The following is a 57,671-nucleotide window of genomic DNA, read 5'->3' on the forward strand; positions in this document are numbered from 1 at the left end:
TGTCCGGCATACTCGCCGTAGAAGAGATCCATCTCCCGCTCGCCTTTCTTTGCCACACACGGCATAATGGACAGCGTAAAGATCTGGTCCGGAGAAACACCAAGCTTTTCCGCGAAATATGTCTTCATGACCGCGCCGAACATCTGCTGCGGGGATTTCGCCGTGGAAAGATAGTTCACCATGTACGGGAACTGGGTCTTCACAAAACGCACCCAGCCGGGGCAGCAGGACGTGAACATCGGCCTCTCCTTCAGCTCGCCGCTCGTAAACCGTTTTATAAACTCCGTGCTCTCCTCCATGATCGTGAGATCTGCAGAGAATACCGTATCAAAGACGTAGTTCACGCCCATGCGTTTTAAAGCATCAAAGATCTTGCCCACCGGCGCGTCCTCGTCCGCCAGGCCGAGTTCCTCGCCCCAGGCCGCGCGGACCGCCGGTGCAACCTGAGCTACCACGATCTTATCCTTATTCTCGATTGCATCCCAGACCTTCTCCGTATCATCTCTCTCTGAGAGCGCGCCAACCGGACAGTGGGTGATACACTGACCGCAGAGAGCACAGTCAGCTTCCCGGATCGTCTTATGTCCCGCCACATTCACGGTCGTTCTGGAGCCGGTTCCCTCCACATCCCAGATTCCCAGTCCCTGGATCTTGTCACAGACCTGCACGCAGCGCATGCACTTGATGCACTTCGCGGAATTGCGGATCAGCGGGAAATCCTTATCCCACGGCTGATATTCCGGTTCCTGCCTGAACGGAATGTCCAGAATGTTCAGGTCGCAGGCAACCTGCTGTAACTGGCAGTTCCCGTTTCTCGGACAGACAACGCACCGGTTATCATGCTGGGATAATAATAACTGTACCGTATTTCTTCTATGATTTCTGACCTTCGGGCTGTTGGTGTAGATCACCATGCCGTCCTTCACAACATTGTTGCAGGATGTGATCAGCTTCTCTTTTCCTTCCAGCTCCACGACGCAGACTCTGCAGGCCGCGATCTCGTTGATCCCCTTTAAGTAACAGAGCTTCGGGATCGGGATCCCGTTTCTCTCAGCAGCTTCCATGATCGTGATATTTTCCTCTGCCGAAACATGTTTTCCGTCGATGATCATATTTACCATAATGTACTCCTGCCTCCTTTAAAGATTCCGTATCCGAAATGGTCGCAGCGCAGGCACCGTCCGGCTTCCTGCTTCGCCTCCTTCTCGGTCATACAGTTCTCCACTGCGTTGAAATCGCAGACACGCTCGCAGGCATCACGTTCCGTTAAGTTCACGCGTCCGCACGGGGTCTTGTCTTTCAGGCTCGCCTCCGGGATCTCCACACCGCTGGTGATCTCGTGGTGGTAGCCGAGGTATTCATCGATGTTCGCCGCAACGACCTTCGCCGCCGCGATGGCTTTAATGACGGAAGCCGGACCGCTGGAGCAGTCACCGCCCGCGAATACGCCAGGCATGTTCTCAAAAGCGCCGCTCTTTAAGGTGACGATCTTGCCGCGGGATACCGGAATCCCGGCCTTCTCGAAATGTCCGGACTCGATATCCTGTCCGATGGCCTTGATGAGGATGTCGCATGGGATGTAGACATCCGGCTCGCCTGTCGGCTTCACGCTGGCACGTCCATCCTTGATCGCACTGATCATCTGCGGGGTCGCGTAGATGCCGTGAATCTTGTGATCCTCGCCGACATCCAGGGACGCCGGGGCCTTTAAGGTCACGATCTCGATACCTTCGGCGACAGCGCCCTCGATCTCTCCCGGCAACGCTGTCATATCGTTTCTTCGTCTTCTATATAAAATGCTGACTTTCTTCGCACCCAGTCTCTTCGCCGTTCGGACCGCATCCATGGACACGTTTCCGCCGCCGATGACAACGACTTCTTTTCCGGTCAGATCGATGATCTCGTCTTTTCCAACACTTCTTAAGAACTGTACCGCGGAGAGCACGCCGTCCGCGTCCTCCCCCGGAAGTCCAAGTTTTTTATCCGTGCTGGCACCGATGGTGATGAGCACCGCGTCATACTGTTCCCGAAGTTCCTGAATCGTAATGTCCACGCCGATTTTTAAGCCCTGTTTTACTTCCACTCCTGTCTTTAAGATCGCGTTGATATCCTCATCCAGCCGATCCTTTGGGAGACGGTAGTTCGGGATTCCGTAGCGGAGCATGCCGCCAAGCTTCGGAAGCATCTCATATACGGTAGTCTGATGTCCCATGAGCTGTAAGTAGTAAGCTGCGCTTAAACCACCGGGACCGCCGCCGAGGACAGCGACCTTCTTTCCCGTTGACGGAGCACATTCCGGCGGATCCACAAAGCCTGCGTAGTCCGCCGCAAACCGCTTGAGTCCTCTGATGTTGACCGCATCATCCACCATATTCCGGCGGCATCTCGCCTCGCAGGGATGCTCACAAATAAAGCCGCAGGTGGTTGGGAACGGGTTGTCCTTGCGGATCAGGCGGATCGCATCAGCGTATCTTCCTTCTTCCACAAGCGCCACATAGCCCGGGATGTCCACATGGGCCGGACAGATTGCGACACAGGGAACCGGCTGATTGTAGGTACAGGTACAGCGCCCGTTCCTGATGTGCTCCACATAGTCATCGCGGTAGCCGATGAGTCCCTTGTAGACCATGTTCGCTGCCTCATAGCCGATGGCGCAGTCGGCGGAATCCATGATCGACAGTGCTGTCTTTTCCATAAGATCCAGCGTGTCCATCGTCGCTTTTCCGTTTAACACATCCCGGATCAGCTGGTTCAATTGTCCGAGACCGATCCGGCACGGCACACACTTTCCACAGGTCTGCGCATGGCACAGCTCCAGAAATGCTCTGGCCATATCAACCGGACAGAGCCCCGGCGGGCTTGACTCGATTCTTCGCTCCAGATCTTTATAAAGTCCCTCCATCACGATCCGCGCGCGGGTCGGGGACATGATCTCCAATCTGCTCATATGATCCTCTCCTCTGCAATCTTTTTTCATCGGTCACACCTGCTCACGCAGGCATGTCTGCTTTCCCCTCTATGGCTTATTGAATTTGTTTCTTAACATATTGTCGATTCTATCATGCGTTCATTAAATAAATCAAGTGTTTTATGTATTTTGCTTAATAATCTTTTGTTTAACGTTAATTTTTAGACAAATTCATAGATAAGATTGTGCCTGCAAAAAAATACCGCCCGGAGACTTTCCGGACGGCATTTTCATTTGTACCTATGTTATTTTACAAGATATCCGCCGTCTACCGGGATGATCGCTCCGCCCAGATAGTCGCTGGCGTGGGATGCGAGGAAGATGCAGGCACCCTTCATGTCATCGCCGGTACCCCAACGATTTGCCGGAATACGCTCGGTGATCTGCTGATATCTTGGATTCTCCGGATCAAGCAGCGCGGAGTTCATCTCTGTTGCCATATAACCCGGCGCGATCGCATTGACGTTGACGCCTCTTGCAATCCAGTCATTGCTGAGTTCCTTGGTGAGCTGTGTCACGCCGCCCTTTGCTGCTGTGTAAGCTGGAACAGTCTGTCCGCCAAACCAGGATACCATAGATGCGATGTTGATGATCTTTCCATATCCCTTCTTCAACATGATCTTTGCAGCTTCCTGGCAAAGAATGAATACAGAATTTAAGTTTACATTGAGAACTTCATCCCACTCTTCGATCGGGAATACTTCCGCGCTATGACGTCTCTGGATACCATGTGCGTTTACAATAATGTCAAGATCGCCGCCAAGTGCAGCCACACAGTCATTGAATCCCTGATATACCTGCTCCCGCTTGCTGAAATCTGCTTTTACACCGTGGCACTTGAAGCCGCGGTCGCAGAATCCTTTTGCCACATCATAGACCTTATCGGAAGTTCCAACGATCACGACCTCACATCCTGCCTCCATCAGACCTTCTGCCATTCCATAACCAAGTCCTCTTGTTCCGCCTGTTACGATCGCTTTTTTTCCTTCAATATTAAATAATTCCATGATCATATTCTCCTCTCAGATTTCTCTTAGTCAAACAGGATTACCATCTTCTTCGCGGACTCGTCCGGATGATCCATCAGATGGAAGACCTTGTCGATCTCGCTGAATTTGATGAATGTTGTTGCGATGCCCTCGGTGATATACTCACCCTTTTCCATTCTTGCGATCGTCGGCTCGAACGCATCCTGAGACATCCTGGAGCCAATGATGTCAAGCTCTCTCTGATTGATCATCGCCTGTGTGATTCCCTCTTTTTCTGTACAGAATCCCATCGGTACCATACGGCCCGCGTTGCAGAGGATCCCCGGCTGCAGGCACATTGTCAGGGAACCCGGGAAGCATGCAGAGTCAAACGCTACGGTGCAGCCATGTCCGTCTGTGATCTTCTGGATCTCCGCAACAACATCCTGAGTCTTGGAATTGATCACATAGTCAGCGCCGTATTCTTTTGCGCGCTCAAGGGAAGAATCGCTGATATCACAGCAAATCACGGTCTTGCAGCCCTTCGCCTTACATGTCTGTAAAATAATGGAACCGATCGTTCCTGTACCAAGGATAAATACAACATCATCTTCGACCACACGACCGCGTCCTGTGCAGTGGGAACCGATTGCAAACGGCTCAACAAGTGCCGCATCTTCCCACTTGACAGAATCGGAAATCTTGTATACTTCTTTTGCCGGCGCTGTGAAATACTCTCTCCAGCCGCCGTCTGCTCCGGAACCTCTTACTTTTACATGCTCGCACACGTTCTTTCTTCCATGCGTACACTGGTAACAGGTTCCGCAGGAGGAGAGAAGATCCACGATAACATGGTCACCCACCTTCACATTTTTCACGTTTTTACCGATCTTTGCGATCACACCGGCGTTCTCATGTCCCGGAATTCTCGGATATGTGGAGCACGGATTGGAGCCATGCCAGATGTGATGGTCACTTCCGCATACACCTGCGGATTTCATCTGGATAAGGACTTCATCCTCGTTTGCAAGTTCCGGAATCTCAACCTCACGCACCTCATATTTATGCGGTTCTACAACAACGACTTCTTTCATCATTTCAGCCATAATTCATTCTCCTTTTTCTGAAAAGCTTTGTTTTATCTATAACCGGTTTATTCCATGTTACCCTATGATCGACGGGAGCAGCAGTGAAATTCCCGGAACAAGTGCAAATAAGATTCCGCAGAGGATCTCTACTACAACGAACGGAACCAGATGCTTTGACACCTGACCAACGGACTGTTTGCTGATTCCGCATGCCACAAACATACAGGTTCCGAAAGGCGGTGTCGCCTGTCCCATTGCAAGAAGAAATACGAAGACAAGTCCGAACTGTACCGGATCGATTCCAAATGCAACAGCGATCGGCGCAAGGATCGGGCCGAGGATCAGGTTTGTTGCTCCAACTTCCAGGAACATGCCGCAGATCGTCAGAAGGATGATGATGATCGCCCAGAACATATATTTATTAGAGACAAATGCGAGCATGAAGTTCGTCACTGCCTGCGGGATCTGATAATAAGAGATCAGCCAGCCAAACATCTGCGCTGTCACAACAAGGATCATCAGGTTTGCAGTTCCTTCTGCTGTATTCTCAACGATCTCCCAGATCGTCTTCATGCTGATCTCGCGATAAACAGCGAGGCATACGATCAGACCATAAACAACGGCAACAACTGCGGACTCTGTCGGTGTAAAGATTCCGGCGTAAATACCTCCGAGAATGATGACCGGCATGATCAGCGCCCATACTGCGTCTTTAAAGGAAACAAGAAATCTCTTGAAGGAAAACTTGTCGGATTTCGGGAATCCGCATTTCTTTGCTTTGTAGTAAGCATAGAGGCAAAGAAAAATGCTGCAGACAACACCTGGAAGAATACCGGCCATTAAGAGTGCGCCTACGTCTGTTCCTGTGATATTACCGTAAATAACGAGCACGATACTCGGCGGAATTACGATTCCAAGTGTTCCTCCGATCGCCTGAACAGCTGCCGCATAAGATTCCGGATAGCCGCGCTTTACCATCTCCGGGTACATCAGTCCGCCGATAGCCGCTGTTGTAGCAACAGAGGAACCGGAAATTGCTGCAAAGAATGTGCAGGCAACGATGGATACCAGGGAGATTCCACCGGAGATCCAGCCGACGAGGGAATCTGCAAAGGCAACGAGACGTTTGGAAAGTCCGCCCTTTGACATAACGTCACCGGCGAGCATGAATGCCGGGATCGCCAGCATTGAGAAGCTGTTGGAGTTTGCGAAAATTCTCTGTGCGATCACTACAAATGTAAGCTTCGGGTCAAGAAGAACCGCTACAATACATGATAACCCCAATGCCCATGTAATTTCAAGTCCGCATGCCATGCCGACAAGCAGGACAACGATCAAAGCAATAGCTGCAGTCTGCATCAGCCTACCTCCTTCTCTTTTCCAAATTCCTCCCAGGTATCTACGATCAATGCGAGGAAATTCATAATAAATCCGATAAACATGATCCCGTAAAGCAGGCTCATTGGAATTCCCATTGCCGGGCTGATCTGATATCCACCGATCTCAATAAGCCCGTAGCCGCTATACATAAGAATCAAACTAACATAAATGGCGATTCCTTTCCGGATCACATCCATAACATACTGTGCCTTTCCCTTCAGGTATCCGTCGATCAGCTCAATGCGGACAAACAGGTGATCTGTCGCCGCGAGGTTGATTCCAAGAACGATCAATGCCACAAACAGATATCTGGAAAGTTCCTCCGACCATGTCAGGCTCTTAAATATAACAAATCTGCAAAATGTCTGTAAGAATACAACTCCGATCATCAGTAAAAGGACTGCGCCGATGATCGCTTTATTGATTTTCTGTACTTTTTTAAAGACTGCCGCGAATTTTTCCATAACGCACCTCCTACTTATTTACTGACAGTGCCCGGATCTCAGAGATCATATCACCATACTGTTCTTCCCACTGCGCATACAAGTCTGCTGCCTTGTCGATGAACTGCTGCTTATCCGGATATGTGACGGTCATTCCCTGTTTTTCCAGCTCTGCGACTGCCTCGGAATCCATCTTACGACTGATTTCTCTCTCCTCGATGCTGCACTCAGCCATCACACGTTTGAAGGTTTCTTTTGTCTCATCGTCAAAGGATGCCCATGTCTCAGGACTCATGACAAGGAAAACGGTCGAGTACGCATGCTCGGTCATTGCAAGGTGGTTGTTGACCTGAGCGACGTTGTTTGTCAGGATAACGGTTGCCGGGTTCTCCTGTCCGTCAAGTGCACCCTGCTGGAGTGCTGTGTAAGCTTCGCCCCATGACATCGGGGTCGCATCTGCTCCCATTGCTTTCCAGAATGCGATATGTACCTGATTCTCCATGGTACGGATCTTCAGTCCGGCGACATCATCCACCGAATTGACATCCCGCTTGCTGTTTGTCAGGTTGCGGAAACCGGATTCCCAGATCCCCAGTCCGTAGAGCTGGACGCCGGAAAGCTTGTCGAGGAAACGGGTTCCGATATCCCCCAGGAACACGGCATCGGCCTGCTCGGTCGATGTGATCAGGTACGGAATGTCCAGCGCCTGAAAATCGTTGATGAAGTTTCCGATCGTGGACTGGTTGACGACTGCGATATCGATCGTTCCCATCTGACATCCCTCGATCGTATCGATCTCAGCTCCGAGCTGTCCGTTATGGTATGTCTCGATCTTATATTTTCCTTCGGTCTCATCGTAAATCCTGTCTGCAAATGCTTCCATCGACTGTCCGATGGCTCCTGCCTGTGATGAGGTCTGTGCCATTCGAAGCGTGATCGTTCCGTCTGTGCTGTTCTTCTGATGACTGTCCTTGTAGATGCTGAATCCGCTGAGTACAACTGCTGCTGCGAGAATTCCTGCAGCTGCGAGAGCTGATGACTTTTTGCTCATTCCTCTTTAAGCTCCTTTCCCTTTTCCGAAAATCTACGGAGTTACAAGTGCTCCGTCACGTCCTCTTGTCTGTGTCCACGTTGTCACGGTGTTTTCACACGGATACTTTGCCGCCTCAGTTTCATCGATATCGACGCCCAGGCCTGGCTTATCATTCGCGTAAACATAGCCTTTCCGATACTCCGGCATACCTGGGAATACATCAAGAAGCGCGCCGTGCGGTCCTTTTAATTCCTGAATCACAAAGTTCGGCGGTTCGATCCCGGACCATTCCTGAACACCGAAATTCTGTGCCGCAAGGTCGATGTGGATATTTGCTGCATGGGCTAACGGAGACATATCCCCCGGTCCGTGCCATGCTGTCCGAACACCAAACTGCTCCGCAAAGATCTGAAGCTTTCTCGCCGGTGTAATTCCTCCAACCTGGCTGATATGAACACGGATGAAATCGATGAGCTGTTCTGCGATCACGGTTCTCCATTCATACGGATTGTTGAACAGTTCCCCCTGCGCGATCGGGATGCTCGTCTGCTGTCTTAAATTTCTAAGCCAGGAGAGCTGCTCTAACGGAACCGGATCTTCCAGAAAGAAAAGATCAAACGGTTCAAGACCTTTCGCAAGCGCCACCGCATCAGCCGGAGCAATCCGCTCATGGACATCATGCACAAGCTGCATATCGTAACCGATCTTCGCTCGAATCTGTTCAAATAACTGGATTGTATCGCGGATGTATTTCTTAGAATCGAGATACAATCCATCATGTGCGCCTTCTGGTGCTGTCTCAGGTGTCTGTCCATAAGGAAGTCCGCCGTAACCGCCGCACTGGCATCTTAAGTGGGTAATCCCCATTTCCTGATACATCTGAATATTCTCGCAGATCTCATTAATGTCCCGTCCGTCCACATGACGGTAGACCGGAATTCCTTCCCTTACTTTTCCTCCAAACAACTCGTATAACGGCATCCCTGCCATCTTTCCCTTGATATCCCAAAGCGCCATGTCGATTCCGGAAATCGCGTTATTCTCGATCGGGCCATTTCTCCAATAGCCGTTCTGATGCATCAGCTGCCAGGTCTCCTCGATATTTTCAACCGGACGCCCTACAAGCAGCGGCTTCATATACTCCTCAATCAGATGCTTTACCGTCAGATGGCGGTAAGCAAAGGTTGCGCAGCCAAGTCCATACAGCCCCGGCTGATTTGTCTCGATCTTTACGACCACAAGATTGATTCCTTCTGGTGCCGTACAGATCACCCGGATATCCCTAATCTTTACTGACATCCCATATTCCTCCTCATCCTTTTATTTATAAGACGTTGCCATAATCAGTTTATTGATTTTGCAGATTTTCAAGTTGTCTTGATTGTCTCTTAACTTGTTACTCATCATACAAGTTTGGTTTTATTATCAAGGTGCCTTTTGCGCTGCAACCGACACCCTGTTTTACTCATTGCTTATTTTTTTCCTGTTCCGCCTTCACGATCTTCGATCTTTCCAGACATCTTCAATGTCTCAATCGAACCACCAAGATGCTGTTCCATTACGTCACGAGCCCTTTCTGCATCATGATTTTTAAATGCTTCCAGTATCTCCGTGTGGTAGTGAAGTCCCGTCTCATATCCGAACAACTCATTCATTTGTTCATGGTTCTTTCTGGATTCCAGAAAAACTTTATGAAGACTCTTTTCCAGAAGCGGATTGCCGGAGGTCCGGCTGATAACTTCATGAAATTTCAGGTCTGCACGGACAAATTTCGCTCGGTCTCCTTTAAATTCCTTCATCTGTTCCAGATAAACTTCCAGAGCGGCAACTGTTTTTTCATCGCAGTTTTCCATTGCGAGTACGCATGCCCCCGGCTCCAGAATCTTTCTGAATTCCAGTACTTTGCAGATATCCATACAATCTTCCGATGTGATCTTGTATTCTGCCTCGTCCCAGTTTTCAACCTGAGTGTTGATCAGGAACGTTCCTTTTCCCTGATAGCTTTTCAGAACACCAATCCCGATCAGATATTGAAGTGCCGATCGGATACTGGAACGGCTGACTCCAAGTTCCATAACCATCTGGTTTTCAGACGGAATCTTTTCGCCGATGTTCCATTTTCCGGATTCAATATTTTCCTTCAGATACTCAACGACCTGATCCGTAATATTGACTGTTTTTATTTTCATCCTCGCGCGTTACCTGCTTCTTTATTATTCTGCTTGTTGGGCGGATAAGATTGTTCTTTTACTTGTCAGACAACCTATGAGTTGATTATATCCTATTTTTACCTAAAGTCAATACCCATTTTCAATATTTTTCGTTGTTTTTTACAGACTAAACGGAATCTTTGCGGGGAATGTTGATATGTTCCATGCAGAAAATGACTGCCCATGTAAAGCATCTTAACTCTATATCACTCTGTACTGATCTGCCGCCGTTTGCTTGCATCGCTGAAACTTCCATGGTAGAATAGAAATGATGTGTACAGAAATTATCCACTCACCCGAAAGGAGACTTGTGATATGAAATCCGGAGAACATTTTGACGTGATCATCATCGGCGCGGGCCCGTCCGGAATCTTCTGCGCGTATGAGCTGATCAAAGAAAAACCTGAACTGAATATTTTAATGATTGAAAAAGGAAGACCGATCGAGAAACGTGTCTGTCCGAAGAGAAAAACAAAGGTGTGCGTGGGCTGCAAACCATGTTCTATCACCACCGGTTTCGCCGGAGCAGGAGCTTTCTCCGACGGCAAGCTCTCCCTTTCCCCGGATGTCGGCGGAAATCTGCCGGAGATCTTAGGATATGACAAGGCAACTGAACTCATCCGGGAATCCGACGATATCTATCTGCAGTTCGGCGCTGATAAGAACGTCTACGGTGTTGACAAACAGCAGGAGATCCGCAAGATCCGCAAGAAAGCCATCAATGCAAACTTAAAGCTCATCGAGTGTCCGATCCGCCACCTCGGAACGGAGGAAGGCTATAAGATTTACACAAGACTGCAGGAACACCTTCTCGCCAACGGAATCCACATGGAATTCAACACCATGGTCAAGGATATCATCATCGAGGACGGTGCCGCAAGGGGTGTTATCACCGATAAAGATGAGACATACTACGCAGATGAGGTTGTCTCCGCCATCGGACGTGAAGGCTCCGACTGGTTCTCCCACATCTGCGATGACCACGGAATCGATACCGAAGTAGGAACCGTCGACATCGGCGTCCGTGTTGAGGTCCGCGACGAGGTCATGGAGTTCCTCAACAAGAACCTCTACGAGGCAAAGCTTGTATACTACACACCGACCTTCGACGATAAGGTCCGCACATTCTGTACGAACCCGTCCGGTGAGGTTGCTACCGAATACTATGAGAACGGCCTGGCTGTCGTAAATGGTCACGCTTATAAATCAAAAGAATATAAGACAAACAACACAAACTTTGCGATCCTGGTTTCCAAGAACTTCACAAAGCCCTTCAAGACCCCGATCGAGTACGGCAAACATATCGCCCAGCTGTCCAACATGCTATGCGACGGAAAGATCCTGGTCCAGACCTTCGGTGATTTCCAGAGAGGCCGCCGCACCACGGAGGAACGTCTCTGCAGAAACAACATCATCCCGACCTTAAAGGATGCCGTTCCGGGCGACCTTTCCTTAGTTCTCCCGCACCGCATCATGGTGGACATCAAGGAGATGTTAAAGGCCCTCGACAAGGTAACTCCGGGTATCGCCAGCGATGAGACACTGCTTTACGGAGTGGAGGTTAAATTCTACTCCAACAAGGTCGTTGTCGATAAGGACTTCGAGACAAACATCCACGGTCTCCGCGCTATCGGTGACGGTGCATCCGTGACCCGCGGACTTCAGCAGGCATCCGCGAATGGACTTTCTGTTGCGAGAAGTATCCTCGCGAGGATCGATCAGAAATAAGGCAGTAAAAAGCTTCTTTTAAATCTGTATGCTGAAAACCACACATATAAAATAGAAAAAAGAGCATCTTTGCGCTCCTATGTTTTAAGACATTTTCCAAAACATTGGAGCCGGAGATGCTCTTTTATGCCCGATCCGCCCTTTATTCCGCCGCCCCAAGATTCGAGTATCCCATCAGGTCCTCATCGACCTCTCTCGCGGCATTCCTTCCCTCGCGGATCGCCCAGACGACCAGGAACTGGCCCCGGCGCATATCGCCCGCCGTGTAGATTCCCGGAACCTGGGTCCTGTGTCCGTCATTTTTTGTCTTTACCCGGAGACACCCGTCAAGCTCCAATCCGAAACCTTCCGCGGCATACTTCTCCGCGCCGAGGATCTCGCCGTCTGTGAACAGGATAGATGTCGGGCCGTCCCACGGTTCCATCATTGTTGCGTAATAGCGGTAGAAATCCTTTATCTCCTGCCGCATATAGCGGTCATGTTCCCACGGCGCCGGGATCGTGATCATGACAGCCAGCGGAAGATCCATGCCGCTCATGGTAAGGAATTCCAGCGTGTTGGAGATATCTTGCCATATTTTCAATTTTGTGCAAATATCACATTTTTACAAAATTATCAGATTATCTGACAATTGTTTTTGTCAGTTTGTCTGTATGGTAGGGGCATTTGTTTTTATCATAGAGACATTCTATGGATACGTCTGAAATTCCCTATTGATGCAAAAATCACAGCTCGTTATCGCAAAAAAGACACTAAAAAAGTCTGCCAAATTTTGTTATCTTTCTTTGAGCACATTTTCTAATTTAAGCTGCATTACTGCCCTTATTCAGCCGTAATTCAATGTATGCATGATCCTTATTAAGGATTTTCCCTTTGAGTGTTCATTCCCCAATCCAAATCGGCTTCGCCGATGGGATTTTTACCTTCCAGCCTAAGTTTTCACTTTTACTTTCTTGGATGCGCTCCCTGGTACGCCTCTCTGACCGCGTTGTCCATGGCATATGCCGTGTACATCTGGGTGGATGCCAGGTCGGAATGACCCATCATGGTCTGGACGGCACGCATGTCAGCGCCATTGCTTAAGAGGTGCGCCGCGAAAGAATGGCGCAGAGTGTGGGGTGTGATGTCTTCCTCGATTCCTGCCCGGTCCCCGTAGTATTTGATAATCTTCCAGAATCCCTGACGGCTCATGGCTCTGCCGCTGTAATTTGTAAACAGCAGTTCCGATCGTGTTCCTTTTAAAAATGCCTCACGGGCAGACTCCAGATATTTCGCAAGAGCATCCTTCGCCGCATGGCCAAAGGGAATCATCCGCTCCTTGTGCTCATCGCGGCAGGTGATAAAGCCGATGGACATATTTACATCGGAGAGCTTTAGATTCACAAGTTCCGTCACGCGGATCCCTGTCGCGTATAAGAGTTCCAGCATTGCCTTATCGCGGATCTCCTTCGGATTCGCGCCGGACGGCTGCTCCAGAAGTTTCGTCACCTCGTCAACTGTGAGGATCACAGGCACCTTTTTCTCGATCTTCGGCGCATGCATCGAATCTGCTGGATCACGGCGGATCTTCCCTTCCTTAAACAGCCAGCCAAAGAACGATCTCGTGGATGCCAGTGCCCTCGAAACTGTCGACGCTGCTTTTCCTTCTTTCTCCAGGAAAAGGATATAGGAATTTAACGCCGTCTTTGTCACTTTCCCGCAGTCTGTGATTCCGTTTTCCTCCAGATAATCTGCCATTTTTAACAGATCTCTCTGATAAGAAAGCGTTGTATTTTTTGACGCGTGTTTTTCTTCCTCCATATAGTTTATGAAGGTTTGAATTTCCTCTCTCATACCTTTTCCCCGTTCATTTCCAGACACAGTTATCCGCGCTTTTCACGATCCTATACGAAATCACAACTATTCAGCAGCTTCACCCGCTTATGTTTTCTCCTGGTCAGCGCAGCAAGTGCGCAAATCCACAGAACAGTTACACAAAATTTTTCTGTTCGAAATTTTCAGCACCTGTGTCTATACACGTTTATACTCTATCTGTTTTTTAGTTTCACGATGTCTGCCTTTGGGAAACAGGGGACATAGGCCTAAGTCTTCCACCATCCCCCGATACGCTGTTTTTCCCGGCAAAACCAGTATTTTTCTACATTATAGTCCCATTTTAGGGCAAAATCAAACGGATTTTTCCCACTTGGATCCCATTTTAGACTATTTTACATAACTAATCGCTAGATATGGAACTGTATATATCCACAATGGCAATATCTTGTCAAAATGCGCAAAATTTTTTTGTAAAAAAAAGGGCTGAAAGCCGCGTATTTCCTGGGAAAATTCCACTTTTCCGCCCCATTATCCTGACTACCGTACCACGCCATCAACGCCTTTCGTCAGATATTGTCTCTTCCGTTGACGTCCTAATTCAAATCTACGATTTTCAGATATGCCTTTCTAAAACAGTTGGAAGATCAGCGCTGAGAAATTTGGATTTATGAATATCTCAGATATAATTCCAAGCACCATAAAAAATACCATCATCCATAACCTGATTTTCTCTTTTCCATCCGCCTGCTCCACGACCATGATCCATAAAAGGTAAGCTGCCAGTGTATAAAAGAATCCCTGCGGAAATACAAGTCCGAAAAAGCGCAGGATCCCATAAATTCCCGCATGCATCGTCAACACACAGACAGCGATTGCGGATGTAAATGCCAGATAGACTGCTCCCGCGTAAAACAGGATTCTGGCAAAAACTGCCTGGCAGATCAGAATTCCCAATAAAATCCACACAAACCGTTTTTTCAATACTCCCACAAACAGACTATACCGGTCCGCCGACACGATCTCCGATGATGTGAGGATCCCGGAGAACCAGCTTTCAAGTGTGCTTTTCATCTCTGCGCTCATCTTATTGAAGAAAACTGTCCCCAGAACGGTCCCCAAGAATAAAAAAAAGGACAGCCAGAACATCTGACTGTCCCAAAATCTCCGATGCCTGTGAATTCCGGCCATAGCGATACCGTCCATGTTCCTTTTTCACAATGTATGCGCATATGGGCCTACTTTATCCACAGGATTTGTAACTATTCAGTACCTTCATAGTTACGTGCAAAAATCCATTCCAGATCAGCTTCGCTGATGGGATTTTTGCCTTCCAGCCTATGTTTTCTTACGGTCAGCGCAGCAAGTGCGCAGACCTACTGAACAGTTACCAGGCTTTTTTCTAATTGCAGCAATCTTTCCACAGGCAGGCAGCCAGCCCTATCCTCACTGACACTTTCCGCTTACTGGCTTCTGCCGTTTTTTCTATCGAATTCCCTCTTTCTGAGCGTACGCAAGGATTGCCGCAATCGTCTTCGCGTCTGTCATCTTGCCGGTGTAGATCATCTCAAGAAGATCCTTTACTTCCCACTCTTCCACATCAATACTCTCATCCGCATCGAGATGCTGCTTTGACGGGATCAGGTCTTTTGCGATATAGACACCGATCTGCTCATCGCAGAAAGCCACTGTCGTGTTGACTGTCATCAGGAATTCCAGGGTTTCGCTGCGGAATCCTGTCTCCTCCTCAAGTTCTCTCGCCGCGCACTCGATCTTCGGCTCATCCGGCGCATCAAGTTTTCCTGCCGGAATTTCCAGCGTGAACCGGTCTAAGGCGTTCCGGTACTGACGCACCATGAGGATCTTTCCGTCCTTTGTCACCGGGAGAACGGCTGCCGCGCCATCGTGGTGGATATAGTCATACACTTCCTCGATTCCGTTCGCGACAACGGTATCCCGGTAGATCTTTAAGATCGTTCCGGTGTATGCAAGATCACGTTTTAAACGAGTTGTTTTTTCCATACTAAAGTCTTTTCCTTTCATGAATGTATCTGTTAACTGCCTTAACAGACATTCTAAACAATTCCTCTCAGGTTTTCTATTCTGCGGAATTACCCTGCAGTATTTTCCTCTGCGCAGAACTTATTTTTTTACATTTTTCACACTGCTACGGAAATTTCCGTGTCTTTCACGTAATTATCAGCCTTTTAACTTTTTATTCTTCTCAAAGTTTGCATCACACGCCTTAATGATCGCACCGCGGAATCCGTTCTCCTCAAGGGCAGCAAGTCCCTCGATAGTGGTTCCTCCCGGTGAGCATACCATATCCTTTAATTCGCCCGGATGTTTTCCTGTCTCAAGGACCATCTTCGCGCTTCCTAAAACGGCCTGGGCAACCATCTTGTAAGCGGCCTGGCGCGGGAGTCCGTTCTTTACGCAGCCGTCAGCCAGCGCCTCGATAAACATGTATACATAGGCCGGGGAGCAGCCGCTGGCGCTTCCAACAACATCCATCAGCTTCTCATCCACTTTCTCCATCTTTCCGAAGGAAGTAAAGAATCCGTCGATGACATCCTTTTCCTCATCGGTAAACAGCGCCTCATCGTAGCTCACCCCGGACATTCCCTCGCCGACCATAGCCGGTGTATTCGGCATGGAGCGGACGATTCTCGCGCTGTCTCCGAGACCTGCCTGGAGATCCGCGATCGCATATCCGGCCGCGATGGAGATCACAACCTGATCTTTCCTGATCTTTCCGTTTAATTCCTTAAAAACTGTCGGAAGTACCTGCGGCTTTACTGCCAGCACCAGGTATTTTACCTGCTCTGCGCAGTCCGTTGCTGTTGAGACATGGGCAACACCTGTCTCCTCCGTAATTTTCTGCATCTTCGCCTCATGGGCGCTTGTGAAAAGCAGCTCTTCCGGCTTATATGTCTTTAAAAGTCCCCGCATGATAGCGGTTCCCATGTTTCCCATTCCGATAAAACCAATCTTTGCCATATCAATATTACCTCCTGTTTTATATTCTCTGTTATCTCTCATCTGCAGCAGACCAATCTTTGCTCATATTGCAAAAGCTTCGGCAGCACAGAGACTTCTAAAATTCCTGTTAAAAAAACCGCTGCCATACAGATTCTCTCTGCACAGCAACGGCTTTCATTTTTATTTCGCGTAATCGGTAACTCTGGACTCGCGGATCACGTTGACTTTGATCTGTCCCGGATACTCCAGGCTCTCTTCGATCTTCTTGGATATATCTCTTGCGAGAAGAACCATATCGTCATCGCTGATCTGCTCCGGTACTACCATAATGCGCACTTCGCGTCCCGCCTGGATCGCAAAGGACTTGTCTACTCCCTTGAAGGAGTTTGTGATATCCTCAAGCTGCTTTAAGCGGTTCGTGTATGTCTCCAACGTTTCTCTTCTTGCACCCGGTCTTGCAGCGGAGATCGTATCTGCTGCCTGAACGATGCAGGAAATAAGGTTCGTCGGCTCAACATCGCCATGGTGGGATTCCACAGCATTGATAACGATCGGGGACTCTTTGTATTTCTTACAGAGTTCCGATCCGAGCTGTACATGGGAACCTTCCATCTCATGGTCAACGGATTTTCCAATGTCATGTAATAAGCCGGCACGCTTTGCCATTCTGACGTCAACACCAATTTCGGCTGCCAGTAAACCGGATAACTGTGCGACCTCGATGGAATGCTTCAATGCATTCTGACCATAGCTGGTTCTGAATTTCATCTTGCCGAGGAGCTTGACAAGCTCCGGATGGATATTGTGAATGCCGACCTCAAGGATTGCGGCTTCACCTTCCTCGCGCATCATGTTTTCAACTTCCTTCTGCGCTTTCTCCACCATCTCTTCGATTCTCGCCGGATGGATACGTCCATCCACGATCAGTCTTTCAAGAGCAATTCTTGCAACTTCACGTCTTACCGGATCAAAACCGGATAATACGACAGCTTCCGGTGTATCATCGATAATGAGTTCCACACCTGTCATTGTCTCGAGAGTACGGATATTACGTCCCTCACGTCCAATGATGCGGCCCTTCATCTCATCGCTCGGGAGCTGAACGACAGAAACTGTAGTCTCAGCCACATGGTCAGCTGCACATCTCTGGATGGCGGTAACCACATATTCTTTGGCTTTCTTGTCAGCTTCTTCCTTTGCTTTGGCTTCTAATTCCTTGATGAGCTTTGCGGTGTCGTGTTTTACATCTTCCTCTACGGATTTCAGAAGATATTCCTTCGCCTGCTCGCTGGTAAGTCCGGAGATCTTCTCCAGTTCTTCCTGCTCCTTAGCAAATAATTCCTCGACCTCGGAAGAACGCTTTCTTAAAGTCTCTTCCTTCGCGGCAAGACTGGATTCTTTTCTCTCCATTGCCTCAGATTTTTTGTCGAGGTTTTCCTCTTTGCTCAGTACGCGGCGCTCATAACGCTGGATCTCGGCTCTCCGTTCTCTGGTTTCCTTTTCAAGCTCGTTTTTCGCTTTTAAATTCTCTTCCTTCGCTTCCAGGAGAGCTTCTTTCTTCTTCGTCTCGGCGACCTTCAATGCTTCATCTATTATTTCTCTGGATTTTTCCTCTGCGCTACCGATCTTGCTTTCATAACTGTTTTTGCGGTAAGCGACAGCCACGACCCAGGTAATAGGAGCCACAATAATTGCTGTTATAATAACGCTGATTATTGGTGACACAGGAGCACCTCCTTTATTTAGTTTTCATTGTACTAATTACAACACTTCAATTTTAAACTGTTTTATGCATTATGTCAAGTATAATGCCCTCATTCCGGGTACTTCTGTGCATCCCCACGAAGCCTGTCATATCCTGTCCTTTGGGGCCGGAAACAGCCCTATTCCCACTGCTTCATCGCACTGTTGATCGCGTCGTAGGAAAAACCTTTTCGCGCCAGAAATGCGTAGATCTTCTGGCGTTTCGCGGGATCCGGTTCTTCCGGGTCGTAATTTTTCTTTCTCAAAAGTCCAAGGATCTGGGCAGACTCGTCCACCTCCATATCCTCAAAGACCATCTCCACCAGATCGTCGCTGACGCCTTTCTGGCGGAGGTCAAATTTCATCTGGCGGATGCTCTTTTTGTGGTCGTTTTTCTCCACATACCGCCTCGCGTAGTCCTCATCGTCCAGATACCGGTAGTGTTTCAGAAAAAGAACCGCATCTTCAACAGAGGCTGGCGAAAACCCCTGTTCCGCCAGCTTCTTGCGCATTTCATTTTCTGTTTTTCCGGAAAACTGAAGATAGTAGAGACCTTTGTTCCGCGCCTCCCGGAACTCCTCCGGAACCGCGTCTCCATCCGCACCGGCATACATTTTCTGCTCCCGGTGCTCTTCCTGCTGCCATTCTTTCATCTATGCTTTCCTGTCAGAACTGCCTTCCTGTCTCAAGCTTCTTTCTAAAGTGCCGTACCCGCCAGACAGTTCTCTTTTTCATCATTATTTTTATTACTCGTCAGCTTCCTCAGCCTCATTAACCGCCGGTGCCGCAGCCGCCTCACCCGGGGCAACATGCTGCGCTTCCAGTCCGTGAAGCTCTCTCACCTGGTTCTCGATCTCCTCGCAGATCAGCGGATTCTGCGCAAGGTAGGTCTTCGCGTTCTCGCGTCCCTGACCGATCTTCGCTCCCTTATACGCGTACCAAGAACCGCTCTTCTCGACGATATTTGCGTCAGCAGCCAGATCCAGGACATCGCCCTCTCGGGAAATTCCTTTTCCGAACATAATATCAAACTCTGCCTCTTTAAATGGCGGAGCAATCTTATTCTTTACAACTTTTACGCGGACGTGGTTTCCGATCACCTCGCCGCTCTGCTTTAAGGACTCAGTTCTTCTTACGTCAAGACGAACGGAAGAATAGAACTTAAGCGCACGTCCGCCGGTCGTTGTCTCCGGGTTTCCGAACATCACACCGACTTTTTCGCGGAGCTGGTTGATAAAGATCACGATACAGTTTGTCTTGCTGATGATGGCGGTCAGTTTTCTTAAAGCCTGGGACATCAGGCGGGCCTGTAAGCCGACGTGGGAGTCACCCATATCGCCGTCGATCTCCGCCTTCGGAACAAGTGCCGCTACAGAGTCCACGATCACGATATCAACAGCACCGGAACGCACCATCGTCTCTGTGATCTCTAAGGCCTGCTCGCCGTTATCCGGCTGGGAGATATAGAGATTGTCGATATCAACTCCGATATTCTTCGCGTATACCGGATCGAGAGCGTGCTCAGCGTCGATAAATCCGGCGATCCCGCCGCGCTTCTGGACTTCCGCTACCATATGGAGAGCGACCGTTGTTTTACCACTGGACTCCGGTCCGTAGATCTCAACGACACGTCCTTTCGGAAGGCCGCCGAGTCCGAGGGCGATATCAAGGCTTAGAGACCCCGTCGGAACCGTCTCGATATTCATATTCGCACCGGAATCACCGAGCTTCATAACGGAACCTTTTCCATAAGCTTTTTCGATCTGTGTGAGAGCCGCGTCAAGGGCTTTTAATTTATCATCTTTATTCATATTCTTCCTCCAAGATCCGGCCCCGCAGTCTTTTCCGCGCCCCCGGATATCCAATAATCACTGATTTTTCAATCCGCATATTTCTTTACATACTTCACGTCCACGAAAGCGGAGTGCCGTATGCGAACAAATGTTCTGTACCTGTTAATCATAATATAATCCATGTAAAAAGTCAACTGTTTCTTATCATTCCGACCGCTTTTGATCAAATCGCAGTTACTGTTCACGCCTTGCGCAAACAGCAACTGATTTTGCTGATGCTTCGCATTCCAAATCGGAAAAATCCACTACCGCCACTGTATTGTACGGATTTTTCAGTTCAGAAAATCCCTACCCGCGCACAGTAACACCATCATACTTCATCCCCTCTCCGGCAGATCCCCACGTTTCAATACCAGACTTTCTGCTCTCCGCTGTCATAAAATACCCTTCTGCCTGTCCTTTACTTCTTTCCATCTTATCTTCTCACTGAGGCCTGCAGCGATCCGCCGCCAGGACGATGCTTTCCCGCATCATGAACTATCTGCTATCCGGGACAGATCTCCCAGAACGATTTCAGATACCCGTACTATATCGAAATTCCTTCGCCCTGTCAATCGGCATTCTCCACAAATTCAGACCCTCATTTTTTACCTGGTCAGCCATGAAAAATTTGCCTGATCTCCAATATCCGCCTCACAGCTTCCTTCCCCATGCTCCGCGTAAACAACAAAAGGCGGCAGCCCATGCCCACAATACATGTTCTGCCGCCATTCTATCCTATTTATTATATATGTATTCCCATCCAGCTCACGCCAGGACTTCCTATCTCTCCTTCGAAGCCCGCGCTACCAGTCCGCTGAGCGCCAGAAGCGCCAGAACATTCGGAATGACCATAAGCCCGTTGAAGAAGTCCGCTAAGGACCATACAAGCTCCAGCTTCAGGCAGGAACCGATCACGATGCAGACAACAACGATCAGGGAGTAGAGCTTTGATGCCTTCTCGCCGAATAAATACTTCACATTCACAAGTCCGAAGAAATGCCAGCTTAAGATCGTGGAGAACGCGAAGAAGAACAGGCAGACTGCAACGAAGATGATCCCCGCGCTGCCGAATCCCTTCATGAATGCCGCCTGAGTGAGCGCGGTGCCGTCCTTTCCTGTGCTCATAACGCCTGTTGTGAGGACAGAGAATACCGTCAGGTTCAGGACGATAAATGTGTCGATGAACACGCTGACCATTGCACAGAGCCCCTGATGATGTGGAGATTCCGCCTTCGCTCTCGCATGGGCATGCGGGGTGGATCCCATACCTGCCTCGTTTGAGAAGAGGCCGCGGGCAACACCATAGCGGATCGCCTCACGCACCGTGATTCCGGCGCCTGCGCCGAGAACTGCTTCCGGCGCAAACGCGCCCTCGATAATGGAAAGGAACGCTGCCGGAAGAGCCGTGATGTTCATGCAGATCAGGACCAGGCTGCCGACGATATAAACGCCGGCCATGATCGGAACGATCTTCTCAACTACCGTTGCCAGACTCTTTGTTCCTCCAAGGAAGATCACCGCCGCGATCACTGCGACAACAACGCCGACGATCACCGGTGAAAGCTCCACATGGAATACCTGAAATGCTTCCACAAACGCTGCTCCGATAGAATTGGACTGAACCATATTTCCCATAAAGCCCAGCGCAAGAATAATAAATACCGCGAACAGAGTGGAAAGCGCCTTTCCGAATGTTCCCTTGAACGCCGCCTTGATGTAGTAGACAGGACCTCCTGTCACCTCACCATTTACCTCTGTCTTATATGTCTGTGCCAGAACTGCCTCTCCGTAGATCGTCGCCATTCCGAGGAATGCACTGATCCACATCCAGAAGATCGCGCCCGGGCCTCCGCCGATGAGGGCTGTCGCCGCTCCGGCAAGGTTTCCTGTACCTACCTGGGCTGCGATGGCTGTCGCGATGGACTGGAACGGAGTCATCTCGCCTTTTTCGTGCTTTTCACCGTTCATGCTGAAATGCCCGAATACCTGACGGACGCCCTCCCCGAACTTTCTGACCTGGATAAATCTCAGGCGGATCGTATAGTAAAGTCCGGTTCCGCATAAGAGAACGAGCAGGAGAAAGCTCCACAGAAAATCATTTCCCTTTGTTACAAGCTGCATCAGTGTGTCCATTTTAATTATCCTCCTCTTTCATCATCATAGCCGCCAGCCTTTTCTTTAAATTTCCGGCTGTCCGGCAGCATGAAATATCCCCTCTGAATTTCCATGCAATAAAATAAGAGCTGATATTGATCAGCTCTCCAAAGAGTAGAACATTTGCATACAACGGGGAGTTACCCCATTGTGGTTATTTGTATGCCCTGTCCTTTTGCCTGAGAGATCGACCGGTACCATGGACATGAACCGATCTTACACCTTCGGCGCTCCATACGGAGACTCTCCAGAGTGTCCAGGCGGACGTTTGTCCGTCTGGACTGCACTTATGTGTTACATACTATCACAGTTTTCCTTCTGTATCAACGTGTTTTTGAAGTAAAGCGGCAAATTTTGTGATTTTTGTAAACATTGTCACATATGGTCTGCAGATCATCTGTCTTCTGCTTCAATCTGACGAACCATTTTCTGACCGCTCCGTATGAACCTCCTGACGCTGTTTTGCAGTTTCAAGCTCATGCTGCTTTAACGCCTCCGAGAACTCTACGCGGATCTCCGTTCCCTTGCCCTGCTCACTCTCAAGGGTCAATTTTGCCCCGTGCTGGGCAACGATGTGCTTTACGATCGCAAGTCCCAGACCGGTTCCTCCCGTCGCCTTCGAGCGGCTCTTATCCACACGGTAGAATCGCTCAAATACACGCTCCTGATGTTCCGCAGAGATACCGATTCCGGTGTCCTTCACAGAAAGGAACGTATGCCCGTTCTCAATGCCGGTCGTCACCGTCACGGTTCCGTCCTTTTTATTGTACCGGATCGCGTTGTCGCAAAGATTATAGATCAATTCCTCCATCAGCTGCTTATCCGCGAAAACCGGCGCTTCTCCGCCCTGAACCCGGATCGTCACATTCTGTTTCTGAGCATTCATCTGGAGCATGTCTACACATTCTCTCGCCAGCGGAAACAGATCCAAATCTCTATACTCTACGTCTTTCTTTCCGCCGTCAAGCTGGGAAAGCTGGATGATATCGTTGATCAGGGTCAGAAGTCTCGCCGCGTTTTTATGGATCTCCGACGCAAACCGTTCCGTATTCTCCCCGGACATTCCGTGTTCGATCAGTTCCGCATAGCCGGAGATCGCCGTGAGCGGGGTCTTGAGTTCATGGGACACATTCGCCGTAAATTCCTGCCGGACCTGGGAGCTCTTTAAGATATCCTCATGCTGCTGCCGGATCTTATTCATAAACGGTACCAGCTCCTTGTAGGCCGCCTGTGTCCCCGGCTCCGAAAGATTTTCCGCCATCTGCTCGATCGGTGCCACAAGGTTCTTCGTAAAATAATTTGCCATCATGATACAGAAGAAAAAGAGAAGGACAAATACTCCCACTACCGTCATCATCATGTTCTGGGTCAGGGCAAAAATATTGTCGCCCTCCCTCGCGATCCTTAAGATCCGCCCGTTATCCAGCCGGATCGCATAGTAGAACAGATTTTTATCCAGCGTTGTGGACCGGCGGGTTCCGCTTCCTTCTCCGGACTTCGCCGCCATGAGGATCTCCGGGCGGCCTTCATGGTTATCCATCACAGAAAAATCCGCATTGCTGTCAAAAATAACGCTCCCGTTGGCATTCACCACCGTGATGCGCAGCGTATCCGGGTTCAGGTCGTAGGCATCCGGGTGCAGATCGGAAATATCGTCGAAGATATGCAGGTTTTTCATGACGAGGGCATCAGCCTTCAGATCCCCGATGACCTGTTTCCGGTAGACCCCGTAAAAAACAAATAAGGCACACAGCAGTGTCAGTAAAATTGCGAACACTGCCGTGGCCAGAAGTTCCATATGGATTTTCCGTTTCATTCGATCATATACCCCACATTTCTCACAGTGCGGATCATGGAACCCGCTTCACCGAGTTTCTGTCTGAGCGTCCGGATATGCATGTCCAGCGTTCTCGACTCACCTTCAAAGTCGATTCCCCATACGCGCTCTAAAATGATCTCTCGCGTCACTACGATCCCCGCATTGTGGAGCAGGAGCTTTAAGAGCTCATATTCCTTAAATGTCAGGCTGCACGGAACATCCTTCACGTATACCATATGTTTCTCATCATCCAGGAAGATATCCCCCAGGGTCAGGAATTTATCTTCCTCCATCGTCCTTCTGAGCACCGCCTTTACTCTGGCGATCAGCTCCATGACACCAAAAGGCTTTGTCAGATAATCATCCGCTCCGACATCAAGTCCCTTTACCTTGTCGATCTCGGTACTCTTTGCCGTCACCATGATAATCGGAAGCTTTTTCGTCTCCGGACGGCGGCGGAGCTTTGCAACAATCTCCAATCCGTCCTCGTCCGGCAGCATAATGTCCAAAAGGGCAAGGTCCGGCTGCTTCTCTTCCAGCTTTTTATAAAAATCGCGGGCACATTCAAATCCTTCCACCTGATATCCGCTGTTCTTTAACGCGAACATCTCAATCTCCAGAATATTTTTATCATCTTCTACCGCATAGATCAGAGCCATGGTCCTTTCCTCCTGTCTTACTTTCTGTATAACCGTTCAGTACCTTAAAAACATTCTACATAACTGTTCAATACACAGTTACGCGCAAAAATCCATTCCAAATCGGCTGTGCCGATAGGATTTTTGCCTTCTAGTCTAAGTTTTCTTACGGTCAGCGCACTAAATGCGCAGACCTACTGAACAGTTACCATTCTACGTAACTATTCAGTACCTTCATAGTTACGTGCAAAAATCCATTCCAGATCAGCTTCGCTGATGGGATTTTTGCCTTCCAGCCTATGTTTTCTTACGGTCAGCGCAGCAAGTGCGCAGACCTACCGAACAGTTACCATTCTACTACATATCTTCCTATACCGGAAGCATATATTTGCCGCGGTACTGCTCTACCATCGCCGCGAAATGCGGATCTCCGTCACGCTTCAGGTTGTCAAGGTAACCGTGGGTATCAAAACCGTCACGGTCGATCTCAATGACGCTGACCGCGATGTTGGAACAATGGTCGGAAACACGCTCCAGATTCATGGAAATATCGGAAAGCACAAATCCCTGCTCGATCGTGCATTTTCCCTTCTGGAGTCTGCGGATATGGTTTGCCTTTACGACGGTATTGATATCGTCGATGACCTCCTCAAGAGGCTCCACTCTGGCTGCCTCATCCGTATTGTTCGTCTCAAAGGCATCGATGGACAGGTTCAGGATCTCCTTTACTGCGTCGAAGAATATGCCAAGTTCCTTCTCTGCCTTGCTGGAGAACTGCATTTCTTTTTCCTTCATCTCTTTTGCGGAATCTTTCAGGTTCATGCCGTGATCGGAAATACGCTCAAAATCTCCGATACAGTGTAAAAGCAGGGATACGGTATGGCTGTCTGACTTGGAAAGATTCTTTCCGCCAAGCTTTACCATGTAAGTTCCAAGCTCATCCTCATAGCGGTCCACAAGGTTTTCCAGGGCCTCCACACGGGCTGCCTTTTCGTCATCATAGCCGTGAAGCAGATCCACCGCCGTGAAGAAGCATTCCCGTGCAAGCTTCGCCATCTGGATCGTCGTCTGACGGCACTGTTCAACCGCAAAAGCCGGCGTGTCGAGGAAACGCTGGTCGAGAAGACGGAACGCGTCTTTTTCCTGATTCTGAGCCGGAGCTTCCTTCTTCTCTTCCGGGATCGTGAGACATGCAAGTTTTACAAGGCCACTGCCGAACGGAAGAAGCATGATCGTTGCCGCTATATTAAAGCTGCTGTGGATCACGGCAATTCCCATAGCGTTTGCCGCTGTGTCCAGGAAGGAAAAATGAACGACCGCGTTGATCGTATAAAAGACGATCATAAAAATAACGGTACCGATAATATTAAAGTAAAGATGGACCAGCGCCGCGCGCTTTGCGTTCTTTGAGGCACCGATGCTGGAGAGCATCGCTGTCACACAGGTTCCGATATTCTGTCCCATAATGATCGGGAGCGCAGTACTGAAATTTACCGCCCCTGTGGCACATAACGCCTGAAGAATACCGACGGACGCAGAGGAGCTCTGGATGATCGCTGTGAGGACAGCGCCTGCGATCATTCCGAGGACCGGGTTTGAGAACATTGTCAGGATTCCGGTAAATTCCGGGACATTTGCCAACGGTTTGACGGCACCGCTCATTGTCTCCATTCCGGTCATTAAAATCGCGAAACCGATCATGATGGTTCCTGCATCTTTTTTCTTCTCCTTCTTGGAGAACATGATAAAACAGACGCCGATGAGTGCCAGAATCGGTGAAAATGATGTCGGCTTTAACAGCTGTACAAAGAAATTTCCACTCTCAATTCCGGTAAGGCTTAAGAGCCAGGACGTCACCGTCGTTCCGATGTTCGCACCCATGATGATGCCGACCGCCTGGGTCAGCTTCATGATACCGGAGTTTACGAAACCTACGACCATGACGGTGGTTGCGGATGACGACTGGATGATCGCCGTAACTCCCGCTCCTAAAAGGACCGCCTTGATCGGATTTGATGTCAGTTTTTCAAGAATTCTTTCCAGCCTTCCACCGGAAAGCTTTTCGAGACCTTTCCCCATAGTCTCCATTCCGTAAAGGAACAGCGCGAGCCCGCCAAGCATCGTCAATACACCAAAAAAATCCATAAATTTCCCCTCTTCAAAATTTTGATCATTCATTAACTTTTTACATTTCTTTCTTACCATGTATCAGAATATCAAGGAAATGTAAAATGCTTGACAGGGGTTATGTAAAATCTGTGTAAAATTGTGTATTTAAACAGGAACAAAATATAATTAAAAAATGAGTTGTTTTTATACTGGAGTCGATTGATAGAATCTGTAGATTATGGTAGAATTTTCTCATGGTGTCACCATAACGGTAGGCGGTTGGTCCCCGAATTACATAGAACCTGTAAAGGAATCTTATGGGAAGGAGGGGATGCCATGAGCATTATTGATTTCATTGCGGTCGTGAGCTTCGGTCTTGCTTGTTTCGGACTGGGGTATACGCTTGGAAAAGATACTGTAAATGCAAAAAAATAACCGCCCCGACCTGACAAATCGAACGGTTATTTTTTCAACATAAAGTTCAGGATCAACCGTCTATCGGTGACACCTCTTTACAGGTAATATAACACACTCATAAAAATATTTCAACATCTATTTTCCGATCATTTTCCCCACATCCAACAGTCCCCATCCCTGCTGGTTTCTCGGCAGCCCGATATCCACCGAACTTTCCCTCAGTCTCAGTTTCACATCCTTATTTGTCATGTCCGGAAACCGTTCCAGTAAAAGAGCGACGGCTCCGGAGACGATCGGTGTGCTCATGGAAGTTCCGCTCTTGATGGTATATTTGTCGGCTCTGCTGGAGCAGCTCACAACGCTGCAGCCCGGTGCAACGAGATCCGGTTTGCAGATGCAGGCCGCCGTGGGGCCGCGGCCGGAATAATCCACCATCCGGTTTCCACCGACCAGTACCTCCCGGTCATCGTCCGAACAGCCGACCGTGATCACCTTCCGGCTGATCCCCGGTGTCGTGATGCTCATGGTCCTGGGACCATTGTTTCCCGCCGCCACCACCACAACAAGCCCGGCATCCCATGCCCGGTTCACGCCTTTCACCAGGGCGGAATTTTCGCTCATCCCCCGCTTCGAGCAGGCACCCACCGATATATTTAAGATCCGGATGCCAAGCTTTTCCTTTCTCTCTAAGATCCAGGAGATTCCCGCCAGGACATCCGAAGAATATCCATTTCCTTTCCGGTCCAGGACCTTCACCATGACGAGGTCACAGCCCGGCGCGATCCCGCTGTACCGCCCGCCGGACATGCGTCCGCTGCCGCCGATGATCCCGCAGATATGGGTCCCATGCCCACAGTCATCGTAGGCGAAGTTCTTCCCATTCACCATGTCTGCGAACCCGGTGACCCGGCTGTCGAAATCCCGGTGAAGAAAGATCCCGGTATCCAAAACCGCCACGCCGATGCCTTTTCCAGTGAGTCCCAGGCGGTAAGCCGCGCCGCAGCGGATCTGATCTTTAATATGGTTCACATGTAAGATTCCTCTATTCTATTCCTCTTACTTACAGGATATTCATAAACACTTCGTCTTGCGCTACTGCCCAAAATATACATCTGTGCATATCCCCACCCACAATTTGCAGTATTTCCGACACTTTTCCACATTCTTCGAAAACAGCTTCCGAATCTTAAAGAAATCTTAATAATTCATTCAAAGAATATACAATCATTTTCCGGGGTGATGTGCTATACTTTAACCATAAGAAATGCACGAGATATTTTAAATCCTTTATCCTAAACCTTTTTGAAATTGAAATCCTAAATGATGAATCCCTGTACAATATGTACAGGGTTTTTTCATGCCATTTTTTTGGAAAAATCTCCCCTTTCCCGGCTTAAAACCTGTTCCCGGCCACCATCGGCGCCCCGCGCGGTCGTTTGCGGCAATCTGCATCTTCGCGCGAGTGCGCATCTTTGGCACATAAAAAAAAACGGCACTCAGCTCGTTCCAAAGCTAAGTACCGTCTCTCTGTTTTTAACCTTTTTAACTGCTGTCCGGCCACACCGGTCCAGATCAGCCGTCTGTTTCTTACACGTTTTTCACATTCTTGAGAATATCACAGAAATCAAATGTAGCGAAGTAGTCCTTCGGAGTCTCCGCCCGGCGGATCATCTGGACACTGCCGTCTTCCTTGAGAAGAAGCTCCGCGCTCTTTAATTTACCGTTATAGTTGTAACCCATCGCGAATCCGTGTGCGCCTGCATCGTGGATAAAGAGCAGGTCGCCCTTATCGATCTTCGGAAGCATACGGTCGATCGCAAACTTATCGTTGTTCTCGCAGAGGGAACCTGTCACATCGTACTTGTGGTCGCAGGGCTCGTTCTCTTTTCCCATAACCGTGATATGGTGGTAAGCGCCGTACATAGCCGGGCGCATCAGGTTTACCGCGCACGCATCGACGCCGATGTACTCCTTATAGGTGTGCTTCTCATGGATCGCTCTTGTCACGAGAGCACCGTACGGAGCCAGCATGAAGCGGCCAAGCTCTGTGAAGATCGCCACGTCACCCATTCCTGCCGGAACAAGAACTTCCTCGTAAACCTTTCTTACGCTCTCACCGATGACCTTGATATCATTCGGCTCCTGATCCGGTCTGTACGGGATACCGATTCCGCCGGAGAGGTTGATGAACTTGATATCAGCGCCGGTCTCCTTCTTTAACTTCACAGCAAGCTCAAAGAGGATCTTCGCGAGAATCGGATAGTACTCGTTCGTCACTGTGTTGCTTGCCAGGAACGCGTGGATACCGAAGTTCTTCGCGCCCTTTGCCTTTAAGATCTTATAAGCCTCAGTGATCTGGGCCTCCGTCATGCCATACTTCGCGTCACCCGGGTTATCCATGATATCAGTCGCTACCTTGAATAATCCACCCGGATTGAAGCGGCAGCAGATCGTCTCCGGAATCGTTCCGATGGTCTTCTCGAGGCACTCGATGTGAGTGAAATCGTCCAGGTTGATGATCGCGCCGAGGTCATACGCGAGCTTGAACTCTTCCGGTGGTGTATCGTTTGAGGAGAACATGATGTCATGTCCGGAAAAACCGCAAGCGTCAGACATTAAAAGCTCTGTCTTGGAAGAGCAGTCTGTTCCACATCCAAGCTCCTGAAGTATTTTTAAAATAAACGGATTCGGTGTCGCTTTTACTGCAAAGTATTCCCTGAATCCCTTATTCCAGGAAAATGCCTCTTTTAATTTCAGGGCATTCTCGCGGATCCCCTTCTCATCGTAAAGATAAAACGGGGTCGGATAGGTCTTCGCGATCTCCTCCAGCTGTTCCTTCGTTACAAACGGTTTCTTCTCCATGTACGTTCTCTCCTTCGTTAGTCAGTGTTAGTCGATATTTACAACACGCATGATGTTTGTAGAAGCAGCCGGCTCATGTCTTTTCGCATAATCAACGACTCCTGCGGTTACAACTGCGATATCGCCTGTTTTTACAATACCATTCTCTTTTAAAATGTCAATACTGTTCTCAATTAAAGTGTCAGTGGATTCCGCTCTCTTTGCCTGGAACGGAGTTACACCCCAGTAGAGCATCATCTTGCGGACTGCGGAGATACTCGGGGACATTCCCACAAGTTTTGTGGACGGATGCCACTTGGAAAGCATTCTCGCCGTGTAGCCGCTGATGCTCGGCGCGATGATAACCGCTGCATCAAGGGACTGTGCCGTTGCGACGGACGCATAGCTCACTGCATTGGAAATATTGTGGCGGTTATCGTCAGATACGGTTCTCTTCTCATAGAAGTCACCGTTCATGTGGGACTCGGTCTCCTCAACGATATGAGCCATCATCTTTAATGCCTCGACCGGGTACTTACCATTTGCAGTCTCACCGGATAACATAACAACGTCTGTTCCGTCATATACAGCGTTCGCAACGTCGGAAACCTCCGCGCGGGTCGGTCTCGGGTTGCGGATCATGGAATCCAGCATCTGGGTCGCTGTGATAACGACCTTACATGCGGCGCTGCACTTTTTGATCATCATTTTCTGAAGGTGCGGAAGCTTCTCCGGTGCGATCTCAACGCCCAGATCTCCGCGGGCTACCATGATTCCGTCGCTGGCCTCGATGATCTCGTCAAGGTTCTCAAGTCCCTCAGCGTTCTCGATCTTCGCGATGATTCCCATTGGGGAACCGCCCTCGTCTAACATCTGGCGGATCTCACGGATCGCGTCTGCAGAACGGATGAAGGAAGCCGCGATATAGTCGAACCCAAGCTCGATACCGAAACGGATATCTTCCTTATCTTTATCTGTTAATGCCGGAAGCTTGATCTTTACGTTCGGGACGTTGACGCCCTTTCTCTCTCCAAGCTCGCCGCCGTTCATGATCCTGCAGTAGATCTCGGTTCCCTCGACACGCTCGACATGGAGCTCGATCAAGCCGTCATCGATCAGGATCACATTGCCCTCTTTTACGTCCTCATTTAAGCCGTTATAGTTGATGTGGACTCTCTTTGCGTCACCGACGATATCCTCTGTTGTGAGGATGATCTCCTCGCCTGCTGTCAGTGTTACCTTCTTTCCGTCCTTTAAAACACCGGTACGGATCTCCGGTCCCTTTGTATCAAGAATAGCTGCTACCGGTTTTCCAACCTCTTCCGCTACCTCGCGGAGCTGTTTGTAGCGGGCTCTCTGCTCATCGTGTGTTCCGTGGGAGAAGTTGAAACGGGCAACATCCATTCCGTTTAAGAGCAGCTGTTTCATGACCTCTCTGTCATCGCTGTTCGGTCCCATGGTACAGATAATTTTTGTTTTCTTCATGTTATGCCTCCTGATTGCTGTTTGCCTGTCTTGGATCCATCCCGCCTTTTGTTACATGTTTGTGGGTATACAGGTGGTCCTGACAGTATTCATAGTCGCCTTCGCACTTGGAGCAGTAGCGGAATACAAGATTCGGGTCGTCCTCCTCCGTACGTCCGCATACAGCACAGCGGTGGCGTCCAATCTTTTCCGCTGTCTTCTGCGCCTCGCGCATCTGTGTGTGAAAGACCTGCTTTCTTCTGATCTCTTTCGGATTCAGACGGCTCCCCCTGGACATGAAGAGGTATACGATAAAATTAAGTAAAGACATAACGATCGCAATTCTCTGCGACATGCCGCCGAAAAGGAATCCATAGACGAAGTAAAGTCCATCAAAAAGCGCCAGATACTTCGCCTTGATCGGAAGTACGAAAAACAGGTAAAACTGCATTTCCGGGAATGTGGCCGCAAATGCAAAAAACAGGGAAAAGTTCAGATAATCTGTGGTGAGAATATAGACCTGCCCTGTGATGATATAGATCAGCAGTGCCGCAAGGACATGACCGATCACACCCATAAAAAAGTACACGTTAAACCGGAAGGTTCCCCAAACCCGCTCCAGAGTCATTCCCAGATTGTAGTAAAGGTAGATCGCTATCAGGTTGAAGAAAAGACTGCCAGACGGCGGCCAGATCATAAATGTAACAACTCGCCAGATCTGTCCGTGAAGGATCGCCCTCGCATCTAACATCAGGTACTGGATGTAGAATGCCGGTGCCATCATCTGGACCAGTACACCCACCGCATACAGGATCACGATATAATACATGAGATTCGGAATCGCGTACCGTCCGAATTTCCGCTCCATCTTGTTCATAAAATTCATTGAAGCTTTCCTTTCCTAATAGAAATATCTCTTTTTCCTACGCCCCGTATTATAATTCCCAACCGTTTCTTTTGTCAAACGCTTTATGATATCGTTACCGGAATGTCTATCCAGCCCCGCAACGCTTTCTTCTAAAATCTTTACACATTCTTTACAGAATTTTAACCGTTTTTAACCTCAAGATGCCAGTTCCGTCAATTGTATTTCCTTTTTTAATGTGTTATACTATGTGCGGAATTTTGACATAACAGTTCAGCTATGTGCCGATTCCGGCAGAAAATTGTATGGCTGAACGGTTCGGCATGTTGATGCCCGCATTCCGGCTGGCTGCCTGCTTTTTGCGGACGGCTCGTTTTTTTCTGTTGAAAAGGAGGTATGGGGAGAACTCCCCGCTCGTATGAATCAATGCTATCGTCTTGGAATCGATATCGGTTCCACTACAGTAAAAGTTGCCGTGATCGACGACAACAACAAAATTTTATTCGCGGATTATGAGCGGCATTACGCCAATATCCAGGAAACCCTGGCCTCGCTTCTGAAAAAGTGTAAGGGAGAACTCGGTGAACTCTCTTTACGGCCCAATATTACAGGTTCCGGCGGACTCACTCTGTCGGGTTACTTACATATTCCATTTGTCCAGGAGGTTGTAGCGGTTGCGACCGCACTTCAGGACTACGCTCCGCGGACGGATGTCGCCATCGAGCTTGGCGGCGAGGACGCGAAGATCATCTACTTTACAGGCGGGATCGACCAGCGTATGAACGGAATCTGCGCCGGCGGTACCGGTTCCTTTATCGACCAGATGGCTTCCTTATTACAGACGGATGCTGCCGGTCTGAATGAATATGCAAAAAATTATAAGGCGATCTACCCGATCGCTGCCCGCTGCGGCGTATTCGCAAAGTCTGATATCCAGCCGCTGATCAACGACGGCGCGACCCGTGAGGATCTTGCAGCCTCTATTTTTCAGGCGGTTGTGAACCAGACCATCAGCGGTCTTGCCTGCGGAAAACCGATTCGCGGAAACGTAGCGTTCCTCGGCGGTCCGCTGCACTTTTTGCCGGAGCTTCGAAACGCCTTTATCCGCACCTTAAATTTAACCGGTGATGCGATCATCGCCCCGGACCATTCCCATCTTTTCGCTGCCGTCGGCGCTGCCATGAATGCGAAGGATCGCGCGGAGATCTTCTCTCTTGACAAGCTGATCGCAGATCTTTCCGGCGGCATCAAGATGAAATTTGAAGTAAAGAGAATGCAGCCTTTATTTAAGGATGAGGCAGATTATAAGGAATTCACCGACCGCCATGACCAGTACAAGGTCCGCCGCGGCGATCTCTCCACCTATGAGGGGAATGTATTCTTAGGAATCGATGCCGGTTCCACCACAACGAAGGTGGCACTCGTCGGCGAGGACGGTTCCCTGCTCTACAGCTTTTACAGCAGCAACAACGGAAGCCCGTTGGCAACCGCGATCTCTTCCATAAAGGAGATCAAGTCCCTGCTTCCGGACAGCGCGAAGATCGCCTACTCCTGCTCCACCGGCTACGGCGAGGCCCTCTTAAAGGCGGCCTTCATGCTGGATGAGGGCGAGGTCGAGACGATCTCCCACTACTACGCGGCGGCATTCTTCGATCCGTCCGTAGACTGCATCCTCGATATCGGTGGTCAGGATATGAAATGTATCCGCATCAAGGACGGCACCGTGGACAGTGTCCAGCTCAACGAGGCATGTTCCTCCGGCTGCGGTTCCTTCATCGAGACCTTCGCAAAATCCTTAAACTACAGCGTTCAGGATTTCGCAAAGGCGGCACTTTTTGCCCAGAACCCCGTGGATCTCGGAACGAGATGTACCGTATTCATGAACTCCAACGTAAAACAGGCGCAGAAAGAGGGCGCTTCCGTTGCGGATATCTCCGCCGGTCTCGCTTACTCTGTTATCAAGAACGCCCTGTTTAAGGTCATCAAGATCACTTCCGCCGGCGACCTCGGAAAGAACGTCGTTGTACAGGGCGGAACCTTCTACAATGACGCAGTCCTCCGAAGCTTCGAGCGGATCTCCGGCTGCAATGCCGTCCGCCCGGATATCGCAGGTATCATGGGTGCCTTCGGTGCGGCACTGATCGCCCGTGAGCGCTACATGCACCGTCCCCATGAGACGACGATGCTCTCTCTGGACGATATGATCAATTTGACCTACACGACAACCATGAGCCGCTGCCGCGGATGCGTAAACCACTGTGTCCTGACCATCAACCGGTTCGAGGGGGGACGTCAGTATATTTCCGGAAACCGCTGTGAGCGCGGTCTCGGCGTGGAAAAGGCAAAACGTGACATCCCGAACCTCTTTACATGGAAGTATCACAGACTTTTCGACTATGAGCCGCTGACAGCCGACAAGGCGACCCGCGGCGTTGTGGGAATCCCGCGGGTTCTCAACATGTACGAGAACTTCCCGTACTGGGCAACCTTCTTTAAGGAGCTCGGCTTCCGCGTGATGCTGTCCCCACAGTCCAGCCACCAGATCTACGAGCTGGGCATCGAGACGATCCCGAGTGAGTCTGAATGTTACCCGGCAAAGCTTGCCCACGGTCACATTTCCTGGCTCATCAAACGCGATGTGCCGTTTATCTTCTATCCGTGTATTCCTTACGAGCGGAAAGAGGTTCCGGGAGCCGGAAACCACTACAACTGCCCGATGGTCACCTCCTACTCGGAGAACATCAAGAACAACATGGAGGAATTAAAGGAAAAGGACGTGAAGTTCTTAAATCCGTTCATGGCGTTCACAAGTGAGGAGATCCTTTCAAAGCAGCTTCAGGAAGTCTTTAAGAAGGAATTCGATATTCCGGAATCCGAGACGAAGAAGGCCGCTAAAAAGGCCTGGAATGAACTCGCCCAGGCGAGAACCGATGTGGAGAAGAAAGGCGAGGAAGTCTTACAGTACTTAAAAGATACCGGAAAACACGGTATCGTCCTTGCGGGACGTCCGTACCACATCGATCCGGAGATCAACCACGGCATCGCCGATATGATCACCTCCTACGGTTTCGCTGTCCTCACGGAGGATTCCGTATCCCATTTAGGAAAGGTGGAGCGCCCGCTCGTCGTTACCGACCAGTGGATGTACCACTCCCGCCTCTATGCGGCGGCGACCTTTGTAAAGACACAGGATAACCTGGATCTCGTCCAGCTGAATTCCTTCGGCTGCGGTCTCGACGCCGTGACCACCGATCAGGTCAGTGATATTCTCACCCGATCCGGTAAAATCTATACGGTCTTAAAGATCGATGAGGTCAACAACCTCGGAGCCGCAAGGATCCGTATCCGTTCCCTCATCTCCGCCCTCCGCGTCCGCGAGGAGCGCCGCTACACGAGAAATATCGTATCCAGCTCCTACAACCGTGTGATCTTCACGAAGGAGATGAAAAAGAACTACACGCTGCTCTGCCCGCAGATGTCCCCGATCCACTTCGAGCTCATCGAACCGGCGATCCGCAGCTTCGGCTACAACCTCGTCGTTCTCCAGAACGATGACAAGACAGCCGTGGATACGGGATTAAAATATGTAAACAATGACGCCTGCTACCCGTCCCTGATCGTCATCGGACAGATCATGGATGCCCTGCTATCCGGAAAGTATGATCTCGACCACACAGCCGTCCTCATGAGCCAGACCGGAGGCGGCTGCCGTGCGTCGAACTACATCGGATTTATCCGCCGCGCACTCGAAAAAGCCGGAATGGCGCAGATCCCGGTCATCTCCATCAACGCGAACGGTATGGAGACGAATCCAGGCTTCACCTACACGCCCTCCATGCTTGTGAAGGCTCTTCAGGCTGTTGTATACGGTGATGTATTTATGCGTGTTCTCTACGCTACAAGACCTTACGAGGCCGTTCCAGGCTCCGCAAATGCGCTCCACGAGAAATGGAAGAAGATCTGTGTCAAAGCACTCTCCACAAAGAGCGCCGGAATGATGACCTTTGTGAAGAATATCCGCGGCATCATCCACGACTTCGATAACTTAGAGCGCACGAATGTCCACAAACCGAAGGTCGGAATCGTCGGAGAGATCCTCGTGAAATTCTCACCGACCGCCAACAACCATATCGTGGAGCTCTTAGAGTCCGAGGGCGCTGAGGCGGTAATGCCGGATCTCATGGATTTCCTGCTTTACTGCTTCTACAACAGCAACTTCAAGGCAGATAATCTGGGAATGAAGCGCTCCACGGCGCATCTCTGCAACATGGCGATCTCCCTTCTGGAGTACATGAGAAAGGCCGCAAGAATTGCTCTTGAAAAGAGCACTCACTTCACTCCGCCTTCAAGGATCAAGGATCTGGCAGTGATGGCAAACGGCTTTGTCTCCCTCGGAAACCAGACCGGTGAGGGCTGGTTCCTGACCGGTGAGATGCTGGAGCTCATCAAGAGCGGTGTCAACAACATCGTCTGCGTCCAGCCTTTCGGCTGCCTGCCGAACCATATCGTCGGAAAAGGTGTCATCAAGGAGCTTCGCTACGCGAACCCCAAGGCAAATATCATCGCCGTCGACTATGATCCGGGCGCCAGTGAGGTAAACCAGTTAAACCGTATCAAGCTGATGCTTTCCACAGCACAGAAGAATCTTGAGAAAGAGGAGTATGTGGATCCGAATTTGGCGAAGACGTTAAAAAAAGTGGAAGAGCTTTCTTCCAAGCGGGTCAATAAGTGCCGGTTGTAATCTACATACCATAAGCTTCTAAATACAAATTCGTCTCAGTCGAAAACTGACTTCCACTGAGACGAATTTGCTGTTACTACCACCTGAAAAAGGTGGGATCTTATCGAACCTGGATAAAGCACAACAAAAACAGCGGCAGATATCGTTTCAGATACCTGCCGCTGTCTGTTATCTTCCGATCAGCGCCCCGGATACTCCGACATGATAGCCATCCGGCGTCACAGCACTTACGTACATTGCGCCCTCCGGTATCGGATTTCCACCCGGATCAAGGACTCCTGCCATCGGATTCAGGTAATACCAGACTCCGTTCACAAGGATCCAGCCGATCGCCATATCTCCGTCCGCGTTCAGATAGTACCATCTTCCGTTCACCCAGGCATGAGCACTTGCTGCAGGTCACATTTTTCCGCTGTTAAGCCGACACCCCCCGGATCCATGACATCAAAACAGCATATACCTTCCAGAAATTCTCCAGAAAATACATGCTGTTCTTTTGTTCACAGATGTCCGCCAGCCTCAGCCAGACACCCTGCCATATTCATATGTTATGTAAACCTACATTAAGCCTCCGGCTTCTCGTAGCTGCGATGCATAGAGAAGGAATCCATATCGTAATTCTTTAAGTTCTCCCATACTCCGCGGTCGTCTGCCTTCGCAATCACAGCGTCACGGTCTTTCTTGAATGCCATCTCCTGTTTCATGTTGCTCGGTCCGCCTACGCAGCCGCCCTGGCACATCATACCCTCAATGAAGTCTTCCGGAAGTCTGCCGACCTTGAGAAGAAGAAGGGCTTTCTTAACCTCAGCCGCACCGCTGCAGCGCGCAACCTTAACATCTGCGCTCTCGCCTCTTTCCTTGAAGCACTCGATCACTGCGTTTGTCACGCCGCCGCCATTGCCAAAGCGTTTTCCGAAGACACTGCCTTCCTGCTTTGTCTCCTCAGCCGGCTCAAGCTCAACTTCTTTTCCGCGCAGCATTTCGATGGCCTCACCGAAGGTCAGAACATAATCCGCATTGTTCTCGATGGACTTGTCAGCCGCCTCAGACTTCTTTGCCATACACGGTCCGATAAATACGGTAACTGTCTCCGGATCGATCGCTTTTAACATTCTGGATACCGCGCACATCGGGGATACCGTTGTGGACATATTATCGATCAGAGTCGGGTAGTGTTTCTTGATCATATTTACAAATGCCGGACAGCAGGAGGTCGTCATCTTCTTGCCTTCCTTAAATGCCTCTGCCCATTCCATTGCCTCGTAAGCTGCTGTCATATCAGCACCGGCAGCAACCTCTACCATATCGGCAAAGCCAACCTTCTTTAATGCAGTACGCCAGCTCTCCATTGTGATATCCTGGCCGAACTCACCTTCAGCAGCCGGAGCAACCATGGCAACGACCTTCTTGCCGGCCTTGATCGCCTCGATCACCTGTACAACATATACCTTGGAGGAAATTGCACCGAACGGGCAGCTTCTTACGCAGGCACCGCACTGGATACATTTCTTTTCATCGATCTGGCAGATTCCGGTCTCCGGATCCATTGTGATCGCATCTACCGGACATGCACGGCGGCACGGACGGATCAGCTCAGCGATCGCATTGTACGGACATGACTGAGCACAGCGTCCGCACTCTTTACAGACACTCGGATCGATATGGGCACGGTCGCGGCCGATCGAGATCGCACCAAAGTTACATGCGTTCTGACAGGCTTTACCCATACATTTCTGACAGTTATCGGTTACAACGAATCTTGTGATCGGACACTCCTCACATGCAGAAGAGATAACCTGAATGATATTGTCGCTCTGTTTGTCACTCGGACATTTTCCCTCCACGAGACGGATTCTCTGACGGATGATCTCTCTCTCCTTGTATACACAGCAGCGGAACTGTGCCTTTGGACCCGGGATCAGTTTGAACGGGATATTGTCTCTCTCTTCCTCGAGTCTGCCCTCAAAAGCCAGCCTGGAAACTGTGCGCAGCACGTTATACTTGATCTTAAGCAGTGCCTCATCGTTGGTTTTCATACCATTTCCTCCTAAATTTTGAATCCTCTATCTTACCTTAATTTTTAATGTTTTCGCATCATATTATCGCATATCCCCCTTTGCAAAGCAAGTCGGAAATTGTATATAATCCAACGCATTCCGGGGAAAAACCTTATTTTCTTAAATTGTATACAATAAAGTACAGGCAGCGAAATTTCTTGTATTTTCCTGGGTTTTTCTGTCTTTCTGTGTCGGATATTTGTTCGCAGTATGCGGCTGTCCAGCACCGCTTTCTTTGTCTCTTTTTTTCACAAAGTCAGGTTCCGGTTCCGCCTCTTTCCCGCCACTCCGTTTCCGATTATTTTCGGTTTGGCATATGCAGCCTTCGCCTTTAAAACATGTTTTCCCCCAGTCTCATGTTGGATTGACATTCCTAACTCCCCATGATATATTCTATTTAGTTCGGTCGTGCTAACCCCAAAGGTCAACTGTCCTGAGGGAAAAGACGAAAAGAATCTGATACGGGAATATCTGTCATATTCAGGATCCCCGGTATGCTCTTTTCGTGTGCATACCGGGGATTTATCATTCACGCAGACAGTGGGACAAGACCCGTGTCTGTCAGATTTTTTTCAGGAGGAACTAAGTTATGAGAAAAATGTTATCCGTCATGATGGCTGCCGCGATCGCGGGATCTCTCCTTGCAGGCTGCTCATCATCCAAAATCGAAACAACAGCTGCCGCTTCTTCCGCGGAGGAGACAACGACTGCCGCTGAGGAGACCACAACGGAAGCCGCTTCCGAGTCCGCTGCCGAAAACACCGGTGATGAGACCGTTGTCCGTGTCGGCGGTTTAAAGGGTCCGACCACCATGGGACTTGTAAAGCTCATGGACGAGGCCGCAAACGGGGAGTCCGAGAACAGCTACGAATTCACTATGGTCACCGCGGCTGACGAGATGACCGCCATGGTCGCAGGCGGAAAAGTCGATATCGCCCTGCTTCCGGCGAACGTCGCAAGCGTTCTCTACAATAAGACAAACAAAAATATCTCCGTGATCGATATCAACACTCTCGGCGTTCTCTACTTCGTATCTGCCGACAGCTCCGTGACAACGATTGATCAGTTAAAGGGAAAGACCGTATATCTTCCGGGAAAGGGAACTACTCCGGAATACGCACTCCGCTATGTGCTCTCCGCCGCAGGACTCGGAGAGGATGATGTAACTCTTGAATTCAAGTCCGAGGCATCTGAGGTTGCTTCCGTCCTCGCTGAGGATCCGAACGCCATCGGTCTTCTTCCGCAGCCATTCGTAACTGCCGCTCTCGCCCAGAACGAAAAGCTCTCCATCATCATGGACCTCACAAAAGAGTGGGATAATGTCCAGGGCGAAGGTTCCGGAAGCCGTCTTGTAACAGGTGTTACCATTGTAAACAATGATTTCTTAAAGGAGCACGAGGATCTCGTCGATACATTCTTACAGGAACATGAGGCATCCATCGCCTTCACCGCGGAGGATCCGGATGCCGCAGCCGAGCTCATCGCAAAGGCTGAGATCGTCGCAAAGGCTCCGATCGCGAAAAAAGCGCTTCCGTACTGCAACATCACCTTTATCTCCGGTGATGAGATGAAAACAGCACTTTCCGGTTACCTTCAGGCTCTGTACGACCAGAACCCGGCCTCCGTCGGCGGTGAGCTGTCGGATGATGGATTCTACTATGTAAAGTAATTGTGACTGCGAAAGTTCTTAACAGTTACAAGCATTCATGCCGACTGTGAAAAACGAGGTATGGCTGGCAAAACAGTCATACCTCATTTCTATATCGCCGTTTATTCTCACGGAATTTAGTTTACATAAGTCAGTTTAATTGCTTGAGCCATGAGAAATATCTGTCATAATTTGTAACTGTTCAGTAGGTCTGCGCACTTGCTGCGCTGACCGTAAGAAAACATAGGCTGGAAGGCAAAAATCCCATCAGCGAAGCTGATCTGGAATGGATTTTTGCACGTAACTATGAAGGCACTGAATAGTTACTATAATTTTATTATTACGATTACATGCAGAAATTCAACCGCTGGAAAACAGCATTGATTTTTATTACACTTTATGAAAGGAGACAGCCGCCATGGATCATCGTTTTTCCAGATTTCTCCGCAGGCTCTCGATCATCCTGTTCTGGATCGTCCTCTGGCAGACCGCAGCCTCCCTGATCCGGAATCATATTTTCCTTGTGGGACCTGTCGATACGCTGCGGGCGCTCTGTGAGCAGATCCTACTCCCGGATTTCTGGTCCGCCATCGCGTTTTCTTTCTGGCGGATCAGCATCGGATTCTTTCTGGCGTTTTTTCTTGGACTTTTCACCGGTTCTCTGGCGTACCGTTTTCCCATCGTGGACGAATTCTTAGAGCCGCCGGTGCAGCTCATGAAGACGGTTCCCGTCGCGTCCTTCGTGATCCTGGCGCTGATCTGGACCGGCTCTAAAAACCTCTCCGTCTTTATCTCGTTCCTCGTGGTCTATCCCATGATTCATGTGAACACGAAAGCCGGGCTGATATCCGCGGACCGGGAGCTTTTAGAGATGGCGGAAGTCTTCCACGTCCCGTTTATCCGCCGGGCGTTCTATATCTACCGCACAGCACTCTACCCGTACTTAAAAAGTGCCTGCCGCACTGCCCTCGGCATGGGATTTAAGTCAGGGATCGCTGCCGAAGTCATCGGTGTGCCGGACGGTTCCATCGGCGAGGGGCTGTATCTCGCGAAGATCTATCTGAGCACCGCAGAACTCTTCGCGTGGACGGTCGTCATCATTCTTGTGAGCAGTCTGTTTGAGAAAGGATTTCTGTGGATCCTCAGGAAATGTGCCGGAAAGGGGGCCGATATGAATGAGTCCGATAAATAAAAAAAACGACACTGCTCTCGCGCTCCGCTCCGTCACCAAATCCTACGACGGGCAGCCGGTTCTCTCCGATCTCTCCCTGGAATTTTCCTTCGGAACTTTTTACTGTCTGATGGCACCATCCGGAAACGGAAAGACTACAATGTTCCGTCTGATCCTCGGACTTGAAAAGCCGGATTCCGGTGTGATCCTGTTCGGTACATCAGCAGGGGATACCGGCAATAACGATATAAAAGCATCTTCCGGCATGGTATCAAAATCTGATCCTTGCAGGATCCGGGGAATGCGTCCCCTGATCTCCGCAGTTTTTCAGGAAAACCGTCTTCTGGAAGGCTATACCGCCATTGAAAACCTCCGCTTCGCTCTTGGAAAGCGATATTCCAGCGAAGCTCTGACCGCATACCTGCTCCGTCTTCTCCCGGAAGACGCCCTGAATAAGCCTGTCTGTGAATTTTCCGGCGGCATGAAGAGGCGTGTCACGATCCTGCGCGCGATCCTCGCACCGTCTGAGATCATTCTCATGGATGAGCCTTTTACCGGACTGGACGCCGATACAAGGCAGCTCACGATCGACATGGTCAAAGAGCTCTGCGCCGGAAAGCTCCTGATCATTGCTACCCATTCGGAGGACGCCGCAGAGCTTCTGGGGGCGAAGATCATTCACTTATAAGCCGGAAAACCATTTCAACTGGCTTCTAACTTCTCAACCATATCATCCAATCTGCCAGTCTTTAACCACTATATATGAAAAAGAATGTGCCTCGCGTGATCGCTTGCGACAATCTACATCTTCGCGCGAGTGCGCATCATTTTAAAAAGCGTTCTCCTGTCCGGTCATCTCATCAACAGATATCCCTCAGGAAAACGCTTCTCTATTATTTACGCACTGTGCAGACAGTAACAGATTTCTCTCTATCTCGCCCCTAACAGCTTATCTATCTTCCTCATATGGAGGAAGTAGACCACGAACATTGAACATCCCGTAAACAGCCAGGACGCCACATACACATTCATCAACATATCATAAGTCGTGAACATGCGGAATATCGTTGTGAGCCAGATCAGTCGGAATACGACTGTGCCGAGAATCGTGATGACGGATGGCTCCAGGGACTTTCCAGTTCCTCGCAGGCAGGAACTGGCAACCTCATATGTCGCAGTTAAACCTTCCAAGGCACACACACGATCCATTCGTATGATCCCGTATGCCGCCACCGCAGCGCTCGTCGTATAGATGCTGACGAAAAAATCTTCCCACACGATAAAGATCACGCTGAGGATCTCCGTAAATCCGAATCCAAAGAGCAGGCAGAGCCAGAAGATCTTTCTGCATCTCTTCATGTTGCCCGCACCAAAATTCTGACTTGTAAATGTAACCGCCGCCTGGGCAAATGCACCTGCAATATCATATGTAAAATACTCAAAATTCAGCGCCAGGGATGAACCCGCGATGGCCGCCTCACCGAACATGTTGATCCCACTCTGGATAAACACGTTGGAAACAGAAAAGATCGCACCCTGAATTCCTGCCGGGATACCGATCGCCAGCACCTTTTTCAGCTCATTTGTATCGATCCGCATCCTGTCAAACCAGAAGCTGAACTCATCATTCCTGCGGTACAGATGGGAGATAATGAGGAATGTGCTGACCACGTTGGAGATCACCGTGGCGATGGCAACGCCCGCAACTCCCAGATGGAATCCGATCACAAGGAGCAGGTTTAAAATTACATTCAGCACGCCGGACACGATAAGGTAGTACATCGGTCTCCTCGTATCACCGTAGCTTCTGACAATGGCAGCACCAAAGTTGTACGCGACCATAAACGGAATTCCCACAAAATAGATCCTGATATATAAGAGTGCCTGATCCAGCACTGTCTCCGGCGTTCCGGATGCCACAAGGACCATTCTTGCCACCAGCATTCCGATCACGAGAAGCGCAATTCCGAGAACCGCACCGAAGGTCAGGATCGTGTGGACCATGCTGTTGATCTTACCGCGGTTCTTCTGACCAATAAGGTTCGCCAGAGCTGCATTCGGTCCCACAGAAAGTCCTACGATCAGGTTCACGAAAATTCCAACCAGTGCCACACAGCTTCCCACGGCCGCCAGCGCCTGTTCCCCCGCGAATCTTCCCACAACGGCAACGTCCGCTGAATTAAACAGCTGCTGCAAAATACTGCTGAACGCTAACGGTATCGAAAACAGGATCAGTTTTCCTGCCAGTCCTCCGTTTAACATATCCATTTCCTTTGATCTTACTGATGTTTCCAATGTTTTTTCCTCTCTTTTACTTCCATGTGCTGACCTGACCAGTAAATTTTTTCATATCCTCCACAGTATACCACACTTTTCTTATCTTGACACTTCAAAAGATCCATGCTATCATGATGGTAACCTGATACGCACGAGTGGCTCAGTGGTGGAGTATCGCCTTGCCAAGGCGAGGGTCGCGGGTTCGAATCCCGTCTCGTGCTTTTACAAAAATGAAAGAAAAGAGGTATCCTTTGGGACACCTCTTTTCTTTCGTTTACGCTCCGCGACGTCTCGTTCTCTCACACTAAATCAAAACGCACATCTTCTTTCTCCCATATGATTAAGGTAATTGAAAGCATGATGTGCGTTTTCTTTATTCTCTCTATTTAATTTCCCGGAAATCCTGCAATATTTCCAACCGCTTCCGTTGTAGCCGCTGCTGTTGTTTCATCACCCGGGCCGTTTGGTGCGGCTGCCGTCGTTGCTTCTGTCGCCGGTGCAGCCGTCGTCGCAGCCTCAGTCGCTGCCGCTGTCGTCGATGCAGCCGTTGTCTCACTGTGTGTGCCCTTCGTCTCAGATCCACCGGTGGATGCCGCTGTTGTCGATGTGCCGGAAGAACCGGCTGCGGTTGTCGCAGCGGCAGAGCTCTCCGGCGCGACGCTCTCGCCCGGAACGTATCCGTCCGGCATTCCGTCTACGGCTGCGGCGGACGTGGACTCAACGGCCGTCGTCTCATCCGGTGAAACCTTCACGGTTCCCGTATTTCTGCGGATCACAGCTGCGTGTCCCTTGTAGGTTTTCGCGTGATCTTCTGTCTTCTCGATAACGGTTCCGTTCTTTGAAACGATCTTATAGGTAACCCAGCGGCTGCCGTTCGTCGCTGCCTTCTGTGTCACCTCGGTGCCCGGATCCAGCGTCGGGTCTTCCACATAGGTCGGCTCCGGCGGCGGAAGCTCATCCGTCTTCTCAGACTCCAGACTCCAGGTGATTCCATCTTCCAGAACCGGTACTCCGTAGAAGGAGACTGTCATCTTCCGGTTGCTGTAGTTCGCGCGGATACCGATGGCCGCCTTTGATGTATTGATAAACCGGAAATCCGGAATATCCCAGCTGATGGCCGCATCCTGTCCCGGAGTTACATAGTTCGGCTCAAAGGTATGAGATCTTCGGAACGTGATCTGCATACCGGACTGAAATGCCACACGGTACATCGTGGAAGATACCTGGCAGACACCACCGCCCGGTTCCTGTACGACCTCGCCTCCACTGTAGGCAGCCGCTTCCTGATATCCCTTTTCCGCCGTGCGCTGTCCTACAACCTTATTAAAGGAAAATTCCTCACCCGGCTGCACGATGGTTCCGTTGATGGCTCTGGCCGCAAGCTTTACGTTTGTATTTCTTTTCTCGTTGGCGGTAGTCTCCGTCGTAAACGTAGAAAGAGTCTTATACTGCTCCTTCGCGTTTGCTGCGGAAAGCTCCGGCTGGCTCTCATCGACCTCAGCCTGGATCACAGCGTCATAATTGCCGCTTGTAGCCGCCTCCACAAGATCCTTTATAAGCTTCTCCTGGTTCACAGCCTTGCCCGGAGTTCCGTCCGCAAACAGGAACTTATCTGTCGCAGCGTCATACTCGGAGATAGAACCGTTCTTTGCCTTCACATCCCACTTCGCCGCCGCGTCCGCCGCTGCCTCTGCCGCAGCGGACTGCAGATCCTCGGAGTCTTCAACCGCGAAGGTGTACTCTCCCTCTGCCTTTCCCGTGCAGATTCCATCTAAAAATGCGTCAAGATCAGTGTCGATCAGGTTCTCCGCGTCGATACTCTCCCCGTTGTAGGTGATCGTCACCTTCCACGGATATTCTTTTTCAATAGCGGCCTTCGCCTCACTTCTCGTCATTCCCTTTAAGGAAATTCCATTTACACTGATATCGGAGGCCTGGAATGTGGATTCCTCGATGGCACTGGACTCCGTCTCTTTTCCATGGCTCTTTCCGCCGGAAAAGAGACGGATCACGCCCGCGATCAGCACGATGCAGATCACCGCACTGCCGATCATGATCCGCCGTCTTATAATGCGCTTTCTCTTCCTGCGCTGCGCCCGGATCCATGCCGGGGAATGCTGGCGGTAATCATCCCGATATTCTCTCTGTCTGTTTGTGTTTCTCTTTTCCATATTTTTTCAACTTTCCGGAAAATTAGAATCGTTTTCCATGCTTATGTCAACATAGTTACAGGGTCCGCATCAAATGACGCTGAACCCTGATGTATACAATGCTCATCGTACACTGCTGTACGCTTCTCGGATACTCACTCATTATATCGGTCTGTCAAACCATTGTCAAGAATCCCGGAGGTCTATTTGTATCTCATATTATCCGAGGAATCCCAGATGCTCCAGCAGGATCTTGATCCCCATGAGTATCAGGATCACTCCGCCGGCCAACTCCGCCCTCGACTTATATTTCATCCCAAATACATTACCGGCCTTTACCCCGATTGCTGACAGGACAAACGTCGTACAGCCGATAAAGGTCACCGCCCAGACGATATTTACATGGAGAAATGCAAAGGTGACTCCCACCGCGAGGGCGTCAATACTCGTCGCAACCGCCAGCGCCAGCATAGTCTTCACATCAAAGCTCGCACTGACCTCTTCCTCTTCGTCCTCCCTGGATTCTTTGATCATGCTTGATCCAATGATCCCGAGAAGCACAAAGGCGATCCAGTGGTCGATCTGGGTGATCATGGATTCAAACTGGCTTCCCAGAAGATAGCCAAGTGCCGGCATCAGCGCCTGAAATCCGCCAAAATAAGCGCCGCAGAGCAACGCATGCTTCGGTTCCATTTTCGTCACCGACAAGCCCTTACAGACAGACACCGCGAAGGCGTCCATCGACAGCCCCACAGCCAGGATAAACAATTCCAGAAGCCCCATAGATCATTTCCTCCAAATTTTATTTCTTGTTGATCTTCCCACCAGTAAGAGGCCCGCAAATGCATAAAAAAAGAGACCCCCTCTGTCTTTTCCCGACAGATAAGTCTCATCATTTAAAGTAAAACCAGGATCATTTCCAGTATGTTGGCCTTACTGCGCCAGTGGCGCCGACTACTCCCCTATTCTGGTAGTTATTCGATTCGTAATTCTAAAGAAGAATGCGGATGAAGGGATTTGAACCCCCACGGTTGCCCGCCAGCTCCTAAGGCTGGTGCGTCTGCCAGTTCCGCCACATCCGCATGATCTCCGATAGAATCTCATTATAGCGTGTTTGAAAAGAATTGTCAATTACGCTTTTGTTTAATTTTCCGCGCAAGTTTCCCACAGACTGCCGCCCTGAACTATCCTTATCTACCGCGGCATTTTCTTCTCTTCCTCATCATAGTCATCAAGAAAATTATACGTCCAGTCTCCCTTGTGATAGCCGATGACCGTTTTTAAATTAATATTGTGGACACTGTTGAAGATGTTCATGTCGATGGTGTCGCAGCGCTTCCTGAGTTCCGCGATCAGTTCCTTCATCTCGTCGCGCTTCGATCCCTTTTCTCCGCCGCAGGTCGCACAGCGCTCGGTGAAACGGCAGGCGCACTGGATAAAGTGAAGGTTGTTGTAATCCCTCCAGGCCTTGATGTCCGCCTCGCGGACCATGTACATCGGGCGGATCAGCTCCATGCCCTCAAAATTCTTGCTGTGGAGCTTCGGCATCATCGTCTCGACTTTTCCGCTGTACAGCATGCCCATGAGCGTCGTCTCGATCACATCATCGAAATGATGCCCCAAGGCGATCTTGTTGCAGCCGAGCTCCTTCGCATGGGAGTAAAGGTAACCGCGGCGCATTCTCGCACAGAGATAGCACGGGCTCTTATCCACGTCAGCGACAATGTTGAAGATATCGCTCTCAAACACGTTGATCGGGATGCCGAGAAGCTTCGCGTTGTTTAAGATGATATTCCAGTTGTCCTCGTTGTAGCCCGGATTCATCACAAGGAACACAAGGTCGAATTTTACCTTGCCGTGAAGCTGCAGCTCCTGTAAAAGCTTCGCCATCAGCATCGAGTCTTTTCCTCCGGAAATGCAGACCGCGATCTTATCGCCTTCCTTAATTAATTCGTAGTCATGGACTCCCTTTGTGAAGCGTCTCCAGATGGACTTGCGGTATTTCGTGATGATGCTGCGCTCGATGGCTTTCGTCCGCTCTGTGACCTCTTCCTCGTTCATGACCATCATGGACAGGGACAGGCGCAGGAAGGAACGGTATCCGCCCTCCACGCTTCCGGCATCAAAGCCCGCATCGCTCATAAGCTCTGCAACGTAAAGACTCTTATTTCCGGTGTGACAGAGTACCCATACCGGCTTGTCCTTCGGGATCGCCGCGAGAAGCTTTCCCACATTCACGCCCTCTTCCCAGGCTTTTCCATCGCCGATGGTGCCGGATTCCAGATCTGCCTCTTCCGGATTCTCCAGATATTCCACCAGCTTGTCCTCCGGGATATTTAAGGCGGCGTCCATGGACCCCTTTTTGTATTCCTCCGCCGGACGGATGTCAATGATCGTCCGGTCAAAGGTTCTTCCATTGATCAGCTCTGCGGCTGTAATCGTTTTAATCATTTTTTTCTGTTCTCCGTTTACGGCCGTCTCCGGGGGCCGGGGTGCCGTCACTGTTTCTATAGGAAGAAAATCCCTGTATTTTCAAGGGATTTCCGATTTTATACAACGGTTGACATGATAACACAAGGAAAAAAAGCTGTCAATCTGTATCTTTGCAGTTCTTTATTTTCCCATAATGTCCTGTAACATGTATACACGGTTGAACGGGAATGAGAAATAATATCCGTCCGCGAAGTCTTCCACCATCTTCATAACTTCCTTCGCGAGCTGGATTCCCGCTGCCTCGCCTTCCTTGCGGTTCGCTTTCTCCGGGTATCTGGCAACGATCTCGTCCGTCACGTTGACGCCTGCGATCTCATTTTTCATAAACATGGCATTTTTTCTGCTGATCAGCGGCATGATCCCGCAGAGGATCTTCGCGCCCGTCTCCTCCTTGATCCGGCGCAGTCTCGCCGCGTCCTCCTTCGTGAATACCGGCTGGGTCAGGAAGAACTCCGCGCCCTCTTCCATCTTTTTCTTCACACGTCCGATCTCCACATCCAGATTCTTTCTTCCCTGGTTGATGGCGCCGCCGTAGCACAGTGGATTCTTCGCGAAGACATCCTCATTCATCTCCTTTGCGATCTTCATGAGACCGGTGGAATCGGAGTTGAACACCGCCTTTACGGTCTGCCTCGCTGTGGACGGGATCGGATCTCCTGTAATAATTAAGAAGTTATGGATGTCATTGATGGCCGCTCCCAAAAACAGGGACCGCATAGCGATCGCATTCCGGTCACGGCAGCAGATATGTGGCATCACATTAAGGCCTGTGGCCTGGCGGACCTTGCTCGCCATGAGGACGGAATCGACTCTCGTGCGCCCGGACGGGGAATCCGGGAATGTGAGGACATCCACGCCCGCATTCTTTAAAAGATGGGCCGACTCCAAAAGCTTCTCATCATCCGCATCAAACGGCGGAGCAAGTTCTACCGCGATAAGCTTTTTCTGTTTTCTCTCTCCGTTTTCATCGTAGAGGAATCCATGTCTCTGGACATGTCCCGTCTGCTCCCCATTATCCGTCTCTGTATCCAGGACAATCTTGTTTAAGATTCCGTCCCATAAAGACATTTCTCCGATAAATTCCGGGGTCGTTCCACAACATCCGCCGAGAATATCTGCGCCGAGCGCCTGAAGTTCCTTCATCTTCTCCGCAAAGTATGCCGGTGTGTTGCCAAACTGGAGCTTATTTCTTGTCAGTGTCGGATATCCCGCATTCGGGATCGCAAGCAGGAACTTATCCCCAGGACGTCCTGCCTTTTCCAGGATCTGGCGCATATGGGCTGGACCTACGCCGCAGTTTAAGCCCACCGCATCGATCTCCGGAACAGCCGCCGCATCCGCTAACAGGCGCTTCGCGCTGAGTCCCGCCGCGCTGTAGCCGAACTGGTTTACAGAGAAGGAGACCATGATAAACATCTCATATTCCGCGCAGATCTTTTTGATCGCCGGGAGAATTCCGTCGAGGTCCGCGAATGTCTCAAAATCCAGAACTGTGACACCGCACTCCGCAAAGGTCTTCGCGATCTGATAATACTCGTCCGCCGCTGCCGCCGCGTCCTCCGCTCCATTCACCGGAATCGGGCCGATATCTCCCGCGATCCAGGCATCTCTCCCGTTTACCGCGTCTCTCGCGATCTCAACCGCCGCCTGAATGTTTTTCTCAACTTCCGCAAAATCCTCCTGCAGTGTTTCTGTGTTTGACGCAAAAGTATTTGTCCTGATAAATTTCGCTCCGGCATTCAGGTATTCTTCGTGGATCTTCTTTACCTTCTCCGGCGCAGTAATATTTGCCAGCTCTGGGATATCCTGGGTCTGGTATTTTGCGGCAAAATAGGTTCCGAAGGCGCCGTCGGTGATGAGGTTGGTGGTTTTCAGATATTCGCGTAAATTCATGTGCGTCCTCCTGTGGGGTATCAGCTTTTATGGGGTATTCTGACATTCTGACACAATTATTATATAGAAAAACCGGACCTCTGAGATTCAGAGATCCGGCAATTCATAAGAAGAGCGGGTGATGGGAATCGAACCCACGTATCCAGCTTGGAAGGCTGGTGTTCTACCATTGAACTACACCCGCGTATAAGTAATGAGAGGCAACTGATGACATCGAAAGTTTTCGTTGGGAGCTTGCTCACATAAGAAAAAATTTCTATGTCAGCAGTTATCGCCGTTGCAAACGGCGATTATGGAGCGAAGCTCCATAATACCTCGGAGTCATCCTCACCAGTACCTCTAATGCCCAAAGCTGGAATCGAACCAGCGACACGAGGATTTTCAGTCCTCTGCTCTACCAACTGAGCTATCTGGGCGCATAAATTTGGAAGCACAGAGGAAAGGTAATAAATTTACGAAGAAAATTCCGTTGAGAGCTTGCTCACATAAGGAATTTTATTTGGAAATTTATTCGTTGATTTGTATTTACAAATCAACGTACATCTCGGGGACGCAGTTCCCGAGATGGGCTTTCCGCAGCTCGCCAAGAACTGCTCATTCCAATCTGGGACTTTTCATTCCCTAACTTCCTGGATCAATAATGGGCGGAGGTGGATTCGAACCACCGAAGCAAGTTGCAGCAGATTTACAGTCTGTCCCCTTTGGCCACTCGGGAATCCGCCCATATCATTCTGACAATTCAAAATGATACCATACATTAATTCAAAAATCAAGCAGTTTTTTCATCATCCTGCCCAGAACTCCGCGCGATAAAGATCATCGCTCCATTTCCCGGAAGCTCCACTTCCATCACACCATCCACCACCGGGTATTTCAGGCTTCCTACATTGTAGCGCTTCGCGTCCGTGAGCATCACACGGACCATGGCATCTGCGGTCACCTCCGCTTCCCATACCGGGATCCGGACTCTCTGTGCATAGTCCTCGCTGTTCACCACGACGACTCCCTGCTCGTCTGCGTCGAACCTTCCGTAAGCGATCATGCCGTTCTCCGCCAACAGCGACTTAAACGCGCCCCGCCTGAACGCAGGAGTCCTGTTCCGAATCCCCGTCAGATACCGGTGGAATTCCGTGAGCTCCAGATCTTCCTTTCCCCACGGGAACGTTCTCCGGTTGTCCGGATCTGTCCAGCCGCAGACACCGGCCTCATCCCCGTAATAGATCGTCGGAGCCCCCGGCCATGTCATCTGGATCAGGGCGCCGGAGCGGAATGTTCCGTAATTGATGCCTTTTTCTGCGTTCTCAGCGTCCTCCGGCTTATAAAGCCGTCCCACCATGCGGTTCGTTCTCGTAAGGAATCTCGAGTGATCGTGGTTCGAAAGCTCATTCATCGCCGCGTATAGCGATCCCGTCTGCATCCGGCTCATATTGGAAAGCATGGAGCACATAAACGCCTGGCTGTTGTGGAGCAGGTGCTCATCCTTCCGCTCGCTGTGCTTCTCAAGGCCTGTGAGGAACCAGGAGATCGGCTCCATGAACGCATCGTAATTCATCACCGTGTCCCACTGATCCCCGGAAAGCCAGTCTGAAGCGTCCCCATAATGTTCCGCCAGGATCAGCGCGTCCGGGTTCACCTCCTTCACCGTCTTCCGGAAATCTCTCCAGAACCGGTGGTTCATCTCCGGTGAATGCCCGAGATCCGCCGCCACGTCAAGTCTCCAGCCATCGATGGAGTATGGCGGGGAGAGCCAGCGTTTCGCGATGTCCAGCACATACTGGTACAGCTTCTTGGATCCCTCGTAATTTAACTTCGGCAGCGTATTATGTCCCCACCAGCCTTCGTAGGAATCATTGTCCGGCCATCCGTCCTGATCTCCGAACAGGAAGAAATCCCGGTACGGACTGTCCGCTGTCAGGTAAGCCCCCGGCTCATACCCGCCGTCCTTCTCATAGATCTTCTCCCGGTCCATCCATTTATTGAAGGAACCGCAGTGGTTGAACACGCCGTCCAGGATAATCCGCATCCCCCTCTTATGGACCTCCTGCACAAAGCGGACAAAAAACTCATCGCTGGCCTCCAGATTTTCCCGGTCAGAGGTGCGCACGGAATACCGCTTCGCATTCCCGTTGTCTGACGCGTCTCCCGTCACAAGCCCGCCCTCATCCTTTACGATCACGCCGTAATGCGGATCGATATGCTCGTAATCCTGACAGTCGTACTTATGGTTCGACGGAGACACGAACACCGGACTCAGATAGAGGACCTCCACCTTCAGACTCTGAAGATAGTCTAACTTATCCCAGATCCCCTGAATATCACCGCCGTAAAACCGATCCACATCGAGAACCGAAAGCCGCTCATCCCATTTTTCCACCTTCGTCACCGGGAATCCGATGTAGACATACTCGTCCCCCAGAACATCGTTCGTCGGATCGCCGTTGTTAAACCGGTCCACGAAGATCTGGTACATCAGGGCACCCTTCGCCCATTCCGGTACATGGAATCCCGGTGTGATCACGAAAGGCGCATCCCTGCCGCCGGCCTCCAGAACGCCGAGACGATTGTAATGGCAGACCTCGCTCCCCTTTACCGCTTCAAAATCATATCGCAGCGGGGTCTCCCCCACTAAAATCTCTGTCTCATAGAAATCAAATCTTCCGATGGATTCCTTTTTCTTAAGCTCCAGCCGCCTGCCCTCTTCCCGGCTTACGGCATCCCGGACCACCGCATACACACGATCCACATCCCCGGCTTCAGTCCGGAACCTGATCGTTACCTGCTCCCCGCACTCCGGTTCTTCCGGGATGCGGTACTCTTTTGTCCCATCACTGAAAAGTGCCGCCTTCAACATATTTTGAATGGCCTCCCTTACTGATCTGAAACGGCTGCCCGGTCAGCACGCAGCCGTATGACTGATATCTGTTTTCATTTACTTCACTCACAAGTGTTATTATACAGGATTGCACACCTGTTTGCACGTTTTTTTCTGAAAATAGATAGACCCGAAAATAGAAAGACCTGAAACCAGCCGCTCTGAACTGCGGCAAAAATTTCAGGTCTTTTGTCTAAAAATGGACAGAAAGAAAGCCAGCGGGGGGAACCACTGGCCTTCTTCCGGAAAAGGTATTATGTCTCTTATGGGGTATAGCAAAAACTATATAATGTATTGGGGGGTTACGTGTAGTAATATAGCATAGGAATCCGGATAAGTGTGCACAAACATTTAAAAACATGAAAATATTTTTTGTTCATTCTGCCACTGGTCCATTTTTCTTTATGCATTTTTATCATTTCAAGCAAAAAATCGACGTTTGGCTGTATTTCTTTTGCACAAACGTCGATCTGCTTAAGTTTTTAAAGTTTTACTCAAAATGACCCGTCAAAGCATTTCTAAGTCTTTCTTTTTCTGCTGCCCAGGGAACCACCGACGCAGAAATTTATTCTGTTGCTGCAGACTTTTCCTCAGCACCTGTAAATAAACGGTCAAACTCCGCCTGACCGATCTTCTCTTTCTCGATCAGCAGCGCAGAACACTTATGGAGAATATCCTCATGCTCCAGAATGATCTGTTTCGCCTTCGCATAGCACTCGTCGATGATCCGCTTTACCTCGCTGTCGATATCGGAGGCAACACGCTCGCCGTAGGATCTCGTATGCGCAAGATCTCTTCCGATGAACACCTCGTCATCATCACTGCCATAGTTGATCATTCCAAGCTTCTCAGACATACCGTACTGGGTCACCATCGCCCGGGCGATCGCGGATGCCTGCTTGATGTCCTGGGAGGCACCGGTGGTCACATCGCCGAAGATGATCTCCTCAGCGATCCGTCCGCCAAGGGAAACCATGATGGTCTCTAACATCTTACTCTTCGTGTTGAACATCTCATCCTTCTCCGGAAGCGGCATCGTGTATCCAGCCGCGCCCATGCCGGTCGGGATGATGGAGATCGTGTGGACCGGACCGACATCCGGGAGTTCATGGAACAGGATCGCATGGCCCGTCTCATGGTAAGCCGTGATCTTCTTCTCCTTCTCGGAGATCACCTTGCTCTTCTTCTCCGCACCGATTCCGACCTTCACGAATGCCTGATCGATATCAGCCTGGAGAATATAGCGGCGGGACTGCTTTGCAGCGAGAATTGCCGCCTCATTTAAGAGGTTTTCCAGATCCGCACCGGTAAATCCGGCTGTGGTCTGTGCCACTCTTGTCAAATCTACATCGTCGCCCAGCGGCTTTTCTTTGGAGTGGACCTTTAAGATCTCCTCACGTCCGCGGATATCCGGTTTTCCGACTCCGACCTTCCGGTCAAAACGGCCCGGTCTCAAGATCGCCGGATCCAGAATATCTACACGGTTTGTTGCCGCCATAACGATAATTCCTTCATTGACGCCGAAACCGTCCATCTCAACGAGGAGCTGGTTTAAGGTCTGCTCGCGCTCATCATGTCCGCCGCCCATACCGGTACCGCGGCGTCTCGCAACGGCATCGATCTCGTCGATAAAGACGATGCACGGCGCGTTTTTCTTCGCATCCTCGAAAAGGTCGCGGACACGGGATGCGCCGACACCGACGAACATCTCTACGAAGTCCGATCCGGAAATGGAGAAGAACGGGACACCGGCCTCACCGGCAACCGCCTTCGCGAGAAGTGTCTTACCGGTTCCCGGAGGGCCCACAAGGATCACTCCCTTCGGGATCCTCGCGCCCACATCCGTATATTTCTTCGGATTCTTCAAGAAATCAACGATCTCTTCGAGTTCTTCCTTCTCCTCCTCAAGACCTGCGACCTTTGAGAAGTTCACGGAATTTGTCCGGCTCATCTTCGCGCGGCTCTTTCCAAAATTCATCATCTTGGAGTTTCCGCCGCCGCCACCGCCGAGTCTCGCGTTCATGAACATAAACATGAACATGATGACCACAGCGCTCAATGCTACCGGGATGATAACGGACATCAGGTAATTCTCCTGTGGAACATTCTCGACAATATAGTCGATAGAGTTTTCCTGGAGAAGTTTTTCTGCTTCTTTTACATCGGACACTGCGACAACTGCCCGGTCTCCGCTTTTCAGCAATATATCCAGGATTCCGGTCGGCGGCTGCTGGTTCTGATTGATGTCTACGGATTCGATGGTCTTATTCTCCACGGCCACCATGAATTCCTGGTGGGTCATCTCCTGGCTGAATAAGCTCCCCTGGCTCGTCAGGCTTGACGCGAATGTGATAAGCGCGATCACAAGCAGGACGAGACCGATTCCGCGGAACTGCTGGTTCTGTTTCAACTTGGGGTGCCTCCTTACTGCTGCTCCACAACGCCGATGAACGGAAGGTTGCGGTATTTCTGGTCATAATCGAGGCCATAGCCTACAACGAACTCATCCGGGATCGTAAAGCAGGTGTAATCAACTTTTACCTGTTTCTTTACGCGGCGCTCCGGCTTGTCAAGCAGAGTGCATAAGTGGATGGAGTTCGGATTTCTCTTGTGTAAAATATCGATAAGGTACGCAAGTGTGCGTCCGGAATCGATAATATCCTCCACGATCAGGACATTCTTTCCCTCAAGCGGCTGGTCCAGATCTTTGATGATCTTTACAACGCCGGAGGACTCTGTGCCGCTGCCGTAGCTGGACACGGACATAAAGTCCAGTGTAACCGGGACAGTCAGGCGCTTTGCAAGCTCACAGGTAAAGAATACACCGCCCTTTAAGATACAGATCAGATGAACCGCTTTTCCCTCATAGTCCTTGTTGATCTGCTCCGCGATCTCTTTGATCCGCCTGTCAACTTCTTCTTCATTTAATAATACACGAATTTTATCAGCCATGGTCTTCTCCTTTGCAATTCCAGATGCCTGCCTGTCTGCTGCCTTCCGGCTCTCCCCCACCAGGCAGGATCACCTCCGCCTCCAGGATGTGCTCAGTCTCATCTGTTATTTTATAATAATCACTGATTCGGTATCCGACTACCCATAATACATGGTCTCCATCTGCAAGGACCGGGATCCGGTCCCGCTCGTTTTCCGGGATCTTTTCATCGATCATATACCTGCGGAGCTTCTTTTTTCCACCCCCGGAAAGTGTGAGATAATCCCCATTTTTCCTGTATCTTATGGATAATCCAACGTTTATTTTATCATAGTCAAACCATTTCGTATACTGGTTTTTCGGAATTTCCAGCTCTTTTTCCCGGGGGATGGTATGGAGGCGGATGTGTGTTCCGTCCAGGTCCGGGATCTCATCCATACCCATTTCCGTTCTGATTTCTTTCCTCGATACCGCTTTCCTTTCCAATTTTGAATTCAGATCAGGCATTTGTGATGAATTTCTGCCTTCTTTTCGCAACACGATTTCCAATGTATCGTATCCACGCACCGCCTTGAGTCCATACGGCAGATCTGCAGTATGCCCACCGCCCGGACCAGAGAGATCCATTACGGAGTGGATATGGCGCTCCGTGATATCTTTCGCTTTTCCTGCGGCGTTTAGGATCATGCGGCGGACGATATATGTTCTCAGGATCTCGGGCTGGGTATCGAAAATGTCTGTGTTGATTTTTGTACACATTTTCATCTCATTTTCTGCCACTTTCGAGCTCTGACCTGTCCCAGACTCTTTTCCATCTGCTTCCCCCGCATTTTTGGAATTCGGCTGTTTCCCCTCTTCTCTTCTTTTTGAACAGCTTTCTTCCAGAATCCTCTCTGCTTCCATCTCAAAATATGCGTCTGCCTGCGCCGCAAACTCCGAC

Annotated in this window: 42 protein-coding genes, 5 tRNA genes and 1 riboswitch (2 of these 48 cut by a window edge); of the genes, 6 read left to right on the top strand and 41 right to left on the bottom strand. The window is 50.0% G+C overall.

All coding sequences use genetic code 11. The features are described 5' to 3' along the window. The 9 genes from DW826_RS06570 to DW826_RS06610 all read right to left on the bottom strand — a co-directional run. Positions 1–1,121, bottom strand: partial view of a [FeFe] hydrogenase, group A gene (locus tag DW826_RS06570; RefSeq protein ID WP_117552360.1) — the 5' portion only. It extends 613 nt beyond the left edge of the window; only the first 1,121 of its 1,734 coding nucleotides appear in the window; it begins with the start codon at positions 1,119–1,121; its stop codon lies beyond the left edge, outside the window. Next, positions 1,115–2,947, bottom strand: a complete 1,833-nt coding sequence (locus tag DW826_RS06575) for an NAD(P)-binding protein (RefSeq protein ID WP_117552361.1) — start codon at positions 2,945–2,947, stop codon at positions 1,115–1,117. The genes DW826_RS06570 and DW826_RS06575 overlap by 7 nt, the downstream gene beginning before the upstream one ends. Positions 2,948–3,213: 266 nt before the next feature. After that, positions 3,214–3,975 (bottom strand): SDR family oxidoreductase, encoded by a 762-nt coding sequence (locus DW826_RS06580; RefSeq protein ID WP_117483435.1) that lies wholly within the window; start codon positions 3,973–3,975, stop codon positions 3,214–3,216. Between the two features lie 26 nt (positions 3,976–4,001). Next, the gene (locus DW826_RS06585) at positions 4,002–5,042 is read right to left on the bottom strand and encodes an alcohol dehydrogenase catalytic domain-containing protein (RefSeq protein ID WP_117470832.1); all 1,041 of its coding nucleotides are present in this window, start codon (positions 5,040–5,042) and stop codon (positions 4,002–4,004) included. Between the two features lie 57 nt (positions 5,043–5,099). Continuing rightward, positions 5,100–6,383 carry a TRAP transporter large permease gene (locus DW826_RS06590; protein ID WP_117552362.1) on the bottom strand — a complete coding sequence of 428 codons (1,284 nt, stop codon included), beginning with the start codon at positions 6,381–6,383 and terminating at the stop codon, positions 5,100–5,102. Continuing rightward, positions 6,383–6,868 carry a TRAP transporter small permease gene (locus DW826_RS06595; protein WP_015552382.1) on the bottom strand — a complete coding sequence of 162 codons (486 nt, stop codon included), beginning with the start codon at positions 6,866–6,868 and terminating at the stop codon, positions 6,383–6,385. Before DW826_RS06595 ends, DW826_RS06590 begins: the two co-directional genes overlap by 1 nt. A 10-nt stretch (positions 6,869–6,878) precedes the next feature. Next, complete coding sequence (locus DW826_RS06600) at positions 6,879–7,898, bottom strand: TRAP transporter substrate-binding protein (RefSeq protein WP_015552381.1); 1,020 nt, start codon at positions 7,896–7,898, stop codon at positions 6,879–6,881. A gap of 33 nt (positions 7,899–7,931) precedes the next feature. Further along, the gene (locus DW826_RS06605) at positions 7,932–9,179 is read right to left on the bottom strand and encodes an enolase C-terminal domain-like protein (RefSeq protein ID WP_015552380.1); all 1,248 of its coding nucleotides are present in this window, start codon (positions 9,177–9,179) and stop codon (positions 7,932–7,934) included. Positions 9,180–9,352: 173 nt separating this feature from the next. Beyond that, a complete protein-coding gene (locus DW826_RS06610; protein WP_015552379.1) occupies positions 9,353–10,069 on the bottom strand; it encodes a FadR/GntR family transcriptional regulator in 717 nt (238 codons plus the stop codon). 294 nt (positions 10,070–10,363) lie between these two features. On the opposite strand from DW826_RS06610, the gene DW826_RS06615 reads away from it, so the two are divergent. Continuing rightward, positions 10,364–11,818 (top strand): NAD(P)/FAD-dependent oxidoreductase, encoded by a 1,455-nt coding sequence (locus tag DW826_RS06615; protein WP_278286566.1) that lies wholly within the window; start codon positions 10,364–10,366, stop codon positions 11,816–11,818. Positions 11,819–11,960: 142 nt separating this feature from the next. Here DW826_RS06615 and DW826_RS06620 read toward each other — a convergent pair whose 3' ends face one another. The 17 genes from DW826_RS06620 to DW826_RS06695 form a co-directional block, all read right to left on the bottom strand. Further along, complete coding sequence (locus DW826_RS06620) at positions 11,961–12,401, bottom strand: hypothetical protein (protein ID WP_147327132.1); 441 nt, start codon at positions 12,399–12,401, stop codon at positions 11,961–11,963. 362 nt (positions 12,402–12,763) lie between these two features. Continuing rightward, positions 12,764–13,651 carry a site-specific tyrosine recombinase XerD gene (gene xerD, locus DW826_RS06625; protein ID WP_117552365.1) on the bottom strand — a complete coding sequence of 296 codons (888 nt, stop codon included), beginning with the start codon at positions 13,649–13,651 and terminating at the stop codon, positions 12,764–12,766. A gap of 609 nt (positions 13,652–14,260) precedes the next feature. Beyond that, the gene (locus DW826_RS06630; RefSeq protein WP_147327133.1) at positions 14,261–14,704 is read right to left on the bottom strand and encodes a hypothetical protein; all 444 of its coding nucleotides are present in this window, start codon (positions 14,702–14,704) and stop codon (positions 14,261–14,263) included. 411 nt (positions 14,705–15,115) lie between these two features. Continuing rightward, a complete protein-coding gene (locus DW826_RS06635; RefSeq protein WP_117470873.1) occupies positions 15,116–15,652 on the bottom strand; it encodes an NUDIX hydrolase in 537 nt (178 codons plus the stop codon). Positions 15,653–15,829: 177 nt separating this feature from the next. After that, a complete protein-coding gene (proC, locus tag DW826_RS06640; protein ID WP_117470874.1) occupies positions 15,830–16,630 on the bottom strand; it encodes a pyrroline-5-carboxylate reductase in 801 nt (266 codons plus the stop codon). 162 nt (positions 16,631–16,792) lie between these two features. Then, a complete protein-coding gene (gene rny, locus DW826_RS06645; protein ID WP_021905672.1) occupies positions 16,793–18,337 on the bottom strand; it encodes a ribonuclease Y in 1,545 nt (514 codons plus the stop codon). A gap of 158 nt (positions 18,338–18,495) precedes the next feature. Then, positions 18,496–19,008, bottom strand: coding sequence for a regulatory protein RecX (locus DW826_RS06650; RefSeq protein ID WP_117483440.1), 513 nt, complete (start codon positions 19,006–19,008; stop codon positions 18,496–18,498). A 93-nt stretch (positions 19,009–19,101) separates the two neighbouring features. Then, complete coding sequence (gene recA / locus DW826_RS06655) at positions 19,102–20,166, bottom strand: recombinase RecA (protein WP_015552372.1); 1,065 nt, start codon at positions 20,164–20,166, stop codon at positions 19,102–19,104. Positions 20,167–20,496: 330 nt separating this feature from the next. Further along, entirely contained in the window at positions 20,497–20,622 is a 126-nt protein-coding gene (locus DW826_RS18850) for a hypothetical protein (protein WP_278286567.1), read from the bottom strand. 348 nt (positions 20,623–20,970) lie between these two features. After that, a complete protein-coding gene (locus tag DW826_RS06660; protein ID WP_117552367.1) occupies positions 20,971–22,323 on the bottom strand; it encodes a sodium:alanine symporter family protein in 1,353 nt (450 codons plus the stop codon). A gap of 178 nt (positions 22,324–22,501) precedes the next feature. Beyond that, positions 22,502–22,605: riboswitch (glycine riboswitch) on the bottom strand. Between the two features lie 148 nt (positions 22,606–22,753). Next, positions 22,754–24,160 (bottom strand): ATP-binding protein, encoded by a 1,407-nt coding sequence (locus DW826_RS06665; RefSeq protein WP_117552368.1) that lies wholly within the window; start codon positions 24,158–24,160, stop codon positions 22,754–22,756. Further along, positions 24,157–24,822 carry a response regulator transcription factor gene (locus DW826_RS06670; RefSeq protein ID WP_015552367.1) on the bottom strand — a complete coding sequence of 222 codons (666 nt, stop codon included), beginning with the start codon at positions 24,820–24,822 and terminating at the stop codon, positions 24,157–24,159. The genes DW826_RS06665 and DW826_RS06670 overlap by 4 nt, the downstream gene beginning before the upstream one ends. A gap of 348 nt (positions 24,823–25,170) precedes the next feature. Beyond that, a complete protein-coding gene (locus DW826_RS06675; RefSeq protein WP_117515820.1) occupies positions 25,171–26,946 on the bottom strand; it encodes a Na/Pi cotransporter family protein in 1,776 nt (591 codons plus the stop codon). A gap of 516 nt (positions 26,947–27,462) precedes the next feature. Next, a complete protein-coding gene (locus DW826_RS06680; RefSeq protein WP_242994058.1) occupies positions 27,463–28,356 on the bottom strand; it encodes a S8 family peptidase in 894 nt (297 codons plus the stop codon). Positions 28,357–28,914: 558 nt separating this feature from the next. Then, positions 28,915–30,189: a diaminopimelate decarboxylase gene (locus tag DW826_RS06685; RefSeq protein WP_015552364.1), complete on the bottom strand. Its 1,275-nt coding sequence runs from the start codon at positions 30,187–30,189 to the stop codon at positions 28,915–28,917. 27 nt (positions 30,190–30,216) lie between these two features. After that, positions 30,217–31,653 (bottom strand): pyruvate kinase, encoded by a 1,437-nt coding sequence (gene pyk, locus DW826_RS06690; RefSeq protein ID WP_117552369.1) that lies wholly within the window; start codon positions 31,651–31,653, stop codon positions 30,217–30,219. Between the two features lies 1 nt (position 31,654). Beyond that, positions 31,655–32,518 carry a hypothetical protein gene (locus DW826_RS06695; protein ID WP_117483447.1) on the bottom strand — a complete coding sequence of 288 codons (864 nt, stop codon included), beginning with the start codon at positions 32,516–32,518 and terminating at the stop codon, positions 31,655–31,657. A 397-nt stretch (positions 32,519–32,915) separates the two neighbouring features. Between DW826_RS06695 and DW826_RS06700 the strand changes: the two genes are divergently transcribed. Further along, positions 32,916–37,238: a 2-hydroxyacyl-CoA dehydratase gene (locus DW826_RS06700; RefSeq protein WP_117552370.1), complete on the top strand. Its 4,323-nt coding sequence runs from the start codon at positions 32,916–32,918 to the stop codon at positions 37,236–37,238. Positions 37,239–37,406: 168 nt separating this feature from the next. Here DW826_RS06700 and DW826_RS06705 read toward each other — a convergent pair whose 3' ends face one another. Beyond that, positions 37,407–37,613, bottom strand: coding sequence for a hypothetical protein (locus tag DW826_RS06705; protein WP_117470847.1), 207 nt, complete (start codon positions 37,611–37,613; stop codon positions 37,407–37,409). A gap of 188 nt (positions 37,614–37,801) precedes the next feature. Continuing rightward, entirely contained in the window at positions 37,802–39,274 is a 1,473-nt protein-coding gene (locus DW826_RS06710; protein WP_117552371.1) for a 4Fe-4S dicluster domain-containing protein, read from the bottom strand. A gap of 610 nt (positions 39,275–39,884) precedes the next feature. On the opposite strand from DW826_RS06710, the gene DW826_RS06715 reads away from it, so the two are divergent. From DW826_RS06715 to DW826_RS06725, 3 genes are all read left to right on the top strand, one after another. Continuing rightward, the gene (locus DW826_RS06715) at positions 39,885–40,964 is read left to right on the top strand and encodes an ABC transporter substrate-binding protein (RefSeq protein ID WP_117552372.1); all 1,080 of its coding nucleotides are present in this window, start codon (positions 39,885–39,887) and stop codon (positions 40,962–40,964) included. Between the two features lie 397 nt (positions 40,965–41,361). Next, positions 41,362–42,135 (top strand): ABC transporter permease subunit, encoded by a 774-nt coding sequence (locus DW826_RS06720; protein WP_117515571.1) that lies wholly within the window; start codon positions 41,362–41,364, stop codon positions 42,133–42,135. Then, positions 42,119–42,802, top strand: coding sequence for an ATP-binding cassette domain-containing protein (locus tag DW826_RS06725; protein ID WP_117552373.1), 684 nt, complete (start codon positions 42,119–42,121; stop codon positions 42,800–42,802). The genes DW826_RS06720 and DW826_RS06725 overlap by 17 nt, the downstream gene beginning before the upstream one ends. A 242-nt stretch (positions 42,803–43,044) precedes the next feature. Here the strand turns inward: DW826_RS06725 and DW826_RS06730 are convergent, their stop codons facing one another. Continuing rightward, the gene (locus tag DW826_RS06730) at positions 43,045–44,376 is read right to left on the bottom strand and encodes an MATE family efflux transporter (RefSeq protein ID WP_117515577.1); all 1,332 of its coding nucleotides are present in this window, start codon (positions 44,374–44,376) and stop codon (positions 43,045–43,047) included. Positions 44,377–44,540: 164 nt separating this feature from the next. On the opposite strand from DW826_RS06730, the gene DW826_RS06735 reads away from it, so the two are divergent. Further along, positions 44,541–44,612 (top strand) — tRNA-Gly (locus DW826_RS06735). A gap of 165 nt (positions 44,613–44,777) precedes the next feature. Here DW826_RS06735 and DW826_RS06740 read toward each other — a convergent pair. The 12 genes from DW826_RS06740 to tilS form a co-directional block, all read right to left on the bottom strand. Continuing rightward, positions 44,778–46,562 (bottom strand): VanW family protein, encoded by a 1,785-nt coding sequence (locus DW826_RS06740; protein WP_117515579.1) that lies wholly within the window; start codon positions 46,560–46,562, stop codon positions 44,778–44,780. Positions 46,563–46,760: 198 nt separating this feature from the next. Then, positions 46,761–47,324 (bottom strand): manganese efflux pump MntP family protein, encoded by a 564-nt coding sequence (locus tag DW826_RS06745; RefSeq protein ID WP_117552374.1) that lies wholly within the window; start codon positions 47,322–47,324, stop codon positions 46,761–46,763. A gap of 219 nt (positions 47,325–47,543) precedes the next feature. Beyond that, positions 47,544–47,623: transfer RNA gene (locus DW826_RS06750), tRNA-Leu, on the bottom strand. A gap of 112 nt (positions 47,624–47,735) precedes the next feature. Further along, positions 47,736–48,992, bottom strand: coding sequence for an ATP-binding protein (locus tag DW826_RS06755; RefSeq protein WP_117504280.1), 1,257 nt, complete (start codon positions 48,990–48,992; stop codon positions 47,736–47,738). 162 nt (positions 48,993–49,154) lie between these two features. After that, on the bottom strand, positions 49,155–50,927 hold the full coding sequence (locus tag DW826_RS06760; protein ID WP_117552375.1) for a bifunctional homocysteine S-methyltransferase/methylenetetrahydrofolate reductase: 1,773 nt from the start codon (positions 50,925–50,927) through the stop codon (positions 49,155–49,157). Positions 50,928–51,040: 113 nt separating this feature from the next. Next, positions 51,041–51,111: transfer RNA gene (locus DW826_RS06765), tRNA-Gly, on the bottom strand. Between the two features lie 159 nt (positions 51,112–51,270). After that, positions 51,271–51,343 (bottom strand) — tRNA-Phe (locus DW826_RS06770). Positions 51,344–51,568: 225 nt separating this feature from the next. Continuing rightward, a tRNA-Tyr gene (locus DW826_RS06775) sits at positions 51,569–51,650 on the bottom strand. A 46-nt stretch (positions 51,651–51,696) separates the two neighbouring features. Continuing rightward, the gene (locus DW826_RS06780; protein ID WP_181968011.1) at positions 51,697–53,778 is read right to left on the bottom strand and encodes a glycoside hydrolase family 13 protein; all 2,082 of its coding nucleotides are present in this window, start codon (positions 53,776–53,778) and stop codon (positions 51,697–51,699) included. 586 nt (positions 53,779–54,364) lie between these two features. After that, positions 54,365–56,209 (bottom strand): ATP-dependent zinc metalloprotease FtsH, encoded by a 1,845-nt coding sequence (gene ftsH / locus DW826_RS06785; RefSeq protein WP_207659885.1) that lies wholly within the window; start codon positions 56,207–56,209, stop codon positions 54,365–54,367. A gap of 14 nt (positions 56,210–56,223) precedes the next feature. Further along, positions 56,224–56,751 carry a hypoxanthine phosphoribosyltransferase gene (gene hpt, locus DW826_RS06790; protein WP_015552347.1) on the bottom strand — a complete coding sequence of 176 codons (528 nt, stop codon included), beginning with the start codon at positions 56,749–56,751 and terminating at the stop codon, positions 56,224–56,226. Continuing rightward, on the bottom strand, positions 56,744–57,671 hold the 3' portion of the coding sequence (gene tilS, locus DW826_RS06795) for a tRNA lysidine(34) synthetase TilS (RefSeq protein WP_117552377.1). Its footprint extends 707 nt past the window's final position; 928 of the gene's 1,635 nt are visible here — the last part of the coding sequence; the start codon falls outside the window, past its right edge; its stop codon occupies positions 56,744–56,746. The genes hpt and tilS overlap by 8 nt, the downstream gene beginning before the upstream one ends.

Source organism: Clostridium sp. AM34-11AC, assembly GCF_003435375.1.
Lineage (GTDB): Bacteria > Bacillota > Clostridia > Lachnospirales > Lachnospiraceae > Pilosibacter > Pilosibacter fragilis.

What these genes read in the sequence shown, in the direction of transcription:
- DW826_RS06745 (WP_117552374.1), bottom strand. Translation starts at nt 47,324, where the DNA reads ATGGGGCTTCTGGAATTGTTTATCCTGGCTGTGGGGCTGTCGATGGAC.
- DW826_RS06630 (WP_147327133.1), bottom strand. Translation starts at nt 14,704, where the DNA reads ATGAAAAGCACACTTGAAAGCTGGTTCTCCGGGATCCTCACATCATCG.
- DW826_RS06710 (WP_117552371.1), bottom strand. Translation starts at nt 39,274, where the DNA reads ATGAAAACCAACGATGAGGCACTGCTTAAGATCAAGTATAACGTGCTG.
- DW826_RS06595 (WP_015552382.1), bottom strand. Translation starts at nt 6,868, where the DNA reads ATGGAAAAATTCGCGGCAGTCTTTAAAAAAGTACAGAAAATCAATAAA.
- DW826_RS06755 (WP_117504280.1), bottom strand. Translation starts at nt 48,992, where the DNA reads ATGATTAAAACGATTACAGCCGCAGAGCTGATCAATGGAAGAACCTTT.
- pyk (WP_117552369.1), bottom strand. Translation starts at nt 31,653, where the DNA reads ATGAAGAAAACAAAAATTATCTGTACCATGGGACCGAACAGCGATGAC.
- DW826_RS06635 (WP_117470873.1), bottom strand. Translation starts at nt 15,652, where the DNA reads ATGGAAAAAACAACTCGTTTAAAACGTGATCTTGCATACACCGGAACG.
- DW826_RS06740 (WP_117515579.1), bottom strand. Translation starts at nt 46,562, where the DNA reads ATGGAAAAGAGAAACACAAACAGACAGAGAGAATATCGGGATGATTAC.
- DW826_RS06585 (WP_117470832.1), bottom strand. Translation starts at nt 5,042, where the DNA reads ATGGCTGAAATGATGAAAGAAGTCGTTGTTGTAGAACCGCATAAATAT.
- DW826_RS06675 (WP_117515820.1), bottom strand. Translation starts at nt 26,946, where the DNA reads ATGGATTTTTTTGGTGTATTGACGATGCTTGGCGGGCTCGCGCTGTTC.
- DW826_RS06605 (WP_015552380.1), bottom strand. Translation starts at nt 9,179, where the DNA reads ATGTCAGTAAAGATTAGGGATATCCGGGTGATCTGTACGGCACCAGAA.
- DW826_RS06670 (WP_015552367.1), bottom strand. Translation starts at nt 24,822, where the DNA reads ATGGCTCTGATCTATGCGGTAGAAGATGATAAAAATATTCTGGAGATT.
- DW826_RS06610 (WP_015552379.1), bottom strand. Translation starts at nt 10,069, where the DNA reads ATGAAAATAAAAACAGTCAATATTACGGATCAGGTCGTTGAGTATCTG.
- DW826_RS18850 (WP_278286567.1), bottom strand. Translation starts at nt 20,622, where the DNA reads ATGGAAAGAAGTAAAGGACAGGCAGAAGGGTATTTTATGACAGCGGAG.
- DW826_RS06650 (WP_117483440.1), bottom strand. Translation starts at nt 19,008, where the DNA reads ATGAAAGAATGGCAGCAGGAAGAGCACCGGGAGCAGAAAATGTATGCC.
- DW826_RS06660 (WP_117552367.1), bottom strand. Translation starts at nt 22,323, where the DNA reads ATGGACACACTGATGCAGCTTGTAACAAAGGGAAATGATTTTCTGTGG.
- DW826_RS06665 (WP_117552368.1), bottom strand. Translation starts at nt 24,160, where the DNA reads ATGAAACGGAAAATCCATATGGAACTTCTGGCCACGGCAGTGTTCGCA.
- DW826_RS06685 (WP_015552364.1), bottom strand. Translation starts at nt 30,189, where the DNA reads ATGGAGAAGAAACCGTTTGTAACGAAGGAACAGCTGGAGGAGATCGCG.
- DW826_RS06695 (WP_117483447.1), bottom strand. Translation starts at nt 32,518, where the DNA reads ATGAATTTTATGAACAAGATGGAGCGGAAATTCGGACGGTACGCGATT.
- DW826_RS06730 (WP_117515577.1), bottom strand. Translation starts at nt 44,376, where the DNA reads ATGTTAAACGGAGGACTGGCAGGAAAACTGATCCTGTTTTCGATACCG.
- DW826_RS06780 (WP_181968011.1), bottom strand. Translation starts at nt 53,778, where the DNA reads ATGTTGAAGGCGGCACTTTTCAGTGATGGGACAAAAGAGTACCGCATC.
- DW826_RS06600 (WP_015552381.1), bottom strand. Translation starts at nt 7,898, where the DNA reads ATGAGCAAAAAGTCATCAGCTCTCGCAGCTGCAGGAATTCTCGCAGCA.
- DW826_RS06575 (WP_117552361.1), bottom strand. Translation starts at nt 2,947, where the DNA reads ATGAGCAGATTGGAGATCATGTCCCCGACCCGCGCGCGGATCGTGATG.
- xerD (WP_117552365.1), bottom strand. Translation starts at nt 13,651, where the DNA reads ATGAGAGAGGAAATTCAAACCTTCATAAACTATATGGAGGAAGAAAAA.
- DW826_RS06725 (WP_117552373.1), top strand. Translation starts at nt 42,119, where the DNA reads ATGAGTCCGATAAATAAAAAAAACGACACTGCTCTCGCGCTCCGCTCC.
- DW826_RS06580 (WP_117483435.1), bottom strand. Translation starts at nt 3,975, where the DNA reads ATGGAATTATTTAATATTGAAGGAAAAAAAGCGATCGTAACAGGCGGA.
- DW826_RS06700 (WP_117552370.1), top strand. Translation starts at nt 32,916, where the DNA reads ATGAATCAATGCTATCGTCTTGGAATCGATATCGGTTCCACTACAGTA.
- recA (WP_015552372.1), bottom strand. Translation starts at nt 20,166, where the DNA reads ATGAATAAAGATGATAAATTAAAAGCCCTTGACGCGGCTCTCACACAG.
- DW826_RS06715 (WP_117552372.1), top strand. Translation starts at nt 39,885, where the DNA reads ATGAGAAAAATGTTATCCGTCATGATGGCTGCCGCGATCGCGGGATCT.
- DW826_RS06720 (WP_117515571.1), top strand. Translation starts at nt 41,362, where the DNA reads ATGGATCATCGTTTTTCCAGATTTCTCCGCAGGCTCTCGATCATCCTG.
- hpt (WP_015552347.1), bottom strand. Translation starts at nt 56,751, where the DNA reads ATGGCTGATAAAATTCGTGTATTATTAAATGAAGAAGAAGTTGACAGG.
- DW826_RS06760 (WP_117552375.1), bottom strand. Translation starts at nt 50,927, where the DNA reads ATGAATTTACGCGAATATCTGAAAACCACCAACCTCATCACCGACGGC.
- DW826_RS06590 (WP_117552362.1), bottom strand. Translation starts at nt 6,383, where the DNA reads ATGCAGACTGCAGCTATTGCTTTGATCGTTGTCCTGCTTGTCGGCATG.
- proC (WP_117470874.1), bottom strand. Translation starts at nt 16,630, where the DNA reads ATGGCAAAGATTGGTTTTATCGGAATGGGAAACATGGGAACCGCTATC.